Source organism: Streptomyces boninensis (assembly GCF_048572725.1).
GTDB lineage: Bacteria > Actinomycetota > Actinomycetes > Streptomycetales > Streptomycetaceae > Streptomyces > Streptomyces boninensis.
Genome location: NZ_CP183837.1, coordinates 4,947,044 through 5,000,566, shown reverse-complemented (window position 1 = coordinate 5,000,566; position 53,523 = coordinate 4,947,044). Strand labels below are relative to the sequence as shown.

The following is a 53,523-nucleotide window of genomic DNA, read 5'->3' as shown; positions in this document are numbered from 1 at the left end:
TGGCTACCGGGTTTTGTCAGGTACGGAACTGAGTTACTTCAAGCAACTCTGTGGGATCCAGTCGAAGGCCCGCGCCGTTGCCTTGTTCACCAGGCGTACCGTCCTGAACGTCGCCATGCTGCTCCGCGACAGCGAAGTCGCACGTCAGGTGCGTAGCTACCTGCTCGATGTCGAGGAGGAGAGCCGACGGCAGCCTGTGGATAACTCGGTCGAGGAGCTGCTGGAGTCGCTCGATGAGCGCATGGAACGGACCGCCCAGGCAGTGTTCCAGCGGCAGTTGCCCATGATCAACGCGCTCATCGAGGCAGCCGGTGAGCAGCGCAGGGCGTCGCTCGCGCAGGTGGAGTGGTCGCGGAGCATGGAGGGAAGGATCGCGGGTCTCGACCGCGACATGCGGCGGCACGAGCTGGCCCTGCAGGACCGCACTCTCGCCGGGGTCATGGCGGACATTGACGCCATGAACTGGCGGGACTTCGAGGAGTACGTCGCCGAGCTGTGCAGGCGCGACGGTTGCACGAATGTGCGCGTCATCGGCGGCAAGGACCGGGGCGTGGACATCGTCGGGGTCACCCCGGACGGGAATCGCCTCATCGTGCAGTGCGAGCGGCATCAGCCGTTCCGGTCCGTCTGGAGCGGGGATATGCAGAAGTTCCTCGGCGCGGCGAAGGTGCAGTACCGGGCGGATGTGGCGCTGTTCGTGGCGTCATGTCCGTTCTCGCGGGAGGCGATGGCCATTGCGCGGGAGTACGGGGTGACGCCGGTGGACCGGGCGTTGCTGCAGGTGTGGGCGGCGGGGTCGCGGCTGCAGCAGTTCACGTAGGTCGGTGAGTGAGGTGGCCCGAAGTCGCAAGACGAAGTTGCGGCTTCGGGCCACTGTCATCGTAGCGGCTGGCTTGTGGTGGTTGGTTTCACGTGAAACTCAGGGGTCAGTACGCCCCGTCGAGGAGTTCCTGGCGCAGCTTCAGCTTTGAGCGGGCGCCGACGACTGAGCGGACCGGTTCGCCGTTGCGGAAGAGCATCAGCGTGGGCATCGACAGGACGCCGTATGCGGCCTGGGTCTGCGGGTTGGTGTCGACGTCCAGCTGGACGATCTTGAGGCGGCCTGTCTCCTCCTCCGCGAGCTGAGCCAGCACCGGCTTGATCATCTTGCACGGTGGGCACCAGGTCGCGGTGAAGTCCACCAGTACGGGCAGGTCGCTGCGCAGTACGTCCGCCTCGAAGGCCGCGTCGGTGGTGTAGGCCGGTTCGGGCTTTGAGGTGGCGGTGGTGGTGGCGGTGGTGGCAGTGGCGGTGGTCTGCTGGGTCATGCCCGTTCCTCCTGGTGGGGTGGGGTGACGAGTTCGCAGAGCGGTTCTGCTGGGGTGGTGGCGGATGCCGCTACCTCTGCGTGTGCCGCCTCTGCCTGCGCGAGCTGTCCCGCGATCTGTTCGCGTACGCCGCTGAGCTGCCCGATCATCGTGTCGAGCTCGGCCAGCTTGCTGCGGTAGACCTCGATCGAGGCCGGGCAGGAGTCGCCGTGTGGATGCCCGGCGCGCAGGCACTCCACGAAGGGACGGGTCTCCTCCAGCTCGAAGCCGAAGTCCTGGAGGAGCCTGATCTGCTGGAGCAGCTTCAGATGGTCCTCGTCGTAGATGCGGTAGCCGTTGGCGGTGCGACCGCTGGGCAGCAGGCCGCGGGACTCGTAGTAGCGGAGCGCGCGGGTGGTGGTGCCGGCCCGGCGTGCCAGTTCGCCGATCTGCATGTCTGTGACGCTACGCCTTGACGTTGGCGTTAAGGCCAGGGGTTTTATGCCTCGGGCTTCTCGGCGGGTGCGAGGCGGTATTCGGCGGCGAGCAGCGCCACGATCACCGCGACAAGCGTGATCAGCTGCGCTGCCGCGTTCACCTGCGTCCCCAGCGGTACGGTCGCGAGCGCGACGGCCGCCGCCGCGGCCCGCCCGGCGCGCGGGCGGATGCCCAGCACCGTACGGAACGCGGCGTCCCCGGCGAGGTACAGCGCGACGCCGCCCGCCAGCGCCAGCGCCGGGCCGGTGTGCAGGTGCTCGCCGAGGTGTCCGAGGGACTTCTTCACGCCTGCGGAGAGGATGACGATGCCGAGCAGCATCGGGACGAAGCAGTAGAAGTAGGCGGTGATCGCCAGCTTGAAGCGCTGTTGCGGTGGCGCGGCGGCGAGTGCCTTCTCGGCGGCCTCTTCGTCCTGTACGAAATAGGCCCACCACAGGCCGGCGGCGAGGGCGAGGCCGAGGAGTACGGCGGCGAAGCTGCCTGCGTCCAGGGAGTGTTCGTCCTCCAGGCCGACGCCGACGGCGATGACGGATTCGCCGAAGGCGACGATGAGGAGCAGCCCGTGGCGCTCGACGAAGTGTGCCGGGTTCAATCCGCCGATGCGCTCGCTGAGGCCGCTCTCGGCGTCCGGACGGCGGCCGGGTGACAGCTTGCCGACGATGGTGGCGGTGGCCAGTTGCACGACGATCGCCGTGATCCACAGTGCGTCGGCCGCCGTTCCGTCGGCTGCGCCGGCGGTGATGACGCAGCCGGCGCCGAGCACGTTCGGCAGCACGAACCACAGGATGTGCCGCCCGTGGGTCTGCGCGTACAGCACGCCGTGCACGATGACGACGAGTAGATAGCCGAGGCCGAAGGCGATGCCGCCGTCATCGAAGGCGTCCGGGATGGCGAGCGCGCAGATCAGGAAGGACGCCATGCCGGCGATGAGGAGCAGGCGGCGGGCGGGGCGGTCCGGGGGGACCTGGTTGGTGAGGTAGACGTAGCCGCCGTACATCCAGTAGAGGACCATGAACATCAGCAGGGTCCGGCCCGCGTAGGTCCACTCCAGGTGGTGTGCGAGCAGCACGGTCAGCTGGGTGAGGGTGAAGACGAAGACCAGGTCGAAGAAGAGCTCGAGGGTTGAGGCGCGGAGCTCGTTGTTGTGTGGGTGTGGGTGCGGTTGCTCGACCGGGTTGGCTGCGGCCGTCATGACGATGTCCCCCATTGCTGACTGCGTTGCGCTGCGAGCCTACGTCAGCCTTTGGTGAAGGCTTCGTAGGCCTGGAGCACCTCCTCTGTGGGGCCGTCCATGCGGAGTTCGCCGCGTTCCAGCCAGAGGACGCGGTCGCAGATGTCGCGGATGTTTTTGTTGCTGTGGCTGACGAGGAAGACGGTGCCGGCGCGTTCGCGGAGTTCGCGGATGCGGGCTTCGGAGCGCTTCTGGAAGTGGCGGTCGCCGGTGGCGAGGGCTTCGTCGATCATCAGGACGTCGTGGTCCTTGATCGAGGCGATGGCGAAGCGGAGGCGGGCGGCCATGCCGGAGGAGTAGGTGCGCATGGGGAGGGAGGAGAAGTCGCCCTTTATGCCGGAGAAGTCGATGACGTCTTGCGCGCGGGCCTGTACATCCTGCTTGGACAGGCCCATGGCGAGGCCGCCGAGCAGGACGTTGCGCTCGCCGGTGAGGTCGTTCATGAGGGCGGCGTTGACGCCGAGGAGGGCGGGTTGGCTGTCGGTGTAGATGCGGCCGGACTCGGTGGGCAGCACGCCGGCGATGGCGCGGAGCAGGGTGGATTTGCCGGAGCCGTTGGTGCCGATGAGGCCGATGGCCTCGCCGCGGCGTGCGGTGAAGGAGACGCCGCGCACGGCATGCACCTCGCGTACGCCGGGCGCTTTGGCGCGCGAGAGGATGCGGCCGAGCGCGGCGGTGGCGGCGCCGCGGGCGCGGGAGGCGCCGTGGATGCGGTAGACGATGTGGACGTTGTCGGCGATGACGGTGGGGCGGGGAGGCTGTGGATAACTTGGGGTGTCGGTGTGGGTGGGCGATAGCCTTGAAGGGGCTTGGCCCCCGGGTGGGCGGGGACTGTTTACTTGGGCTGTCTGCATCGTCTTAGCCACGTCCATAGCTCTCCTCCGCCTGCCAGAAGTACACAAACCCCGCCGCCCCCACGGCCACCGCCCACCCCGCCGCCACCGCCCACGCATGCGGCGGCACCTGCCCCCCGCCAAAGCTGTCGATCAGCGCATGCCGCACCAGGTCGATATAGACCGCCGCCGGGTTGAGATCCAGCGCATGCCGCACCGCCGCCGGTGCCCCCGCCGTCTTGTCGGCGATCGAATACATCACCCCGGACGCGTACAGCCACGTCCGCAGCGCGAACGGCAGCAGCTGCGCCAGGTCCGGGACCCGGCTCCCCAGGCGGGCGAAGGCCAGCGCCAGCCCGGTGTTGAACAGCAGTTGCAGCCCCAGCGCCGGCACCGCCAGCAGCCACCTCGGCCCCGGCACCCCGCCCATCGCGAGCAGGATCCCGGCCAGCACGAGCAGCGACCACAGCAGCTGCCGCAGCTGCTGCAGCACCAGCGCCACCGGCAGCGCGGCGCGCGGGAATTGCAGCGCCCGTACGAGGCCGATCGACCCGGACACCGCCCGTACGCCGCCGAGCACCGAGGTCTGCGTGAAGGTGAAGACGAAGATCCCGGTGACCAGGAAGGGGATGTAGTCGGGGACGCCGTGCTTGGTGCCCATCAGGACGCCGAAGACCAGGTAGTAGACGGCGGCGTTGAGCAGCGGGGTGGCGACCTGCCACAGCTGGCCGAGTTTGGCCTGGGTGTATTGCGCCTGGTGGCGGGCGCGGGCGAACTCGTGGATGAAGTGCCGCCGTTGCCACAGCTGCCGCGCGTACGCCGCGATGCCCGGGCGGCGGCCGATGGGCGTCAGGCCGTGGGCGAGGGCGAGGTCGTGCGGGGTCATGGATCTGAGGACTCCTTCGTATGGATCTCCTTCGTTACGACGGAACGGATCCGTTCCGTCGTGCTCCTCAGAAAGCTAGCTCCCGCCGACGTCGGAACGCAAGCGTTCCAACGTAAAGGGCAGGCAAGGTTAGGATCGGCCCATGCCACCGCCGCCCCCCGCAGAAGCCCGCCGCCCCGCCGCCGGCGCCGCCGTGCTCCGCCCGGACGTCACGGACGCGATCCGGGACGCGGTGCTGCAGGAGCTCGCCGAGGTCGGCTACGGGCGGCTGTCCATCGAGCGCGTCGCCCGCCGCGCCGGGGTCGGGAAGGCCGCCGTCTACCGTCGCTGGCCGTCGAAGCTGCCCATCGTCCTCGACGTCGTCTCCGGGCTGGCGGCGCAGAGCCTGCCGACGCCCGACACGGGTTCGCTGTACGGAGATGTACGCGCACTGCTGGACGTCACCGCGAAGGTGCTCCAGCACCCGATGGCCGCCCAGATCCTCCCCGACCTCCTTGCCGAGGCCGCCCGCAGCCCCGAGATCGGCCAGACGCTGCAGGGGGCACTGCGCGAGGCCCAGCACGGGATCGTCACGGCGATGGTGGGCCGCGCGACCGACCGCGGCGAACTGGCGGTCCGGCCGGACCCCGACGTGGCGATGGACCTGCTCGCGGGCCCGCTCTACTGGCGCCTGATGCTCGATCGCACCCGCCTGCCGGCCGCGTATCTGGACCGGCTGGCGAACGCCGTCGTCGCCGCCCTCGCCGCGCCCCCCGCCGCCGCCCTGTAACCCCCGGGCCACCTACCCCCGCGTCCGTAACCCCCGGGCCTCCTACCCCCGCGTCCGAAACGCCCGCCGATAAGCCCCCGGCGTAGTCCGCAGCGCCTGATGAAACCGCCGCCGCAGATTCACCGCCGAATGCAGCCCGCACCGCACCGCCACCGCCTCCACCGGCAGATCCGTCTGCTCCAGCAGCGCCCGCGCCGCCGCCACCCGCCGCGCCAGCAGCCACCGCCCCGGGCTGGTCCGCAGCTCCTCCTCGAACCGCCGCGCCAGCGTCCGCTGCGACAGCCCCGCTCGCGCGGCCAGTTCCGCCACGCCGATCGGCTCCGCGAGCCGGGACTCGGCCCACTCCAGTACGGGTCCCAGGGACCCGGCGTCGCCGGCGTCCGGCGGCCGGTCGGCGTACTGCAGTTGGCCGCCCTCGCGCTGCGGCGGCACCACCATGTTCCGGGCGACCATGGCCGCGTAGGCGGCGCCGTGGTCGCGGCGCACCAGGCTCAGGCAGAGGTCGATGCCGGCGGCGCTGCCCGCGCTGGTGGCGATGGAGCCGTCGTCCACGTACAGGACGTCGATGTCCACCTCGGCCGCGGGCGCCAGCCGGGCGAGCTCGGCGGCATGCCGCCAGTGCGTCGCGGCCCGGCGGCCGTCGAGCAGGCCGGCCTCGGCGAGCAGGAAGGCGCCGGAGCAGATGGCGGCGAGCCGCGCGCCGCGGCGGTGGGCGGCGCGCAGGGCGGCCAGCACGGTGGGGGAGGCGGGGTCCGCGGGGCGGTGCTTGCCGGGGAGGATCACCGTGTCGGCGTCGTCCAGGGCGTCGAGGCCGTGCGTGACGTGCATGTCGTAGCCGGCCAGGGTCGGTACGGGGCCGGGGTGCTCGGCGCAGACACGGAAGTCGTAGCGGGGGCGGTCGGAGCGGGTGACGCCGAAGACCTCGGCGGCGAGGGCGAGTTCGAAGGTGGCCTGGGGCGGCTGGACCAGGGCGACGATGCGGTGGATGCGGGCTTCGGTGGCCATGGCAGAAAAGTATCCACAGATGTCAGAGCTGTCACTGGGGGCGGCCGCGGCCGACCGGCAGGCTGGTGCGCATGACCGAGACGCAGCAGCACATCAAGCACCCGACCGACGACGTTCAGTACGTCAGCACCGGCGACCTCCCCTGGTCGCAGGTCGGCCCCGGCGTACGGGCCCGCGTCCTGCCGGAGACCCCGCACAACTCCGCCTGGATCGTGGAATGGGCGCCCGGCGCGCAGTGGCCGGGCGTCGATCTGCACGAGGGCGAGGAGCGCTATTACGTCCTCAGCGGCACCCTCGTCGACGAGGGCCGCCTGCACCGCGAGGGCGACTACGTCATCCTCGACAAGGGCACCAGCCACTCCCCGCACTCGGACACGGGCGCGACGCTGCTGGTCACGAGCACCGTGGTGTGACCTACCCTCGCACCCATGCCCGTGCAGAATCAGGAGCCTCAGCTCTCCAAGCCCATTGAACTGGTCATCTTCGACTGCGACGGCGTCCTCGTCGACACCGAGCGGCTCGCCGTCCGTATCGACCTGGAGGTCGCCCACGAGCTCGGGTGGGAGCTCACCGAGAGCGAGATCGTCGACCTCTTCATGGGCAAGTCCACCGCTTCCGTACGGGAGATCCTCGACGCCCGGCTCGGCCCGGAGCGGGCGGAGCTGTGGCAGCGGCGCTACCGGGAGCGGTTCGCGGCCGGGCTCGACGGGCTGCAGGCCGTCGAGGGCGTCGTCGCGGCCCTCGACGCCATCGCCGACGCCGGGCTCCCCACCTGCGTCGCCTCCAGCGGCGGGCACGAAAAGATGCGCGGCACCCTCGGCCGCACCGGCCTCTACGACCGCTTCGCCGGCCGCATCTACTCCGCCTCCGAGGTCGCCCACGGCAAACCCGCCCCCGACCTCTTCCTGCACGCCGCCGACCGGATGGGATACGACCCGGCCGTCTGCGCGGTCGTGGAGGACAGCCAGTACGGGGTGCAGGCGGCGCGGGCGGCCGGGATGCGGGCGTTCGGCTTCGCGGGCGGTCTTTCCCCTGCCGGCTGGCTGGAGGGGCCCGGTACGGTGCTGTTCCATCACATGGACGAGCTGCCGGGGGTGCTGAAGGATGCGGCTGGCCAGTAACGCCGGTTACGAGGAAGAGGCGGACGAGCTCGCCGTCCGCTATCAGGGCCGCACCTTCGCCGAGGCCCACGCCGACACCGACCTGCACCTCTTCCCCGTAACCCCCGCCCGCATCCTGGAAGTCGGCGCCGGCACCGGGCGCGACGCCGCCGGCCTCGCCGAGCGCGGCCACACCGTCACCGCCGTCGAACCGACCGACGGCCTGCGCGCCCACGCCCAGCGCCTCCACCCCGGCCTCGGCATCACCTGGATCGAGGACGCCCTCCCCGAACTCGCCGCGGTCCAGGGCCCGTACGACTGCATCCACCTCAGCGCCGTATGGATGCACCTGGACGCCGGCGAGCGGCGGCGCGGCATGCGGCGCCTCGCCGATCTCCTCGCGCCCGGCGGCACGATCCTCATGACGCTGCGGCACGGCCCGGTGCCGGAGGGGCGGCGGATGTACGAGGTCAGCGGGGCGGAGACGGTGGAGCTCGGGGCGGCCTGCGGGCTCGCGCTCCTGGAGCAGGGCGCGCACGAGGACTGGCGGCGGCGGCCCGGGGTGCACTGGACGCGGGTGGCGCTGCGGCGCGACGGGTAGCCGGGCTGCCTCAGTGCCCCATCAGCTCCCGCCGCGCCTCCCGTACCTCCCGGTCGATCGCCCAGCCGTCCGCCACCTCGCCGAGGTGGCCCAGCTTGTCCGGGTTGGTGACCGAGCGGATGGCCTGGATCCGGCCCTCGCCCACCTCCAGGACGACGGTGTTGATGACCTTGCCGTCCCGGTCGCGCAGGATGGCACCCGCCTGGCCGTTGATCTCGCGCAGCTCGTACGTGACATCGATGCTGAACACCGCGGGGAAGAACGCCGCCAGCAGCTTCGAAACCGGCTCCGCCCCCGCCAGCCCGCGCGCCAGCTGCGGCCCCTTGCCGCCGCCGTCGCCGACCATCTGCACGTCCGCGGCGAGCAGCTTCCGCAGCCCCTCGACCTCGCCTTCCCGCAGCGCCTCGAAGAACCGCGCCGCGAGCTCCTGCTGCTCCTCCCGGCTGGCCTCGAACCGCGGCCGCCCGGCATCCATGTGCCGCCGCGCCCGCACCGCCAGCTGCCTGACCGCCGACTCCGACCGCTCCACGGCCTCCGCGACCTGCGGATACCCGAAGGCGAACACCTCCCGCAGCACGAACACCGCCCGCTCCAGCGGACTCAACCGCTCCAGCAGCACCAGCGCCGCCACCGACACCGAATCCGCCAGCTCCGCCGACCGCTGCGGGTCCTGATACGGGTCCTCGAGCAGCGGCTCCGGGAACCAGGTCCCGGTGTACGCCTCCCGCCGCACCCGCGCCGAGCGCAGCACGTCGATGGAGATCCGCGTGACGGTCGTGGACAGGAAGGCCTTGAGCGACTTCGGCTCGGTCGTCGTCTCCGCGTACCGCAGCCAGGTGTCCTGCACCGCGTCCTCGGCCTCGGCGACGCTGCCCAGCATGCGGTACGCGATCGAGAACAGCAGCGGCCGCAGCTTCTCGAACTCCTGGTCCTTGCTCATGCCGGTGCTCATGCGGGCTCCTCCCCGTGCTGCTCCGAGCATGTCACAGGCGGTCGAGCTGCCTCGTCCCGAGGTATGCAGGCAGGTTTTCACCAAGGAGCTGACCATGAATCTCGCGCTGTGGATCGCCGCCGGAACGCTGGCCACCGTCGCCCTGGCCGGCGGCCTCAGCAAGACCCTCGTACCCAGGCAGAAGCTGGCCGCGGCGCACGGCGGCGGCTGGACCGGGGACGCGAGCGACGGCTTCGTGAAGTCCCTGGGCGTGCTGGAGCTGCTGGCCGCGGCCGGGCTGATCCTGCCCGCGGTGCTGAGCATCGCGCCGACGCTGGTGCCGGTGACCGCCGCCGCGTGGGTGGCGCTGATGATCGGCGCGATGATCACCCACGGGCGGCGCGGCGAGGTGGGCTTCGTCGCGCTGAACTTCTTCTACCTCGGGCTGGCGGCGGTCATCGCCTGGGGCCGCTTCGGTCCGGAGTCTTTCTGAGCGGCGTCAGAGCCCCCGCCATCCCTCCGTCCCGCCCGGCACCGGCGCCTGAGGGTCGTACGGCTCGCGCGTGAACACGAAGGTGCCCAGGTCGAAATGGCTGATGCGGCCGTCTTCCGTACGGACCGGGCGGAGGGTCTCGCCGGTGTAGTAGCCGTCGAGGCCGGTCCAGGTGCCGTCCGGCTCCGGGCGGAAGCGGGAGGCGCGGCCGCGGCCGCCGAGCGGGGCGAGGTCGAGGGCGCGGCCGGCGTGCAGGCGCAGCGCGAAGGGGTTGGCGCCCCAGTACCAGGGCCCGGTGAGGGCGAGCAGCTCCGCGTCCTCGGCCTCCGCGGCGGGCATCGGCCGCCACGGCTCGGGGATCTTCGGCTCGTGCTCGGCGACGATGCGGATCAGGTCGGCGGTGAGGCCGCCGATCGCGGGCCCGGAGGTCACATTGGTCAGCGCCACCGCGCCCACCCCCTCCTCCACATCGATCAGCACCCCGGCCAGGAACCCCGGCATCGACCCGAAGTGCCCGGCGAGCAGCCGGTCCCGGCCGGCGTCGCGGACCAGCTGGATGCCGAGCCCGTACGAACCGTCCCAGTCCCCCTCCTCCGGCGCCGCGGCCGGCTCGCGCATCTCGGCGAGCGTTGCCGCCGGCAGCACCCGGTCGTCGCCCGCGGCGAGGAAGGCGGCCCAGCGGGCGAGGTCGGCGGTGGTGGACCAGTACTGGCCGGCCGGGCCCATCACGCCGGTCTCGGTGAGGGGTTCGGGCTGCATGACGTCCGCCCAGGGGTGCACCGCCCAGCCGCCGGCGTGCGGCGCCTCGGGGCTGGGCGTGGTGCGGTTCATGCCGAGCGGCTGCAGCACCTCGGTGCGCAGGACCTCTTCGTACGGGGCTCCGCGCAGGCGGGCGACCAGGGCGCCGAGGTAGGCGTAGCCCGTATTGGAGTAGTGGTGGCGGCGGCCCGGCGGGTGGACGGCGGGGCGGTCCTCGTACAGCGCCTCGACGTCGGGGCGGAGCCCGCCGTCGGTCCGCTCCCACCACGGGCCGCGGGGCTCGGCGGCCAGGCCCGAGGTGTGCGAGAGCAGCTGGGCGAGGGTGGCCGTGCCGTGCTGGGTGCCGGGGAGGTGCTTGTCGAGCGGGTCGGCGAGGTCGACGAGGCCCTCGTCGCGTAGCCGCAGCACCAGCACGGCGGTGAGGGTCTTGGTGATCGAGCCGATGCGGTACTGGGTGTCGGCATCCGGGCCGTGCCCGTCGACGGAGGTCCGGCCCCCGTCCCACACCAGGGCGCCGTCCCGTACGACGGCGGCGGCCAGGGAGGGGGTGCGGCCCTCGGTCTGGGCGGTGGCGATGCGGTGGAGGAGGGCGCGGCGGGTGGCGGGGAGGAGGGGGGCGCGCTCCGGTGACGGGGGCTGGACGTGGCTGGTCATGCGGCCGTATTACCAGGGGGCGGGCCGGCGCCGCCAGCGGGATTCGGGGGCGGCGGAGGGGTGTCGCAGGGACAGGGGCAGGGACAGGGACACCACCCTCGGCCCCTCGAGTTATCCACAGCCCACCTCAGAGCCGAAGCCTCAACCAGCCAGCTCCCGCTCCAGCGGCGTCCGGAACCGCGGCGTCACCCGCGCCTCCCCGACCCACCCCGCGAGCCGCGCCGCCTCCGCCTCGATCGCGGCGACGGCATCCCGCCCCACGTCCGTGAAGAGCCGCCACACCACCTCGCCGTCAGCGCGCTGCGCCCAGCCGCCGACGATCTCGCCGTTCCACCACACGGTCGGGCCGACGTTCCCCGCCCGGTCGAAGAGGGCGGCGCGGTGCTCGGGCGCGAGGAAGAAGCCGCGGTCCTGCCAGCCCATCGGCGTCGGGTCGAGGCCGGGCAGCAGCGCCGCCCACGGCTCGGCGGGGGCAGTGGCCTCCGCATCACCGGCGAGGACATAACCCGTCGCCCCCGACTCCAGCTCGACCTCCTCGACGCCGACGGCCTTGAAGGCCGCCCGCACCGCGGTGAGCGTCCACCCCGACCACCACTTGAAGTCCGCCTCGGTGCCGGGCCCGTACGCCCGCAGCCATCGCCGCGCCACCTCCGCCTGCGCCTCGCCGACCGGCAGCGGCGGATACTCCGCCCCCGCCGTCCACCGGAACTGACTCGACGTCCACGACCCCCGCGGCCGCCCCCGCCGGATGTGCCCGTCGACGGCGAGCATCCGCAGCACGCGGGTGGCGACGCCCTGTTCGGCTTCTTGCCGCGACCCGGGAAAGACGGTGATCTTCGTACGGAGAATGGGCGCCGCCGCGGAAATCTCCACGCCGGTCGCCTCGCCCTTCTCCTCCAGTACGGCATACGCGGCCTTCTCGGCCTCGGCGAGCCAGGCTTCGTCGAGGCCGTTCCACTCGCTCAGGTGCTTCAGCAGCGTCTTGCGCTCCTTGGCGGCGATGGCGCGGGCCGCGGCGGCGTCGACGTACGGGGCGAGCTCGGCGCTCACGGCAAAGATCGTCCGCCGCATGGCAAGCAGCTTGACGAGCTGCACGTCGTCGTAGAGCGCCCGCTCGACGGCGCCGACGGACGGCTCGCGCATCCGAGCACAAGCGGAGATGAAGACGGTGGCGGCATCGGTCGCATGCAGCGCCACGACGGCATCGGCAGCGGCAACAGCCGTACCCACCCGCGCCGTTGCAGCAAGCGCCTGCCGCACCCCGACCCGCGCCCGCCGCTCCCCGTCCCCAATCCGCACCTTCACCGCACCACCCACCGTCAAGCTCCTCTCCCGACCTCAAAGCTGCTTCTTGAACCCCACATGCGTCGCCTCGTACCCGAGCCGCTCGTAGAAGCGATGGGCGTCCTCGCGGCGCGCGTCCGAGGTGAGCTGGACCAGTGCGCAGCCCAGGCGGCGCGACTCCTGCTCCGCCCACTCCATCAGCTCCGTGCCGAGCCCGGAGCCCCGCTCCGTGTGGTGGATGCGGACGGCTTCGACGATCGAGCGGATCGTGCCCTGCCGGGACAGGCCCGGGATGATCGTCAGCTGCAGGGTGCCGACCGTACGGCCGTCGCGGACGGCGACGACGAGGTGCTGGTTCGGGTCGTCGGCGAGCCGGTCGAAGGCGGTGTTGTACGGCGTGAGGTCGTCGGGGGACTCGCGCTGCGCGGCGATGGGGTCGTACGCGAGCATGGCGACGATGTCGGGGATGTCGGCGCGCGTGGCGGGGCGTATCTCGAGGTCGGACATGCCGCCGAGGCTACGCCCGCGCCTTCACCCCCGCCGGAGCGACCTACGCCCCCACCGGCACCTCGATCTTCTCCACCGCCGCGACCAGCGGCGCGAACTCCGGCTTCTTCGCCGCCGCCTCGTCCAGCGCCTCCCGCAGCGCCGCCTGATACCCCGGCCGCGCCTGCGCCAGCAGCTCGCGCCCCGCCGGCGTCACCTCGGTGTAGATCCCGCGCCGGTCCGTCGCGCACAGGTAGCGCGACAGCAGCCCCCGCTCCTCCAGCCGCGTGACCAGCCGCGTCGTGGCGCTCTGGCTGAGGACGACCATGTCGGCGAGCTGGTTCATACGGAGGTGGAAGTCGTCCTGCTGGTTGAGGACGTCCAGCACCGAGTATTCGCGGGCGGAGAGGCGGTGCTCGCTTTGCAGCACCTTCTCGATCCGCGCCTCGATGCGCGCATGCAGCGCGCCCAGCGCCGACCAGCCCTGCGCCAGGCCTTTCAGCTGTTCCTCGGACGCGCTCATGGGACCGACCTCCTTGTGACGGTTCACGCGCTGGGCGGCTCTGTCCAGCCCGTACGGCCAGGATACCTCACACGTGCAATATCCCGCGCTTGCAAATATCCCGCGTCTGCAATTATTGTGAACGCATGCCTATTGCACTCCTGGCGCTCGCCATCGGCGCCTTCGGTATCGGTACGACCGAGTTCGTCGTCATGGGCCTGCTCCCGGACGTGGCCGCCGACTTCAACGTGTCCATCCCCACCGCCGGCTACCTGACCACCGGCTACGCGCTCGGCGTGGTCATCGGGGCGCCCATCCTCACCATCCTCGGCGCGCGGGTCGCCCGGAAGAAGATGCTCATGATCCTCATGGGCCTCTTCATCGCGGGCAATCTGCTCTCCGCCCTCGCCCCCGCCTTCGGCCTCATGCTCGCCGGCCGCATCGTGGCCTCCCTCGCCCACGGCGCCTTCTTCGGCATCGGCTCGGTCGTCGCCGCGAACCTGGTCGCGCCGCAGAAGAAGGCCGCCGCGATCTCCCTGATGTTCACCGGCCTGACCGTCGCCAACGTCGTCGGCGTCCCCGGCGGCACCCTCCTCGGCCACAACATCGGCTGGCGCGCCACCTTCGCCGTCGTCGCCGCGATCGGCGTCGTCGCCCTCTTCGGCCTCGCCAAGCTGATCCCCGAGCTGCCGCGGCCGGAAGGCGTCAGCGTACGGAACGAGGTCACCGCGCTCCGCAACCCGCAGGCGCTGCTCGCCATGGCGATGACCGTCCTCGGCTTCGGCGGCGTCTTCGCGGCCATCACCTACATCGCGCCGATGATGACGGACGTCGCCGGCTACGCCGACGGCTCGGTCACCTGGCTCCTGGCCCTCTTCGGCCTCGGCATGGTGGCGGGCAACCTCATCGGCGGCCGGTTCGCCGACCGCGCCCTGATGCCGCTCCTGTACGTGACGCTGACCGCCCTCGGCGCGACCCTGGCCCTCTTCACCTTCGCCGCCCACAACAAGCTGCTCGCCGCCATCGCCATCTTCCTGATCGGCGGCTTCGGCTTCGCGACCGTACCGCCGCTGCAGAAGCGCGTCCTCGACCAGACCGCGGGCGCCCCCACGCTCGCCTCCGCGATGAACATCGGCGCCTTCAACCTCGGCAACGCCATCGCCGCCTGGCTCGGCGGCCTGGTCATCGCGGGCGGCCTCGGCTACACGGCCCCGAACTGGGTCGGTGCGCTACTCGCGGCCGCCGCGCTGCTGCTGGCCTTCTGGTCGGCGGCGCTGGAGCGGCGCACCGCGGCGCGCGAGAGCCGGGTGGTGACGGGGGCACAGCCCCGTACGGACGCCGGCTCGCTCGTAAGCAAGTAATCAGCACAACTCCCTGGAGCAGAACCCCTCATGAGCACCCCCACCGCCATCCGCCCTCTCTCCACCACCGACGCCGACACCCTCGTCACCGCCGCCCACCAGGCCGCGGCCGCCGCCGGCGTCCCCGTCGCGGTCACCGTCCTCGACGCCGGCGGCCACCTGCTCGCCTTCCGCCGCGACGACCGCGCCGTCCTGATCGCCGGCGAGACCAGCACCCGTAAGGCATACACGGCCCTCCAGCTGAACGCCGCAACCGCCGACCTGGTCGACCTGGTCAAGCCCGACGGCCCTTTCCACACCCTCCCCACCGCCCTCGACCGCCCCCTCCTCTTCATCGCAGGCGGCATCCCGATCCACCGCGACGGCCACCTCATCGGCGCCCTCGGCCTCGGCGGCGGCACCCCGGAGCAGGACCACGGCTTCGCGAAGACGGCGCTGTCCGCGCTCTGACACACCGCCCCCCGGCCGGCGTCCCCGATGGGCGGCGCCGGCCGGGCCCGCTTGTTGTACCTACGTTATGTAGGTACATTGGAGTCATGGAAACCATCGGGCTGCGCGAGCTGAACCAGAACCCGTCGAAGGCCGTGGCGCGGGTGCGGGCCGGCGTGCCGATACTGGTCACCGATCGCGGCAAGCCCGTGCTGCGCATGGTCCCGGAAACCGAGCTGCCCAGCACGCTCCAGCAGATGATTGCCACCGGCGAGGTCACACCCCCGGTGGAGCAGGGGATGCCGGAGATCACGCTGGCGGCCGAGGATCTGCACCCCGGCACGGAAAGCCTCTCGGACCTGCTCATCTCCGACCGGGACCGGGAGCGGAACCGTTGATCTACCTCGATTCCTGTGCGCTGCTGAAGTTCATCAAGCAGGAGAAGGAGACCGAAGCGCTGCGCGCCTGGCGCGCGGCCCTCCCGGCCGGCACCGAACTGGTCACCAGTGAGCTGGCGCAGCTGGAGATCTCTCGCACCCTCTTCCGGGCCGGAGTGGACCGCCGCAGCGTCCCGTTTCACATGGGCCAAGCCCTGCGCGGCGTGCATCTCGTCGACCTCACCAGCACGGTGCTGCACCGCGCGATGTCGTATCACACGGGCAGGCTCGGGTCGCTGGACGCCATCCACCTGGCAAGCGCGGACCCGTTCCGCGTCGACCTCACCGAATTCGTCACGTACGACCAAGAGCTGGCCACTGCCGCAGACAACCTCGGCTTCCCGACCTCGGTGCCGTCATGATCGCCCTGCCTCCGGCTGCGCCGCCGGGCAGGAGGGGGGGCGGAGGCTGAACGGACATGCCGCCCGGTCCCGTCGCTGTCTTCGCAGCGACGGGGCGGGCGGCAGGCCGGCCGGGTGCAGTGGGAGTGGACCCCGGCGGTCTGGGGGAGTTACTGGTTGCCGGTTACTGGTTGACCTTGAACTGAGACCCCGGTTCGATCGTGATGTCCTCCTCACCCGAGCCGCTGATCTCGACATCCGTCAGCGTCGCGTCGCCCCGCGCGCTCGCCATCGCGAGGATCCCCGATCCGTTGTTGGACTTGGTGATCTTCACGTTCGACACCTTCACGCCCGGCATATTGCCGCCGCCGCCCTTGAACTGCAGGCCGTCGTACGTCGAGTCGTTGATCACCGTGTCGCTGATGGTGACGCCGGGGATGTCCGAGCTCGCGGCGAAGAGTGTGATCGCCCCGAACTCCTGGTCCGCGTTCCAGAAGGCGCCGCCCGCGCGGTTCAGCTCGTTGCCCTTGATCGTGGTCGTACCGCCGAACGGCGTCGGGTCGTGATCCGTGGCGAGCATGATGCCCGGGTAATTCATCGTGTCGGAGATCGAGTTGTTCTCGATCGTGTTGTCGGAGCCGCCGTAGACCGCCACGCCGTTCGCGCGCCAGGGCAGCTGGATGGTGTTGTTGCTGAAGGTGTTGTCGTGGCCGGTGTCCGTCGCCGGGTCCTTGACGTACTTGCTGGACCAGACGGCGAGGGCGTCGTCACCCGTATTCCGGAAGGACGAGTCGGTGACCGTCGAGTTGTGCGTGCCGTTGGTGAAGTTCACGCCGTCCGCGTACGTGTTGCGGATGCGCATGCCGCTGAACTGCACCTCGTTGCCCGGGTTCCACAGGTCGGGGATGTTGGAGTAGTCCCGGCCGACCCAGGCGCCGACATTGGCGTGCTCGATCCAGACGTTGCTGATCTTGGTGCCCTTGCCGAGCCGGCCATTGATCCCGACGCCGCCCTCCTTACCGCCGTCGCCGCCCCGGATGGTGCCGGAGCCGAAGATCGCGATATCGGAGATTTGCGTGTTGTCGTCGATGTCGAAGCCGAAGTTGCCCTCGTGCGGGTGGTTGATGCCGCCCGCCTCGTCCGGCGGGGTCGTCGTGTAGAACTGCGAGTGCCACATCCCGGCGCCCTTGAGCGTGACGTCCCGGATCCCCACCTGGTTGTAGTCGCCCCGGTTCTCGGGGTCATCGGTGAGGATCTTCTGCTCCTGCCGCCACTGGCCGGCCGGCACCCAGACGCACTCGATGTCGCCCTTCTGGTCGGCGGTCACGGCGTCCTGGATGGCCTTCGTGTCGTCCTCGCCGTCATCGGGCTTCGCCCCGTACTCGGTGATGGACGTGCACTCGGCCGGCTTCTCGGCGGGCGGCGCCACCTGCTCCAGGTCGACGAGGTCGACGATGTAGTACGCGGCGTCGTCGCCCTCGTCGCGCTGCAGCTTGAACTTCGTGCCCTCCGGATACGACTTCTCCAGCAGCGCGTGCGACTCGTCGAAGAGTCTCCGTGCATCGCCGCCGGGGTTGTTGGTCAGCCCCTCCGGATCGTCGGTGCTGCCGTACAGCCAGCTGTGCTTGCTGGACAGCTTCAGCTTCTGCACGAACTCGCCGTCCGCGTACAGGCTGAGCGTCTTCTCCTGCCCGCCGCCGCCCGCGGCGTCCGGGATGGAGTTGCGTACGACGATGGAGTTGGTCGCGGCCTTCGAGGTGAACTCCACGTTGTCGCCGGTGGCGTCGAGCTGGACGGATTTGCGGCCCGACGACTCGGTGGCGAAGTTGGTCTTCCCGTGCGGCCTGGTGGGCTCGGCCTCCAGGAGCTTGCCCTTGTACGTGCCGTCCTCCGCCTCGTACTCGGTGTAGGGCAGCTTGGCGCCGAGCGGCTGGGCGGCTTTGGACTTGCTGCCGTCGCTGCTGCTGCCGCCGTCATCGGTGACGGCGCCGGCGGCGACCGGCACGAGCGCGGCGGCCGCCAGCCCGAGACCGAGCGCCATGGCTATGGGGCGGCGCCTGGTACGTCGGCGGGTGCGGCCCGCGTGTTGACTGTGCTGTTCCTTGCGGCTCATGTCGTCCTCTGCTGTGTGGGGGCGAGGAAGTGCACTTGCTAGTAAGAATTCTGCGAAACTTCGTCGATTTCTTGCAGTCAAGGCACCACAGGGTTGCGTCCACCTGGCCACTTGTCAACGCTTCTGACACAGAGACCAGTTCAGGGAGCCGCTAGTCTCACGGGGTGGCGAGCCGGGTGGGGATACGCAAGTGGTGGCTGACGGCAGCATGGGTCGTCGCCACGGGCGTCGTGGTCGGCACCGTCGCGACCTGGGTCGGCGACGACCGCCTGTGGACGTGGGAATGGGCGTCCCACTGCCTGAGGTGGACCGCCCAATGGGCCCTCACCTGGGCCCTGCTGGCCTGGCTGGACCGCCGCAGAACAGCCCGCGAGGCCGCTCGCGCGGCGGAGCGGCGGCGGGAGATCGAGGAGGGGTGGAGCCGTACGCCCCTACCGCCGGATTGAGGCGCTCAGGCCTCAGACGCCCTTGGGTTTGAGCTCCACGGTCCGTTCAGCAACCTCGGCGACGGTGTACTCCACGACGCCGATCTCAAGGGTGTCGCCGACCGCGACCTGGTCGAAGGAGCCCACGGACACGCCGCCACATGACACGGCGATGCGCGCGGTCCGGCTGTCGGAGTCGATGTTGCGCAGCACCACGCTCTGATCGATGGGCATGGGGCGGTCGACGCTCTGTCGACCAGCGTCCAATCGTCGCGATACTTCGCCGCGCGGCTTCGCGCGCCTCCGGGTTCGTGGAGAAGCAGCGTTCCTTGCCGACCGGCTTGGCCGCGGCGTCGGCCCGGTCGGCAGCCGCTTCCGGCCGCAGCACGACGCGGTAGGAACAGATCTGGGTGACCTGGAAGTCGTGCCCGCCGTATGTCACTCGGTCCTGCAGGGCCACTGTCTGCTGGGGTCCGGTCTTCGTCTCGTCGACACCCCTTTCCAGCACGGCGGTAAGGGTCTTCCCGTCCGCCTTCGCCTTGGCGTACGTAACCCCGCCCCCACCGGGCAGCAGAAACCCGCCCCCGCGCAGCACATGCAGCCCGTCGTCGGAATCCTTGCCGACGCACTGCGGCCCCTGGTCCTTCGGCGGCGCCGCGACTTCCTCGCCATCCCCGCAGCCGGCCGCCGCGAGAAGAGCGCCGGCGACGACCGCCCCCGCGATGTACTTACGCATCCGCCCGCTCCCCGTCGTCGTCAGCCCGCTCCAGCACGATCCGGGCATCATGGTCAACGGCCGCCACTCGCCACCCACGGCCGGTCGCGAGGTGGTGGTGGCCAGTACTGCGAGACGCTGCCCGTCGTGCCAGATCCTGCTCGGTATCCGGACCCGGATCGACCACCGTCCACCGTCCACCGTCCGCGAACGGGTACTTCACGCGGCTCGGGCGCATATCAGGTGTCTCGTCCACTTCGCTCATTTCGGCACCTCAAAGGCGTGCGGGTCCGCTTCGAAGTACTTGTCCAGCTGGTCCTGCGTCACCGTGATCGGCGGATAGTCCTTGTGCCCCCACGGGTTCCCCAGGATGACCTTTCCGTCGGCGGTGAAGCCGCGCACGTAGAAGACGTGCGACACGGAGGAGGACGGACCCAACTCATTCTTGCCCTTGTCATCCAGGTCCTCGCCGGAGGGTGTGGAGATCGTGATCGCTTTGCCGGAGTCGTGGGACTTCTTGTGGCATGCTCTTGGTTGTCGGCTTCGATGCCGGAATAGCCGTCCGCGTCGTCCTCGTAGCGGAGCGCGAAGGCCTTCTCGTAGTACGCGGGCCAGGTGTCACCGTCGCCCGACGCCGCGAAGTTGTCCCCGCCCTGGTACGGCAGGTCCTTGGCGACGGTCACCCACTCGTACTTGCCATCCTTGTCCCAGATGCGGACGCTGACGGTGCCGTTGGGGTTCTCCTTGATCCCCTCTTCGATGAACTTCGGATTCTTCTCTTGAACAGCGGCGCGGTCTGCGGGTTTATCTTGCCGAGCATCCCGCTGAGATGCTTCCGCCGGTCGTTCTCATTCAGCCCGTTCGTATCGAAGGGCGTGAACCACGAGTCGCCCGTATCGGACATGAGCTTCCCGTAGCGCTCCAGATCCTTCGGATCCGCCTTCGCGACGAGCACATCCAGCTCCGCCGCCGTCAGTCCGTCGAGCTTCTTCCGTATCGCTTCGAGGTCACCCCGGTTGCCGTTGTTCCCGTAGTCCTTGCCGTCAAGAGCCTCCAGGGCGCTCAGGCCCTCCTTTATCTTCTTCTCGTCCGGCGCCTTGGCGTCCGCGAAGACCAGGCTCTGGTCGACCTTGAAGCCCTGCTTCTCCAGCTCGCGTACGCCCTCCAGCTGCTTGATGCGGCGCTTCATGGAGGACTGCATGTCGTCGAGGTGGCCGGCCAGCGAGCCCGGCAGCCGGCTGCAGCCGAAGATCGGTACGACGACCAGGTCGCCGACAGGCCCTGGAGGTCGGGGTCGCGGGAAGCGGGCTGGCCGGAGGGGAGGTTGGCCTGTGCCGTGGTCAGCACCGCCGCCAGCCGGGAGTGCAGTTTCCCGGAGTTACGGCCCAGGCCGTCCAGCTGATTGGCCAGCGCGGTCAGCTTCGTCGGCTCGAAGCCGCGGAAACCCACTAGTTGCCCCCGTCTTTCCCCTTGGCCTTCGCCTCGTCATTTCACCGGGCTGTCCAGATACGGCCCGAGTTGCTTCGCCACAGAACGCGCATCCCTGGCACATTCCCGCAACTGCTCAGCCCGCTTCCTAAGATCCCCTGCCTCGTCATCCTCGCCCATGCCGCCCCCCTGTCGTCTCTTCGCAACTTAACAGGACCGACCGGCGGCCCGTAAACGCAGACGCAGCCGGGCCACCGGTCGGATCCTTCAGGAGGTGCGGTTGTACAGAGTCAGTCCGCCATAGGCAGATATACGCGGTTTCCTGCCGCCGCGAACTCCTTTGATTTCTCCGCCATACCCTGCTCGATCTCCGCCTCGTCCATCCCGTCCATCTCCTCCATCGCGCCACCGTGCTCGCGTCAGATGTCATGGGAGACCTTCATGAGTAGAGCATCAACAGAAGCCAAACGGCGTAGAGTTGGTGTCAGACCAGGCCAGAAGGGGCTAGGAGGTTCCAGCATGACATCTCGGGACGAGAAGGTGAGTGGACTTCGGGGGGCACCTGACGGCCTACCTCCGGTGGACGAGGTACGCGGGATGCTCGCGGCGAATCCCGATCTGCGATGTGTGGTCGCCTATGCGCGGATCTCCTTCGATGGCCGCGTCAAGGATGCCCATGGAGTCGAAGACCAGCACCGCGAGATGGTGGAGACGGCTCGCAAGCTCGGGTGGATGGTCGTCTGCCGCTACACGGATAACGACAAGAGCGCGAGCAAGGAAGAGGTCATCCGAGATGACTTCGAGCAGCTGCTCAAGGATCTCGCGGCCGGTCAGACTCCCGAGGGGTATCCCGTCCATGGTGTTATGGCGATCAACGATGACCGTCTATACCGGCGCCCAGGGGATTGGGAGCGATTCCTGAAGGCGTTCACCACGCAGGAGGATCGCGTCTACCACGATTCCAACGGCGTCCAGGACCTCTACGCCGAGGGGTTCGAGATCAAGGGTCTCGTGGGCGTCGCGATGTCGCTCGCGGAGACCAGGAAGAAGCAGCGCCGCTCACGTACGAGCCATCGGAACCGTGCGCTGCGCGGACAGTCCACGGCAGCATGGCGCCCTTTCGGGTGGGATGACGACAAGGTGAGTTTGCGGCTGGCAGAGGCCGAGGCGATCAGGAAGGCCGTCCGGGATGTACTCGCGGGTGCCGCGATCTCAGAGATCACCCGACAGTGGAAGTACGCGGGGTTCCTGACGAGTCGCGGCAACCCCTTCCAGTACCAGACGGTCAAGCAGGTGCTCTTGAATCCGCGACTGTGCGGCTACCGCCAGATCAAGGGCGAGCTGGTCCGCGATGGTGATGACCAACCTGTCGTCGGCGAATGGGAGCCGATCATCACCCCGAAGGAGTGGTTCGCGGTCGTCGCGACAATCCGGAAGCGTGGCGGCGGCACCGGGCAGCCGCGCGGCGGACTGGTCCACAAGTACCTGCTCACGGGCATCTTGCGCTGCGGGAACGTGCTGGACGACGGCGTGGTCTGCAACAACAAGATGATCGGGATCAAGGCGAACGACTGGCTCAAGTACGACCACGCCTACATGTGCAAGAAGACCGTAGACGGAGGCTGCAACCGCACGTACAAGCGGGGAGACAAGACCGATCAGCACGTCGAGGCGCTGGTCAGGGCCAAGCTACGGCGCGACGCCGAGTCACGATCCGGTGACCTTCCCGAGTGGGGAGGAACGACGGAGTTGGAAGGCGCGCTGAGCCGACGCAACGCACTAGAGCAGCGGTGGCAGAACGGGGAGGTTGACGACGAGACGTTCTTCCGCAACCTTCCTGCTCTGGATGGTCGGGTCAAGGAGCTCAGGGCAGAGCAGACGAAGCACCTCGCGATGAAGGCAGCGGCTGAAGCTGTGACGGCGGACATCGGATCCGCATGGGAGCAGAAGACCCTTACCCAGAAGAGGGAACTGATCAAAGGCGCCCTGCACGCTGTGATCGCTCTCCCCGGGGGCAAGACAGGGCGAAAGCCGTTCGACGTTACGCAGCTTCGACCCATCTGGCGCTAGGAACATCCTGGGGATGATCCCGCCGTACGAGCGTCACGCCCAAGCCTCTACCGCTTCTTCCTCCGCTGGATCGGTGCGCCGCGTCATGTCCCGTCGCCTCCGCAGCGTTCTAAGCCGGGGAGCTCCGCGCGAGCAGTCTCGCGACCGGGACCGCGCGCTCCTCGCCGGCCGCTCTGGCTGCTGCGGCACATGATTGTGATGCGAAACACATAGCTTGAAAACATTCCGGGAGATATCGCCCATAAATGGACTAAGTGGTCGCTGGTGCGGCCTGCGGCTGTCGGCGCAGTGTGCTATGAGCTGAAAGGAGTTGAACGTTCGCGCAGGTAGCGCGGTAGTCCATCATCGCCAGCCTTCCCGCAATTTGCGCTTCTTGGTTGCTTCTTGGCCGACCTCAACGTCATGGATAACGGGAAGGGCGACAACTAGGCCCGCATGCGCGCTCATTGAGGTCGGCACCTTAAGGTCACCTCACTTGTAAGATGTCCATCGCTTCACTCGCTCCTCTCTCGAACTCGCCGGAGCCGCTCCGGCTATCGGCGAAGAGCCCTGAGATCCAGGGCTCTGGCACGGAGAAGGGGGTGAAGACGGTGGTGAACCCCGACACGGGTAAGCCGAGCCAACGGTGGACCAGCCCTGAGAAGTGGCAGGTTGGAATCGGGCTCGTGGCGTTGCTTGTGGCGATCATCGCCTGCATGGGTCAGTTCCTCCTGTAGGAGGCACGCGTGAGAACGGCCGGACGGCTGCCAGGCTCAACAGTTGAGCCCAGCCGCGATAAGGACGGCTGGGCTCATGAACTGACGGAGGGGCCTGGTCCTGGATGCCGCCGGGGCCGGGCCCGTCTTCGTTCGCAGGTACTAGTGGGACCCACTAACGACGAGAAGAACGATACCAGTGTTAACGCACTTCGGGTTGGTCAGACGACCTTGAATGAGGTCAGCACTGGCAAGGTCAGTCAGGTAGCCCATCCCGTCGCGGCTGGGCTACCTCACCGGACCTGGCTAGGTCGTCAATCCGCAAGCGGTAGGTAGACGCGGTTGCCAGCCGCCGCGAACTCCTTTGACTTCTCCAGCATCCCAGCCTCGATCTCCTCCCGGGTGGCGTCCGCGTCGCCGCCGAACTGCTCTGTGATGCTTCGACTAATCTTCATCGAGCAGAATTTCGGGCCGCACATCGAGCAGAAGTGCGCGGTCTTCGCCGGCTCCGCCGGGAGGGTTTCGTCGTGGAATTCGCGGGCGGTGTCCGGGTCGAGGGCCAGGTTGAACTGGTCTTCCCAGCGGAACTCGAAGCGGGCGTCCGAGAGGGCGTCGTCCCAGTCCTGGGCACCGGGGTGGCCCTTGGCCAGGTCGGCGGCGTGGGCCGCGATTTTGTACGTGATGACGCCGGTCTTCACGTCGTCGCGGTCCGGGAGGCCGAGGTGCTCCTTCGGTGTTACGTAGCAGAGCATGGCCGTGCCCCACCACGCGATCATCGCGGCGCCGATGCCGGACGTGATGTGGTCGTACGCGGGCGCGATGTCGGTCGCCAGCGGGCCGAGCGTGTAGAACGGGGCTTCCTCGCAGATCTCCTGCTGCAGGTCCACGTTCTCCTTGATCTTGTGCATCGGGACGTGGCCCGGGCCCTCGATCATGGTCTGCACGCCGTGCGACTTGGCGATCCGGTTCAGCTCGCCGAGCGTGCGCAGCTCCGCGAACTGCGCCTCGTCGTTGGCGTCCGCGATGGAGCCCGGGCGGAGGCCGTCGCCGAGGGAGAAGGTGACGTCGTAGGAAGCGAGGATGTCGCAGAGCTCGGCGAAGTTCTCGTAGAGGAACGACTCCTTGTGGTGTGCCAGGCACCACGCCGCCATGATCGAGCCGCCGCGGGAGACGATGCCGGTCTTGCGGCGGGCGGTCAGCGGGACGTAGCGGAGGAGGACGCCCGCGTGGACCGTCATGTAGTCGACGCCCTGCTCGGCCTGCTCGATGATCGTGTCCTTGTAGATCTCCCAGGTGAGGTCTTCCGCCCGGCCGTCGACCTTTTCCAGGGCCTGGTAGAGGGGGACCGTGCCGATCGGGACGGGGGAGTTGCGGAGGACCCATTCCCGAGTGGTGTGGATGTTGCGGCCCGTCGAGAGGTCCATGACCGTGTCGGCGCCCCAGCGGGTCGCCCAGGTCATCTTCTCCACCTCCTCCTCGATGGAGGAGGTCACCGCCGAGTTGCCGATGTTGGCGTTGACCTTCACCAGGAAGTTCTTGCCGATGATCATCGGCTCGATCTCGGGGTGGTTGACGTTGGCCGGGAGGACGGCGCGGCCCGCGGCGATCTCGTCGCGTACGAACTCGGCCGTCACGTTCTCGCGGATCGCGACGTACTGCATCTCCGCCGTGATCTCGCCCCGGCGCGCGTACGCGAGCTGCGTCACCGGCTCGCCGGTGCGGCCGCGGCGCGGCTGCCGGGGGCGGCCTGGGAAGACCGCGTCCAGGTTGCGGAGGCCGCCGCGCGGCGATGTGTGCTTGATGCCGTCGTCTTCGGGGCGCAGCTCGCGCCCCGCATAGTCCTCGGTGTCGCCGCGAGCGATGATCCAGTTCTCGCGGAGGGGGGCGAGGCCGCGGCGGACGTCGGTGGTGACGTCCGGGTCGGTGTACGGACCCGAGGTGTCGTACAGCGTCACGGCCTTGCCGTTGGTGAGGTGCACCCGCCGGACCCCGACCTGGAGGTCGGGGCGCGATCCGGTGAGATAGCCCTTGTGCCAGCCGATCTGCTGCTCGGTCTGCGCGTTTTCAGGCGTGCGTGCATCCTGCGAGGTCATGAGACCCACTCCCTACGCCGGCATTACCCGGTAACAGGTTCGGCGGTCGACGCAGCGGTCGCGGATCCCTCTTGGATCCGGCGTCAGCGCCCTCTCAGCCCGGTGCTCCGAGCTCCCGCGATTGCAAAGGTTGACCCTCACGCTAGCCGGTGGGTGCGCCGCCCCGAAAGGGGGCCCTGGAATGATGCGCCCCGTGACCCACTCGCACAGCCACTCGCACAGCCATGATCACGAGCCCGCCCGGCCCGCCTCGCACCACCTGCGGCGGGTGATCGCGGCGGTGTTGATCCCGTTCGCGGTCGCCGTGGTGGCCGGGATGATCGCGCTGTGGCCCGGCGGGCCGCCCGGCGGGAAGCACAGCGGGGTCGGCTTCGATCAGCAGCGCGAGACGGGGCGCGTGACGAAGATCGAGGAGGTGAAGTGCTCCGAGGTCGGGGCCGGGCTGCAGAACCCGGTCGACCCGGGCGCCGGGGAGGGCGGCGGCGGTTCCGGGGGTGACACGCCCGGGGAGCCGAAGCCGAAGAAGGACGACACGTGCGAACGGGCCACCATCGAGGTGATCAGCGGCGGCAAGCTCAAGGGCCGTACCTTCGAGCAGATCGTCACGCCCGACGCCTCCCGCCGGCTCGACCTCGGCCAGGAGCTGGTGGTGTCGTACGAGCCCAAGGCGCCGGAGGAGGTCCAGTTCGGCGTCGTGGACGTGGTGCGCGATGTGCCGATGGGGGTGCTCGCCGGGCTGTTCGCGCTGGCGGTGGTGCTGGTCGGGCGGCTGCGCGGGATGTTCGCCCTGGTGGCGCTGGGGATCAGCTTTCTGATCCTGATCGAGTTCATCCTGCCGGCGATCCTGCGGGGGTCGAATCCGCTGCTGGTCGCGGTGGTCGGGGGCAGCGCGATCATGCTGATCGCGCTGTATATGTGCCATGGCGTCAATGCCAGAACATCGGTGGCGGCGCTGGGCACCCTGGTGTCGCTCGTGGTGATCGGGGTGCTGGGCTCATTCTTCATCGGCTGGTCGAAGCTGACCGGCAATACGGAGGAGACGACCGGCACCATCCACGATCTGTTCCCGGACATCCAGATGAGCGGCCTGCTGCTGGCTGGGGTGCTGATCGGGTCGCTGGGCGTGCTCGACGATGTGACGGTGACGCAGACGTCGGCGGTCTGGGAGCTGAAGCAGGCCAATCCGGCGGCGCACTGGCGGGAGTTGTACGGATCCGCGATGCGCATCGGCCGCGATCACATCGCGTCCGTGGTGAACACGCTGGTGCTGGCGTACGCGGGTGCGGCCTTGCCGCTGCTGCTGCTCTTCTCGGTCGCCAAGGTGGGCACGGGGACGGTGGCCACGAGCGAGTTCGTGGCGGAGGAGATCGTACGGACGCTGGTCGGGTCGATCGGTCTGGTGCTGTCGGTGCCGCTGACGACGGCGCTTGCCGCGCTGGTGGTGTCGGCGGACCGGGATGGAGAGGTGGCGGCGTCGGCGCCCGCGGCGCCCGGGCCGGGAATGGGCGGCGGCTATCCCGCCGACGGCTATCCCGCGCCCCCGAACGCCCCCGCACCGCCGACAGCCCCGCCGCGCAGAGGCGGACGGGGCCGGCGCCGGAAGCGCTGACGCTGGGCCGGGGGCGGAGCGGCTACCAGTCGCTCCGCGAGTCCGACGACGAGCTGAACTTCCGTACGACAAAGACCAGCCCCGCCACGACGACGGCGAACACCAGCACCGAGAAGATGATGCCGACGATCCACTTGATCAGGCCTATCAGGCTGATGAAGGCGACAAAGGCCACGATGGGGATCGCAACCCACTTCACCCACCAGGGCAGCCCCTTGGTGACCTCACTCACAGACACGGTTGACTCCTGCTTCGCTGCATCACACCCGGATTGTTCGGGTGGTGGGGCCTCTGCCCCTATAACTCGATGCTAGGACGCGCCCCTGCCCGGCGGGAGTGCCCGCAGCCCCGGTCCTCCCCGGACCCGACCCCGAGGCGAACCCTGATAAGCATCCCCTTGGTGAGCGGGCTCAGGGGCCCGCGCTCAGCCCTCCGGCGGCGAGAACACCACCAGCACCCGCAGGTCCTCGCTGATGTGGTGGAACTTGTGCGGCGTCCCCGCCGCCACATGCACGACGCTGCCCCGGGAGACCTGCGTGGTCTCGTTCCCCACGGTGAGCGAGGCCCGGCCGGACATCACCACATAGACCTCGTCCTGGCCATGTGGCTGCTGCGGATCGCCCGATCCGGCGTTGAGCGCGTACAGGCCGACGGACATGTTCCGCTCGCGGATGAACTGCAGGTACGCTCCGTCATTCGCGCGGCGCTCCGCCTCCAGCTCGTCCAGCCGGAAAGACTTCATTGCGTCCCGCCCCTCATGATCCCGAGTGTGCTGGAAACGATCTCAACTATGACTACCTTCATCGTCAAGACCCTGGCCAATGCCGCGGCACTCGCCGCGGCGGTGTGGCTACCGTTCGTCAACGACATCACGATCGACGGAAAGGACAACGGGGAGCGCGCGCTGACGCTGATCCTCGTGGCCCTCGTCTTCGGCCTGGTGAACCTTATCGTCAAGCCGATCGTGAAGCTCCTGTCGCTCCCCCTGGTCCTGCTCTCGCTGGGCCTTTTCACGCTGATCATCAACGCGTTCATGCTGCTCCTCACCTCCTGGGTGGCAGACAAGCTCGACCTCGGCTTCCACGTGGAGCACTTCTTCTCCGGGGCCGTCCTCGGCGCCCTGGTCATCTCGATCGTGTCCTGGGCGGCGAACGCGATCCTGGACCGCGACTGAGACCGCCAGGCGGGGCAGCCCGGCGCCACCGACAGGCCCGGATTCAGGGGCGGCGGGCACGATCCGCCGCCCCTGCCGCATGATGGGGCGCATGCGTTCTCCCTTCCGTGTGTGCTTCGTCTGCACCGGCAATATCTGCCGCTCCCCGATGGCCGAGTCCGTCTTCCGGGCCCGGGTCGAGGAGGCGGGCCTCGACGGGCTGATCGAGACGGACAGCGCGGGCACCGGCGGCTGGCACCAGGGCGACGAGGCCGACCCGCGCACCGTCGGCGTGCTGGCCAGGCACGGATACGGCACCGAGCACAGCGCCCGGCAGTTCCGCCCGAGCGACTTCGCCGAGCGCGACCTGGTGCTCGCCCTGGACGCCGGGCACCAGCGCCACCTGCGCCGCCTCGCCCCCTCCGGCGACGCCGCCGACAAGGTGCGGCTGCTGCTCTCGTACGACCCGAAGGCCACGCAGCTGGACGTGCCCGACCCGTACTACGGCGGGAACGACGGCTTCGACGAGTGCCTGGAGATGATCGAGCCGGCCGCCGAGGCCCTCCTCGAAGCCATCCGCGCAGAGCTGCGCGAGCGCGGCGCGCTCGCCGACGCCGCGGGCAGCGACGCCGACCTCCCGGGCAGCGGCGACACCTCCGGCTACGGCACCGCCGGCGACCACATCTCCGGCGACGACATCCCCGCCCGCCGGCCATGACCGCCCCCGCCGTCACCGACCGCGCCGCCGCCCTGCTGGGCGCCCGCGTGACCGGCGCGCACCGGATCGGCGGCGGCGACATCGCCGAGGCCTATCGCCTCGCGCTGGCCGACGGCCGCGCCGTCTTCGCCAAGACCCTCGCCGCCGCGCCCGACGAGTTCTTCGAGGCGGAGGCCGCGGGGCTCGGCTATCTCGCGGCCACCGGTGCCGTGGCCGTGCCAGAGGTGCACGCCGTGGCGCCCGGGCTGATCCTGCTGGAGTGGATCGAGCCCGGCCCGGCCACCCCGGAGGCCGCCGAGCAGCTCGGCCGCGACCTCGCTGCCCTGCACAACACCCCGGCCGAAGCCTTCGGCAACCCGCGCCCGGGCCACCCCGCCTACATCGGCTCGCTGCCGCTGCCGTCCCCCGAACATCCCGTCCATCCCCCGGCCTCCCCCGCCGACTGGCCCCGCTTCCACGCCGATTACCGGCTGCTTCCCTTTCTACGCCGTGCCACTGACAACGCCGCCCTGACGCCCGCCGACGCCGCCGCCGTCGAGCGCCTCTGCGAGCGGCTGTACGACGGGGACGAGCAGGTCAGCGGCCCGCCCCAGGCCCCCGCCGCCATCCACGGCGACCTCTGGTCGGGCAACGTCCACTTCACCTCAGCCGGCGGCCGCCCGTACCTCATCGACCCCGCCGCGCAGGGCGGCCACCCAGAGACCGACCTGGCCTTCCTCGAACTCTTCGGCTGCCCGCACCTCGAGCGGATCACCGGCGCGTACGAGGAAGTCCGCCCCGTCTCCGGCCGCCGCGCCCGCGTCCCGCTGCACCAGCTGCACCACCTGCTGGTCCACGCCGCGCTCTTCGGCAGCGCCTACGGCGCGCAGTGCGGCGCGGCCGCCCGCGCGGTGCTGACGCAGTAGAAGAGTCCCCGCCCTCCCGGGGGCCACGCCCCTTCCAGGCTATCGTCCGCCCCCACCCCACCCCCGAGTTATCCACAGCCAGCCGAGACCAGCCCACCCGCCCCGCGCTCATGCGCCCGAAAGGACCCGACCCCCGATGTCCCCCGGCACCCCCGCGCCCCAAGACGCCACCCCCCAAGACGCCGACGCCACCCGCACCGTCCGCGCCGGCCTCCCCGACCCCGTCGCCTACGAACCCTCCCTCCCCGGCCCGGTGTTCGCCGCCCACTACCACCTCCCCGGCGAGGTCGCCGACGTCCCGTACGGCTACGGCCGCGACGCCAACCCCACCTGGACCCGCCTGGAGTCCGCCCTCGCCGAGCTCGAGTCGCCGGACGAGCCCGCCGAGGCGGTCGTCTTCGCCTCCGGCATGGCCGCGATCTCCGCCGTGCTCTTCTCGCAGCTGCGCTCCGGCGACGCCGTCGTGATCCCCGCCGACGGCTACAACCTCGTCGGCAGCGGCGCACGCGAGCGCCTGGAGGCGTACGGCATCGAGGTGCGCGCCGCGGGCACGGCGGGCGACGCCCAGGGCGAGCTGCTCGACGGCGCCGAGCTGCTCTGGCTGGAGACCCCCTCCAACCCCGGCTTGGACGTCTGCGACATCCGTCGCCTCGCCGCCGCCGCGCACGCCGCAGGCGCCCTCGTCGCTGTGGACAACACCCTCGCCACCCCGCTCGGCCAGCGCCCCCTCGACCTGGGCGCCGACTTCTCCGTGGCCAGCGGCACCAAGGGGCTGACCGGCCACGGCGACGTACTCCTCGGCTACGCCGTCACCCGGGACCCGGAACTGGCCGCCGCCCTGCGCGCGTGGCGCAAGGTCGTCGGCGCCATCCCGGGCCCCATGGAGGCCTGGCTCGCGCACCGCTCGCTCGCCACCCTTGCGCTGCGCTCGGCCCGGCAGGCCGCGAATGCGCTGGCCGTGGCGGAGTTCCTGCGCACCAGGCCGGAGGTCACGGACGTACGCCACCCGGGACTGCCCGGCGACCCGGCGCACGAGCTCGCCGCCCGCCAGATGCTCGGCGGCCGCTATGGCTGCGTCGTCGCCTTTACGCTCCCCGACCGCGCGCACGCCGAGCGCTTCCTAGAGGCGGCGCGGCTGGTGGACGAGGCGACCAGCTTCGGGTCCGTGCGCACCAGTGCGGAGCGGCGCGGGCGGTGGGGCGGGGATGCCGTGCCGGAGGGCTTCATCCGGTTCTCGGCGGGGATTGAGGAATCCGCCGATCTGGTTGCTGACCTGCATAAAGCGCTGAATGCAGCCAGTTCATAGCGGGATAAATGTGGCATAAGGGTGAGAGGTGTGGCCTCATGGAGTGAGGGGAGGCCGCTGGCGCCTTCGGCTACCTGCCAGACCGACGCCGCGGAACAGCTCTCACAGGGAGATAGTCATGCGGAAGATCGCAGCAGCTGTGGGGACCTCCGCGATAATCGCGCTGGCCCCGCTTACCACCGCAGCAGCCGCCGCCCCGGCGGACACTCACGAAGGCACGAGCTCCAGCGTCACCCAGCAGACCGACAAGGGTCCCAAGGGCGACAAGGGCGACCGTGGCCCGAAGGGTGACAGCGCGAGCAACTGGGGCTGGCTGGGCGCCACCGGTCTGCTGGGTCTGCTGGGTCTCGCGAAGCGCAGCCCGGCACCGAGCTACAGCAGCACCGCCACCCGTACCACCGGTACGACGCGGACCTACGGTGACACCGGGACGACCCGTAACCTCGGCGACACCCGTAACCTCGGCGACTCGGACCGCTACTGACCCGGCGGCACCCGCAGTCACACACACCGCACCGCCCCCGGAGTCTCGCGATTCCGGGGGCGGTGGTCTGCGTGCCCGCGCTCACCGCGGCCGGGCGCCGGCCCCGAGCCTCCCCCCCTGTGGCTCGGGGACCGGCGGGCCGGTCGCTACGCGCGAAGAACGCGAGACACAAGGCTAGTTGACTCTCGGTCAGTGTCCAATCACGGTTTCGCGGCCGACCTATCGACATATTTATAGATGGCATGGATCTGTCACTGCTGCGCACCTTCGTCGCCGTCCACCGGGCGGGCTCCCTCACGAGGGCCGCCACCCACCTGGGCCTCTCGCAGCCGGCGGTCACCGCTCAGATCCACGCCCTGGAGCGGCAGCTCGGCAAGCCGCTGTTCGTCCGCGGCGCGCGCGGCGTGACACCTACGACGCTGGGCGACGAGCTCCGCCCACAAGGCCGCCCCGCACCTGGACGCCCTCCAGGCCCTCACCGGCAGCGGGACGGACGCCACCGGGCCACCCGCCTCCCTGCACCTGGCCGGGCCGCCGGAGTTCGTGTCGGAGCGGGTGCTGCCCGCGCTCGCCCCGCTGGTCGCCGAGGGCTACGCGCTGCGCACCTGGCTGGGCCGCGACGATGAGGCCCTGGCGGGCCTGGCCGCGGGCCACCACGACCTCACGGTCACCGCGACCCGCCCGCACGGCCGCACCCTGACCACCGCGCCGCTGTGGGACGAGGAGCAGGTGCTGGTCGCCGCGGCACCCTGGGCGGGCGTCCCGGTCGACGAGGTCCCCGTCGTGGAGGTGCACGAGTCGCTGCCCTTCGTACGCCGCTACTGGTCAGAGGTGTACGACGCCAAGCCCACCGCCCCCGGCGCCATCGTCGTCCCCGACCTGCGCGCGGCCCTGCACTGCGCCATCGCGGGCGCAGGACTCGCGGTCCTGCCCCGCTACCTGTGTGCGCAGGCACTGTCCCAAGGAGACGTCATCGCTATAGAGCGGCACCCGGAGCCCCCGCTGCGCACCTACTTCCTCTCCGTACGGGCAGGCACGCTCGGCCGCCCCCACCTGGCCCGCGCCCAGGAGCAGCTCATGACCGCCGCCGCGGGGTGGTGAAGAGGCGCGGACAGGGCGCGAAGGCGCCACTTTCGGCGCCACAACCGGCGAGTAGGACGTTTCGGCGCCCGCCTGGCGAGCCACACTCAAGCCATGACCGAACGGCCCGTGGTCAAACGCACCGCCCGCGCCATCCTCCTCGACGGCGACGCCGCGTCCGATCTGGAAATGATCCTCATCAAGCGCACCAAGCCCGGCCACGAGCCGTACTGGATCACGCCGGGCGGCGGCGTCGAGCCGGAGGACGCGACGGTCGTCGACGCGCTGCACCGCGAGGTGGACGAGGAGCTCGGCGCCAAGGTCTCGGACGTCGTCCCCGCCTTCGTCGATACGGTCCGCCACTCCACGCACCACGCCGCGCACGGCGTGAAGGTGCAGCACTTCTTCGTCTGCCGGCTGCAGACCATGGACCTGAGCAGGCGGCACGGGCCCGAGGTGGACGAGCCGTGTGGGCAGTACGACGTGGTGCGGATCCCGTTCAGCCGGGAGGGGATCGCCTCGGTGGAGGTGGTGCCGCCGAGCCTGCGCGCGTATCTGAGCGCCAATATCGAGGGCGTACGGGCGCTGCTGGCGGATGACCTGGGCTAGGTGCCGTCGAGGGCTGCCACGCCCCGTCAGGTGCCGTAATAGAGCAGCTCCTCCAGCGAGTCGTGCCGTATCCGCGCCGCCGGGATGCCCGAGGCGGTCAGCGCTTCCACGCCGCCGCGGATCATGCCGAGTGGCCCGGCGAGATATGCGGAGAAGCCCGGCCACGGGCCGTGCTGGCCGACCGCGGCGGGCAGGTCGCCGACCACCGGGTGCAGGGTGAGCCACGGGTGCGCCTGGTCCCAGCGGCGCAGGGTGTCCATGTCGTAGAGGTCGTCGGGGCGGCGGGCGCCGTAGAAGAGCTCGACGCGGCGGTGCCAGCCGACCGATGGGGTGTGCCGCGCGACGTCCTCGACCAGGGCGCGGATGGGCGCGATGCCGGTGCCGCCGCCGAGGCAGAGGAGGGCGTTGTCAGTGTCGTGGTCTACGGTCAAATTGCCGGTGGCGGGGCCGAGTCGGATGACGTCGCCGGGGCGCGCCCGGTGCACGAGCGCGTTCGAGACCCAGCCGGCGGGGACGGCGCGGATGTGGAAGGACAGCAGGTTGTCGGCGCGGGGAGCGCAGGCGAAGGAGTAGTGCCGCCAGACGCGGGGCCACCAGGGGGTCTCCACGGCGGCGTACTGACCGGGGGTGAAGGGATAGTGCTGGTCCGGGCGTACGGTGATGATCGCGATGTCGGCGGTGCGCTGGTCGTGCGAGACGACCTCGGCGAGCCACCAGGGGGGCGTGTGCCGCTCGTCCTCGGCGGCGGCGTCGATCATCGTCTGCGAGACCGCGGTATAGGCGCGTACCCAGGCGGCCTCGGTGTCCTCGTCCCAGGTGCAGGTGGCGTGCTGGGCGAGCGCGGCGAGCAGGCAGTCGCCGACGGCGGGGTAATACTCGGCGCGGGTGCCGTATTTGCGGTGTCCGCGGCCTAATTGAGCCAGGTAGGCGGCCAGCTTCTGCGGGTTGTCCACTTGCTCGGCGGCGGTGAGCAGCGCCTTGAAGAGCCGGTCCCGCTGCACATCCATCTGCCCCGGGAAGAGCACCCGCAGGTCGGGGTAGTAGATGAAGAGCAGCGCGTAGAAGTAGGAGGTCACCCGGTCGGCGATGGGGGCGATCTCGTCGAGCGTGCGACGGATGCGGAGGGCATCGGGGGAGGGCTCGGGGGGCGGTGGGGGGTCGGCCGCGGGTATGGCTCCCGCCGTGCCCGTGGGTATGCGGTGGTCGGCCGGGCCCGCGTCCGGCGGCGGGTCCGCCGGGCCCTGCTTGTCCAGCCGGACGCCGCGCGGCGGTGACCCGTCTCGTGCGCCTGCGTCGGGGTCCGCCGCGGGTGTGCCGCCCTCGGGGCGCATCGTGCTGGGAGCGTCTGTCATCCTGCCTCGGTGCCACTTGCTGTTCGCGCCGGCATGGCATGGTGCCGCGCGCGTGCGCCCGAGAGTGTCACCCACAGGAGTGGTACGGAGCGAAACCGCCGAACCACCCTCCGCAGCCGCGGAGTTGCCGCTAAAGTGCCCCGCCGCTCCGGAGCAGCCCCAGGCCCCAGCCCCAGGCCCCAGGCCCCAGGGCGGCCCAGCGCCCCACGGCGCCCTAGCGCACCAGCCCGTAGGCCTCGCGCAGATCGCGCCCGTCGTACGCACAGGAGGCGAGCCCGCTGACGTGGTGATCGGCGTTGACCGCGACCGACCGCGGCACCGCCGCGAAGAGGGCCGCGTCCGACATCGAGTCGCCGTACGCGATGCAGTCCGCCCGCCCGAGCCCGTACGCCGCACACAGCTCGTCCGCGATCCGCACCTTGTCCTCGGGCGCCAGGATGCCCGCGGCATCGATCGTCTGGTGCTCGCCGAAGGGGAACGGCGGGAACCGCGACCCGTGCGCCGCGTGCACGCCCCAGTCCAGCAGCCGCTCCACGAAGAACCCGGGCGACATCGAGATCACCGCGCTCCGCTCCCCGCGCGCGGTGATGTCCGCCCACACCTCGGAGATCCCGTCGACCCAGGGCGCGGCGGCGAAGGCCGCGGCGATGACGTCCTCCGTGAGCCCCTGCCACATCCGGTGGGCGCGCACGGCGTATCCGTACGTATCGAGCTCCCCGGCGGTGAAGGCCGCGTCCAGCGCCCGGAACTCCGCGGTCAGCCCCAGCCGCCCGGCGAGCTGGACATTGGCGGAGGAGCCGTGCAGCAGCGTGCCGTCCATGTCGAAGAGATGCAGCCGCGTCATTCCGGCGAGGCTACCCGCTGGACTCGCACCCCCGCACGCCCTCAGTCCGGCTCATGATCAGGCCCGCCGTAATCGGGACTGGTGAAGTCCGGGCTCGAATACCGCGGGCCGTCCCCCGTCGGCGAGGCCCCGTCGTCCGGGCTCGTGAAGCCGGGCCGCGAGTAGCCGAGCCGGGGCGTACGGCCGGAGCCCGCAGGATCGCGCGTGGACAGCGTGTACGTCCCCGGGGCCGCCCCGGAGCCCGACGAGGCCAGCGCCTCCCGCAGGAAGGGCAGGATGCCCCGTTCCAGCAGCGCCTGCTGCCAGGCTTCTCTCGCCTCCGCCACCTCCCGCACCATCCCGGTCCTGCTGGCCGCCCTGATCGAGGTGGAGCCGTTCTTCAGCGCCGTGAGCAGCAGCGCGGTCATCGCCACCAGGATCGTGGCGGCGGCGAGCGCCGCGAACACCCAGCCCGCCGCCCGCAGCGGCGCCGCCGCGGCCGGCTCCGGATGCAGCATGTGCAGCGCGTACCCGACCAGCAGGAAGATCACGGCGGCCGTCCCGGCCAGCACCGGCGCGAGCACCGCGACGACCGCGGCGAGCCCGGCACCACCGCTCTCCACCGCCATGTTCCCCATGACGGTGGACAGCCCGACGCCGCCCGACCCGCCACCGGACCCGCCGGATCCACCGGACCCGCCCTCGCCATCCGGCCGCGACGTGGGCCGCCGCAGCTCCTCCCGCACCCGCACGTAGTGCGTGTACTCCTCCGAGGCGCACGCGCAGATCGCCGAGACCGCGCTCAGCGCCATCGTGCGCAACTGCTCCATGTTGAGCGGCTCGGCGGCCCCGGACAGGGCGGAATCGCCGGAGCGATACCCGGCCGTGTGCAGGGCCGTATCGAGGACCCGCTCGAAATCCGGCCGGTCCTCGGTCAGCAACTGCGGCGCGCTGCTCATGTCGGCATCCCCCGATGCTTGGGCGTGACGGACGCGGACTGCCTTGAGCCAAACCCCGGTGATCCAGGGATACCGGGGCTCCCCCTCTCTGCCCCCTCCGCGCAGACCCTAAAGGGATGGTAGAGCGCACTGCGCACACCCGATAAGGGTGTTTCCGGAATTAAACCCTCAGGTGCCCAGGGGGAGTTGTACAACGAGGAGCTTTCCCGACATGGTCACGCCCCCGTCCATTGCGATCGCGAGCTCGTCAGCGTACACATGCGGCCCCCGCACCGCAGCCGCTCGCTCCTCCCGCTCGGCGGCCTCGTCGTGCACCTCGCCCAGCAGATACGGGATGGGGCTGTGCCCGTGCACCACCCGCTGCCCGCCGAAGACCTGCAGCAACTCGCGGACCGCCTTGGGCCCCTCGGCCTCGTCCCGGAAGGCGAAGCGCTTGGTGAATTTACGGAACAGATCCCAGGTCTCGTCCGCGTCCGACCGGCTGACGATCTCGCGCACCGTGTCGTTGACGGCGTCGATCGAATTGCCGTAGTCGAGATACGCCGTCGTGTCGGAGTGCACCAGCAGATGGCCGTCCTCCTCCTCGATGGCGTCGAGCCGGGACATCCACTGCAGATGCACGTCCTGCAGCCGCTCCATGTCCTGCCGCTGCCCGCCGTTGAGCAGCCAGGCGGCCTGGAACGAGGCGGTGCCCGCGCCGGAGTTCACCGGGGTGTCGCCGAAGCGGTGGGCGCCGATGAGCAGCAGCTCGTGATTGCCCATGAGCGCCTTGCAGTACCCGCCGGCGGCGGCGGCCTCGGCCGACAGCTGCATGACGAGTTCGATCACGCCGATGCCGTCGGGCCCGCGGTCGGTGAAGTCCCCGAGGAACCACACGCGCGAGTTCCCCGCGGACCAGTGCCCCTCGGCGTCGATCAGCCGCTGGGCCCGCATGGCCTCGTGCAGCTCGTCGAGATAGCCGTGCACATCGCCGATGACGTACAGCGGTCCGTACTCCGAGGAGTCGTCCCGCCGCTTGATCACCGGGAGGTCCCGCTGCGTGGGGGTATACCCGTCATCCTGCTCGGGCTGAGCGCCCACGGGCGCGTATGCGGGCACGGGCGGCACCGACGCCGCCCTGGCCATGGGCTCCTGACCGGCCCCCTGAGTCATCGACCCCTCCACCGAATGGTCCTTATGCACCGGACGGACCACCTGGTCGGCAGCGGCCCGCGGTGTTGTGCGCCCATCATAGGAACGCCGGTGGCGGGATGTGGCATAGCAGGGGCCGCCAATCGGATCCGGTGCGGCGACCGCCGGGGACTTTGCGGCCTATTTGCGACAAAAGATCTGGGGGCTGAGCTGTTTTCAAGCCCCCAGACCCCCTACGCGGGACGGCGCGGCGCGCTGACCACGGTGCGTTTCGGACGCCGCTCGGAGGACGTCCGCACGATGAGCTCCGTCGGTATCACCTGCTCCACGGGCCGGCCGGCGTCCACGCCCTCGATCGCGTCGATCAGCAGCTGGATGACGGCGGTGCCGATCCGCCGCGGCTTCAGCGACAGCGTGGTGATCGGCGGGTCGGTGGTGGCGTAACCGGCGGACTCGCTGCAGGTGACCAGCAGCAGATCGTCGGGGACCCGCAGGCCGTAGCGCCGGGCGGCGGCCAGCAGGTCGGTGCCGTTGGGATCGAAGAGGCCGTATACGGCATCGGGCCGGTCCGGGCGGGCGAGCAGCCGGTCGGCGGCGACGGCGCCCGCACACGGGTCATGCGCCGGATACGCCTCGTAGACCGGATCCTGGCCGACGCGCTCGCACCAGCTCAGATACGCGGTCGTGGAAAGGCGGGTGTACGTGTCCGTGGTGGTGCCGGTGAGCAGGCCGATGCGGCGGGCGCCGGCCTCGGCGAGGTGGTCGAGCAGGCCCATCACGGCGGCCTCGTGATCGTTGTCGACCCAGGCGGTGACGGGGAGGGAGCCGGGCGGCTTGCCGTCGCTGACGACGGGGATGCCCTGCCGGACGACTTCCGAGACCACCGGATCGTGATCGCCGGGGTCGATGACGACGGTGCCGTCGAGGGCGACATTGGACCAGACGTCGTGCCGGGAGGTGGCCGGCAGGATGACCAGCGCATAGCCGCGGGCGAGCGCCGCCGAGGTGGCGGCGCGGGCCATTTCGGCGAAGTACGCGAATTCGGTGAAGGTGAACGGTTCTTCGCCGTAGGTCGTCACGGTTAAGCCGATGAGGCCGGACTTCCCGGTGCGCAGGGCGCGGGCCGCCGCGGAGGGGCGATATCCGAGGCGGTCGGCCACCTCGCGGACATGCCGCCGCGTGGTGTCGGGCAGCCTGCCCTTGCCGTTGAGCGCGTCGGACACGGTGGTGATCGAGACGCCGGCCGCCTGGGCCACGTCCCGGATGCCCGCCCGCCCCAGCCGGCGGCTGGGAGGCCGGCTCACTTGCGGTTGAATCGAGCCGGTCATACGCCTTCTTTCTCCTGCGGCTGTCTGCGGCTTGTCTTCAGGCTGTCTGACTTGGCCAGGGCTGTGATTGCGAGCTGATAGTAGGGCTCGGGTGGCCCGATTGCGGGAGAATCGGACATGGCATTCACAGGTACGATTCTGCATGCCGGAACCGGCGAAATGACCATGGAAAGCATTGACATTGGCGGATACTCCCGGGCGTTACGACCGCGTAACGTCGGCCCGCCTGGCCATCTCGCCCGCGTTTCTGCCCCGTTCCACTCACCTTCACGGGTGATGCGCGCCACGGCGCTCGCCACCGGAGCTCGATAGGGCATCGCACGCCCCCTGCTCCGCCGCGCGCCTGCTTGCGGCGGCCTTCTAAGGTGAGCGGTGTCCGTACGTGGCGGCAGGGTCGAGGAGGACCGAAGGTGACCAAGGAAACAACCCCCAGGCTGCGATCCGCGCTGGACGGCATCCCGACCTACAAGCCCGGCAAGCGGGCAGTGGCGGGCGACGGCCCGACAGCCTTCAAGCTCTCCTCGAACGAGAACCCGTACCCGCCCCTCCCAGGCGTCCTGGACCAGGCCACCGCGACGGCCGGCACCTTCAACCGCTACCCGGACATGGCCTGCGGCGAACTCATCGCCGAGCTCGCCGACCGCTTCGGCGTCCCGCCGGAGCACATCGCCACCGGCACCGGCTCTGTCGGCGTCGCCCAGCAGCTGCTGCAGTCCACCGCGGGCCCCGGCGACGAGGTGATCTACGCCTGGCGGTCCTTCGAGGCGTACCCGATCATCACGCAGATCTCCGGCGCGACCTCGGTGCAGGTGCCGCTCACGGCCGGCGAGCACCACGACCTCGACGCGATGGCCGCGGCCATCACCGACCGGACTCGGCTGATTTTCGTCTGTAACCCGAACAACCCGACGGGGACGGTGGCCCGCCGCGACGAGCTGGTCCGCTTCCTCGACCGGGTGCCGGCCGACGTGCTGGTGGTGCTGGACGAGGCGTACCGCGAATTCATCCGGGATACGGAGGTGCCGGACGGCATCGAGCTGTACCGGGATCGGCCGAACGTCTGCGTGCTGCGTACCTTCAGCAAGGCGTACGGCCTCGCCGGCCTGCGCATCGGCTTCGCCGTGGCGCATGAGCCGGTGGCGGCGGCGCTGCGGAAGACGGCGGTGCCGTTCGGGGTGAGCCAGATCGCGCAGGACGCGGCGGTGGCATCGCTGCGGAGTGAGGACGCGCTGCTGGAGCGGGTGTCGGCGCTGGTGGCCGAGCGCGCTCGCGTCTTCGACGCGCTGACCGCGCAGGGGTGGACCGTGCCTCAGTCGCAGGCGAACTTCGTGTGGCTGCGGCTGGGCGACCGTACGGTCGACTTCGCGGCGGCGTGCGAGGCGGCAGGCGTGGTCGTGCGCCCGTTCCCGGGCGAGGGCGTGCGGGTCACCATCGGTGAGACCGAGGCGAACGACATCTTCCTGCGGGTGGCGGAGCAGTTCCGCAAGGAGCTGTAAGCCCCCTACGAACCAGCCCTCCTACACCAGCTCCACCCGGATCGGATCCCCCGAGCGCACCGTCGACAGGTCCCGGGGGTCTCCGTCGATCTCGCCCAGCACATTGCACGGGCTCGCCAGCTTCGGCTCGTCGCCCGAGGAGATCGGGGTCGGTCCGTACGGGAGGGCGAGGGCGTTGCCGTCGGTCCAGAAGGCGACCGTGCCCGCGGGGACGACCTGCCGGGCGTCGGGCTCCAGGGCGGGGTCGAGCGGGGTGGCGAAGTAGACCTCGTCGCCCCAGGTGTTGGCGCTGGATTCGATCGGGAGGGCCGCGATGACCTCGCGGCTGGTCGGGGTGTCGGCCAGGGTCGCGGTGAGCCGGCCGGCGGGCCAGGTGATCCGTATCTGCGTCATGCGCGGCATTCAACAAGATGTTGAAGTTCCCGACAAGGGGGGTCGATGTCCACCGGCTCGGGCACCCGTGCGAGACTCGTCTTGTGAATGTGAACGCATTCACAAGAACACGGCATTGCCCTCGTATGCCCTGCCGCGCCTTGGCCTGACCGGCACTAGGCGCGATGGATCATCGAGGGGAGTATGCCCCGTATGTCCACAGCGGCGGCCGTACGAGCGAAGGAGACGCACCAGTGGATCTCGCGTTGGCGCCGGAAACCCTGGCGCGCTGGCAGTTCGGCATCACCACCGTCTATCACTTCCTCTTCGTCCCCCTCACGATCTCGCTGGCCTCGCTCACCGCGGGCCTGCAGACCGCGTGGGTGCGGACCAAGGACGAGAAGTATCTGAGGGCGACCAAGTTCTGGGGAAAGCTCTTCCTCATCAACATCGCCATGGGCGTGGTGACGGGCATCCTGCAGGAGTTCCAGTTCGGCATGAACTGGTCCGACTACTCGCGCTTCGTCGGCGACATCTTCGGCGCCCCCCTCGCCTTCGAGGCGCTGATCGCCTTCTTCTTCGAGTCCACCTTCATCGGCCTGTGGATCTTCGGCTGGGACAAGCTCCCGCAGAAGCTGCACCTGGCGACGATCTGGATGGTGGCGATCGGCACGATCCTCTCCGCGTACTTCATCCTGGCGGCCAACTCCTGGATGCAGCACCCGGTCGGCTACCGGATCAATGAGGAGGCCGGCCGCGCCGAGCTCACCGACTTCTGGCGCGTCCTCACCCAGAACACGGCCATCGCCCAGTTCGCCCACACCATCACCGCCGCCTTCCTCGTCGGCGGCGCCTTCATGGTCGGCATCGCCGCGTACCACCTGATGCGCAAGCGGCACATCCGCGTCATGCGCATGTCGCTGCGCGTGGGCCTGGTGACGGTGGCGATCTCCGGCCTCCTGGTCGCGGTGACCGGCGACCGCCTGGGCAAGATCATGTACGAGCAGCAGCCGATGAAGATGGCCGCGGCCGAAGCCTTGTGGGAAACGGAAGCCCCGGCCCCGTTCTCGATCTTCGCCGTCGGCGACGTCGAGAAGGGCCACAACCGCGTAGCCATCGAAGTCCCCGGCCTGCTGTCCTTCCTCGCCCACGACAACTTCCACGACGCCGTCCCCGGCATCAACGACACAAATGAGCAGCTGAAGCAGAAGTTCGACGACAAGTTCGGCCTCGGCGACTACCGCCCGAACATCCCGGTCGCCTACTGGGGCTTCCGCTGGATGATCGGCTTCGGGATGGCCTCGTTCGGCATCGGCCTGATCGGCCTGTGGCTGACCCGCCGCCGCTTCTGGCTCAGCGAGCGGCTGCGTACGGGCGAGGACGAGGTGCCACGCCTGGCGCTCACCCGCGACGGCGAGCTCACCCCGTGGCTGACCAAGTGGTACTGGCGCATCGCCTTCCTCACCCTCGGCTTCCCGCTGATCGCCAGCTCCTGGGGCTGGATCTTCACCGAGATGGGCCGCCAGCCCTGGGTCGTGTACGGGGTGCTGCCGACGTCCTCGGCCGTGTCACCCAGCGTCAGCCAGGGCGAGGTCCTCACCTCGATGATCATCTACACCCTCCTGTACGCCGCACTGGCCGTCATCGAGGTCAAGCTCCTCGCCAAGTACGTCAAGGCGGGCCCACCCGAGCTCACCGACGACGACCTCAACCCGCCGACCAAGATCGGCGGCAACGACCGCGACTCCGACCGGCCGATGGCCTTCTCGTACTGAGGAAGCGGGGCACCTTCAATCATGGAACTCCACAACGTCTGGTTCGTCCTGATCGCGGTCCTGTGGATCGGCTACTTCTTCCTGGAGGGCTTCGACTTCGGCGTCGGCATCCTCACGAAGCTGCTGGCGCGCGACCGTCCCGAGCGGCGGGTGCTGATCAACACGATCGGCCCGGTGTGGGACGGGAACGAGGTCTGGCTGCTGACGGCGGGTGGCGCGACTTTCGCGGCCTTCCCCGACTGGTACGCCACGCTGTTCTCCGGCTTCTACCTGCCGCTGCTGATCATCCTCGTGTGCCTGATCCTGCGCGGCGTGGCGTTTGAATACCGGTCCAAGCGGCCGGAGGACGCCTGGCAGACCCGCTGGGAGCACGTCATCTTCTGGACCTCGCTGCTGCCCGCCTTCCTGTGGGGCGTGGCCTTCGCGAACATCGTGCGCGGCGTGAAGATCGGGGCCGACAAGGAGTACGCGGGCGACTTCTTCGACCTGCTGAACCCGTACGCGCTGCTGGGCGGGCTCGTCACGCTGACCCTGTTCACCTTCCACGGCGCCGTCTTCAGCGCGCTGAAGACGGTCGGCGACATCCGGGAGCGGGCGCGGCGGCTGGCCACGGTGCTGGGGCTGGCGACGGCTGTGCTGGCGCTGGTCTTTCTCATCTGGACGCAGGTGGACACCGGTGACGGGAAGTCGCTCGTCGCGATGATCGTGGCAGTGGTGGCGCTGGTGGCCGCGCTCGGGGCGAATATGGCCGGGCGGGAGGGCTGGTCGTTCATGTTCTCCGGGGTGACCATCGCCGCGGCGGTCGCGATGCTGTTCTTCGCGCTCTTCCCGGACGTGATGCCGTCGACGCTGAATCCGGAGTGGTCGCTGACCGTCGAGAACGCGTCGTCGACGCCGTACACGCTGAAGATCATGACCTGGTGCGCGGGCATCGCGACGCCGATCGTGCTGCTCTACCAGAGCTGGACGTACTGGGTGTTCCGCAAGCGCATCGGCGTCCAGCACATCGCGCCGGCGGCCGTACCGGCAGCGGACAACGCGAGCGCCGCAAGCGGCGGGGAAGCGCGCTGACATGCGTCCCGTAGATCCCCGGCTGCTCCGGTACGCGCGGGCCACACGGATATTCCTCGCCCTGTCGGTGGCGCTCGGCCTGGCCGGGGCCGGTCTGGTCGTCGCGCAGGCGGTGCTCATCGCCGATGTCGTCGTCGGGGCGTTCCAGGAGGGGTACGGGGCCGGTGAACTGCGCGGTGCCGTGGCCGGTCTGGTGGCGGTCGCCTGCGGGCGGGCGCTGGTGGCGTGGCTGACGGAGCTGACGGCGCATCGGTCTGCTGCCGCGGTGAAGTCCGAGCTGCGTATGCGATTGCTGCGCAGGGCCGTTGGGCTCGGTCCTGGGTGGCTGTCGCGGCAGCGGGGCGGGGATCTCGTGGCCCTTGCGACGCGTGGTGTCGATGCGCTGGACGACTACTTTGCCAAGTACCTGCCGCAGTTGGGGCTTGCCGTCGTCGTGCCGGTGGCGGTCATCGCGCGGATCGCGCTCGGGGACTGGATCTCGGCGGCGGTGGTGCTGGGGACGCTGCCGTTGATCCCTATTTTTATGGTGCTGATCGGGTGGGCTACCGAGGCCGCCATGGGGCGGCGGGTCGATGCGCTGGCGCGGCTGTCCGGGCATTTTTTGGATGTCGTCGCCGGGTTGCCGACGCTGAAGGTCTTCGGGCGGGCGAAGGCGCAGGCCGAGTCGATCCGGAAGATCACCGGGGAGTATCGGCAGGCGACGATGCGGACGCTGCGCGTCGCGTTCCTGTCGTCGTTCGCGCTGGAGTTGATCGCGACGATTTCGGTGGCGCTGGTCGCGGTGGGCATTGGCATGCGGCTGGTGCATGGGGAGCTGGATCTTTATACGGGCCTGGTGATCCTGGTGCTGGCGCCCGAGGCGTATCTGCCGTTGCGGCAGGTGGGGGCGCATTACCACGCCGCGGCTGAGGGGGTGGCGGTCGCTGAGCGGGTCTTCGCGGTGCTTCAGACGCCGGTGCCGGAGGGTGGCGATGGCCGGGTCGGGCGCTTGGACCTGGCGGTCGAGGATCTGGTGGTGCGGTATGAGGGGCGGGATGCGGAGGCTCTGGGTGGGGTGAGTCTGGCGGTGCGGGAGGGCGAGACCGTCGCCCTTGTCGGGCCGTCGGGGGTGGGGAAGTCGACGCTTGTCGCGGCGCTGTTGGGGTTCGTACGGCCTGCGGAGGGCCGGGTGCTTGTCGGGGGGCGTGAGCTCGGGGAGCTCGATCTTGAGTGGTGGCGGTCGCGGGTTGCCTGGGTGCCGCAGGGGGCGGTGCTGTTTGCGGGGACCGTTGCCGAGAATGTGCGGTTGGCGCGGCCGGATGCTTCGGATGAGGTCGTGCGGAGCGCCCTGCGGGACGCGGGTGCGGGGGAGCTTGATCCGGAGCGGGTGCTCGGGGATGGGGGTGCGGGGCTTTCGGCTGGGCAGCGGCAGCGGGTGGCGCTGGCGCGGGCGTTTGCGGCTGATCGGCCGGTGGTGATTCTGGATGAGCCGACTGCGGCTTTGGATGGGGAGACTGAGGCGGAGGTTGTTGCCGCGGTGGGGCGGCTTGCTGTCGGGCGGACGGTGTTGGTTGTTTCGCACCGGGCTGCGGTGTTGTCCGTAGCGGATCGGGTGGTTGCGATGGACCCTGCGCTTCGCGCGGGTGTCCTCAAGCGCCGGACGGGCTTGGATTCGTGCGTGGGCCGGGGACGGGGTTCCACGACACCACCGAAAAAACGCGGTGGTCGACCGCCGCTGGGGCCGCTGGGTTTTTTCGGCGGCGTCGTTCTACCCCGTCCCCTCCTTGCGCTGCCGGGTGCGGCTCAGCGGCCGCGGCTGGCGCTTGCCGGGCTGTTGGGGGCGCTTGCGATGGCCAGTGCGGTGGGGCTTATGGCCACGTCCGGGTGGCTCATTTCGCGGGCCTCCGAGCAGCCGCCGGTCCTGTATTTGATGGTCGCTGTCACGTGCACCCGCGCCTTCGGCATTGGGCGGGCCGTTTTTCGTTACGCGGAGCGGCTGGTGTCGCATGATGCTGTGCTGCGGCATCTCGCGGATGTGCGGGTTGCTGTCTATCGGCGGCTGGAGCGGCTGGCGCCGGCCGGGCTGCGGGGGCATCGGGGGGATCTGCTCAGTCGGATCGTCACCGACGTGGATGCGCTGCAGGACCGGTATCTGCGGTGGCTGCTGCCGGCCGTAACGGCGGGGGTGGTCAGCCTGCTCGCCGTCGGGTTCACGGCCTGGCTGCTGCCGGAGGCGGCCATCGCACTCGCCCTGGGACTCCTCGTCGCGGGCGTCGGCGCGCCCCTGGTGTCGGCCGCCGTCGCCCGCAGGGCCGAGCGGGCGGTGGCGCCCGTACGCGGGGAGCTGGCGACCCGTACGGTCGACCTGCTCGGTGCGACCGCCGAACTGACCGTCGCCGGCGCACTCCCCCGCCACCTGGCCGAGGTCGAGCGGATCGATGGCCGCCTGACGCGCATCGCCCGCCGCAGCGCGGCAGCGACCGGCCTCGGGTCGGCGATCACGGCCCTCGCCTGCGGACTCACCGTGGCGGCCGCCGCTGTCGCCGGCGCACAGGCGACAGCCGACGGCCGCCTCTCCGGCGTCTGGCTGGCAACGGTGGTCCTCACCCCCCTGGCCGCCTTCGAGGCCGTGAACGGCATGCCGCTCGCCTACCAGCAGCGCATGCGCGTACGCCGGTCGCAGGACCGCCTGCAGGAGGTCATGGAGGCCCCGATCCCCGCCCACGAGGGCGAGGGCGAGCCGCCGACGGACCCGTACCCGATCACCCTCGACGGCGTGACCGTCCGCTATCCGCAGCCCGGCGACGCAAGGAGGGGACGGGGTGGAACGACGCCGCCGAAAAAACCCAGCGTCCCCGACGGCGGTCGAGCACCGCGTTTTTTCGGTGGTGTCGTGGAACCCCGTCCCCGGCCCACAGACAAAGCAGCCCTCCAGGACGTAAGCCTGACGCTCACACCGGGCCACCGCGTAGCGATCGTCGGCCCCTCCGGCTCCGGCAAAACCACCCTCGCCAACACCCTCCTCCGCTTCCTCGACCCGACCGAAGGCCACTACAGCCTCAGCCAATACGACGCCGACGCCGTAAGGCGCATCGTCGGCCTATGCGCCCAAGACGCCCACATCTTCGACAGCAACCTCCGCGAAAACCTCCGCCTCGCGGGCCCCGACGCCACCGACGCCGACCTCTACGACGCCCTCCAGGAAGCCCGCCTGGCCGACTGGGTGCGAGGCCTCCCCGACGGCCTCGACACCCCCGTAGGGGCGAACGGCGCCCAACTCTCCGGCGGCCAGCGCCAGCGCCTCGCGCTCGCCCGCGCGCTGCTCGCCGACTTCCCCGTCCTCGTCCTCGACGAGCCCGCCGAACACCTCGACCTCCCCACCGCCGACGCCCTCACCACCGACCTCCTCGCCGCCACCGAAGGCCGCACGACCGTGCTGATCACCCACCGCCTCACCGGCCTCGACGCGGTCGACGAGATCCTGGTCCTCGACCAGGGACGCATCGTCCAGCGCGGCACATACGCCGAGCTGGCCACCACCGACGGCCCCTTCCGTACGGCCCTGGAGCTCGAAACCGGACACCCCGAACTGGTCACCCCATGAGCGACAAATTACGCTCTTGACCATGAATCGCCCGGACTCGATGGACGCCGCCGCGCAGGCCACGCGAGGCCTGCAGGGGATGCCCGCCGAGTTCACCGCCCGCGTATCGCAGCTGCTGCAGGCGATGCGGTCGATCGGGACCGGGCTCGATCTGCACAGCACGCTGGACCGGATCGCGGAGACCGCCGCCGAGCTGGTGCAGGCGCGCTATGCGTCGATCGTCGTGATCGACTCGGCGAGCGGGGACCTGGACGAGTTCGCGTCGTTCGGCGTCGACCAGGTGGACCGGGAGCGGCTCGACGAGATCCCGGAGGAGCCGGGGACATCGCTCAGCGTCGAGATCGAGGTGGACGGCGAGAACTTCGGCGAGATCGTGCTGTCGGAGAAGGCGGACGGCACCACCTTCACCGGCAATGACCTGCAGCTCGTACGGGTCATCGCCACCGAGGCGGGCATCGCCATCGGCAATGCGCGCCTCTACGAAGCCAGCCGCCAGCAAGCCCACTGGATCAACGGCGCCAACGCCGTCACCACCGCGCTGCTCTCGTCCGCCGACGCCAAGGACGCCCTGCAGGTCGTAGCCGAGCAGGCGCGCACGCTCGCGGACGCCGCCGCAGGCCTCGTGCTGCTGCCGATGGAGCCGGAGGGCGAGGACGAGGGCGGCCTCGAGATCGTCGCCGCGGCCGGGAACGGGACCGACGAAATGGTCGGCACCGTGGTGCCGTGGTACTCACCCGTAGCCGCGAAGCTGGCCGCCGGCGTGGCGGTGTTCGTGGACGACTCGGCCAACGACCCCCGCATGATCACTAAGGTGGCGCAGCGCTTCGGCCCCTCCATGCTGCTGCCGATGGTGAGCGGCGCGCGCGTCCTCGGCACCCTCGCGATCCCGCGCTCGCCGGGATCGCAGCTGTACACGGCGGCGGAGAAGAACCTCGCCCGCCGCTTCGCCTCGCAGGCGGCCCTCGCCCTGGTGATCGACGAGGCACAGCGCGACCGGGAGCGGCTCGCGGTGTACGAGGACCGCGACCGGATCGCGCGGGACCTGCACGATCTCGTCATCCAGCGGCTGTTCGCGACGGGGATGATGCTGCAGGGGGCGCGGCGGATGTCGGTGGTCGAGGGCGTACAGGAGCGGCTCGACAAGGCCGTGGACGAGCTGGACATGACGATCCAGGAGATCCGTACCGCCATCTACTCGCTGCAGCAGGAACCCTCGCAGGCCCCGACCGGCCTGCGGGCGCTGGTGCTGCGGGAGGTGGCGACGGCGGCGGCGCCGCTGGGGTTCCAGCCGTCGACGTCCTTCGTCGGCGCGGTGGACGCGATCGTCGACGAGGACACCGGGCGGCATCTGCTCGCGGCCCTGCGCGAGGCGCTGTCGAACGCCTTCAGGCACGCGCGCGCCAGCCAGATCGGGGTCTCGGTCGACGCAGCGGCGAAGCTGCCGGACGGCCGCCCCGCGGTGCGGCTGACGGTGGCGGACGACGGTGTCGGCATCCCGCCGGAGGGCGGCCGGCGCAGCGGCCTGCGGAACATCGAGGCGCGGGCGGAGTCGCTCGGCGGCGCGGCGTGGACGGCGCCGGGGCTCGGGGACTGCGGGGGCGGGACGTCGGTGGTGTGGCAGGTGCCGGTGTCGCTGCCGGAGGGGGCGTAGCGGCAGCTCAGCTTTGGCGCGGCCGCAGCAGGAGCACCACCGCCGCGCCCACCAGCGCGAGTCCCGCCGACACCACGAACGCCACATCGGCCCCGTGCGCCGGCCCACCGGACGACGATGTCGCCACCGCGATCGTCAGCGCCACCCCCGCCGCGGAGCCGATGTAGCGGCCCGTGTTGTTGGCGCCGGACCCCATCGCCACACGGTCGGCGGGCACCGACTCGACGGCGATACGGGGCAGCGCCGCGTTCAGCAGCCCGCTGCCCGTACCGGCGATGACCAGGCCCGGCAGCAGCCGCGGCCAGGAGCCGGGCCCGCCGCCGGACAGCGCCCCGAGAAACGTGAGCACGCCCACCGCATGCCCCGCGAAGCCCAGCGCCAGCTGATGGCGCGCGGCCAGCCGCCCGGCCAGCCGGCGCGCCTGGAGGGCGACCGCGAAGGCGATCCCGGCCCACAGGAAGAACAGCCAGGCGGTGGCGAAGGCGGACATGTGGAGGGTCTGCTGCAGCAGGGCGGAGAGGTAGCTGAAGAGCCCGATCACCGCGACGCCGGTGAACAGCGCGCCGGTGAAGGAGGCGAGGAAGACCGGGTGGCGGAGCAGGGGCAGGTCGATCACCGGGGCGCGGCGGCCGCGAGTGGCGCGGCGGGGGCGAGTGGCGCGGCGGCCGCGAGTGGCGCGTCGTTCCACGTACGCGAAGAGCCCGAGTCCCACTGCCGCCGCGGCGAAGAGCAGCAGCACCGGCAGGCGCAGCCACCCGTCGCGGCCGAGGGTGAGCGCGCCGGTGAGCGCGGTGAGGGCGAGGCCGAGGGTGAGGGCGCCGAGGAGGTCGGGGCGGCCGCCGCGGGGGGCGCGGGATTCCGGGAGTACGCGGAAGGCGAGCAGGCCGCCGAGGAGGGTGATGGCGGCGAAGACCCAGTAGCCCGCGCGCCAGTTCAGCTCGGCGAGGCCGCCGGCGAGGACCGGGCCGACGGCGATGCCGCCGCTGACCGAGGCGCCCCAGATGCCGGTGGCGCGCACCCGGGCGGGCCCGGCCGGGAAGGCGGTGGCGATGAGGCCGAGGCTGGCGGCGACGATCGCGGCGCTGGCGATGCCCTGGGCGATACGGGCCAGGGTGAAGGTGAGCGTGGAGGTCGCCAGGGCGCCGAGCGCGATGGTGGCGGCGAGGGCGAAGGTGCCGGTCAGGAAGGCGCGGCGGCGGCCGTAGTCATCGGCGAGGCTGCCGGCGACCAGGAGGGCGGCGGCGAGGCCGAGGGGGGTGCCGTTGAGGAGCCAGGCCTGGGCGGAGAGGGGGGTGTGGAAGTCGGCGGTCATGCCGGGGAGGGTCAGCATCGGGGCGGTGTAGCTCATGAGGGCTACGGCGGTGACGAGGCTGGCGGCGAGGAGGACGGCGGCGGCGGGGCGGGTGTGCTCCGGTGGCCGGTCCGCTTTTGTGAGGTTCATTGACTGAACTTCTGTCATGACGGGGAGCGTAGCAGCTTAGGTTCGTTCATTGAACCTGCGGGCTAGAATGGCGCCATGGCACTGGGCAAGGACTACGCGTCACAGGAGTGCGGCATCGCCCGCGCGCTGGAGATCGTCGGCGAGCGCTGGACGCTGCTGGTGCTGCGCGACGCCTTCTACGGCGTGCGCCGCTACAACGACTTCCTGACGCATCTGGGCATCCCGCGCGCCGTGCTGGCCGGGCGGCTGCAGGCGCTGACGGACGCCGGGGTGATGGAGAAGCGGACGGGCGAGCACGGGCGGCAGGAGTATGTGCTGACGGAGGCCGCGCACGGGCTGTGGCCCGCACTGCACGCGCTGCGGGCGTGGGGGCGGGAGCAGACCGGGAACGATCCGGTGTATGTCTTCAGCCACGCCGCCTGCGGCACGGAGCTCGGCGGGTACGGGGAGTGCCCGAAGTGCGCGGTGCCGGTGCCGCCGGGGGACGTGGCGATGCGGCGCGGGCCGGGGCGGCCGAAGGATCCGGAGCATCCGGTGAGCCGGGCGCTGGAGCGGCCGCATCGGCTGCTGGAGCCGCTGCAGCTCTGACGTCCGTCAGAGTCGGTGCAGCTCTGACGGAGGTCAGAGCCCGTGCAGCAGCTGCTCGATCACGACCGCGACGCCGTCCTGCTCGTTCGCCGCCGTGCGGTTGGTGGTGGCGGCGAGGACCTCGGGGTGGGCGTTGGCCATCGCGTACGAGGCGCCGGCCCAGGTGAGCATCTCGATGTCGTTCGGCATGTCGCCGAACGCGATCACTTCCTCGGGGCGGATCTCGCGGGCCGCGCAGCAGCGCGCCAGGGTGCTGGCCTTGCTGACGCCGAGGGCGCTGATCTCCAGCAGCGCGCTGTGGCTGGAGCGGGTGAACTCGGCGCGGTGGCCGGCGGCTTCGCGGGCGTCGGCCAGGAAGGCGTCCGGGTCGTAGTCCGGGTGGTGGGCGAGGAGTTTGAGGAGCGGCTCGCCGGCGTTGTCGTGGTCGTCGGCGAGGAGCTTGTCGATCGGGGCGGTGGTGGCGCCCGGGTCGAGGTGGAACGCCGGGTAGCCGGGGTCGTAATGGATGCCGCCGGTGCGCTCCACGGCGAAGGAGGTGCCGGGGGCGCGATGGCGCAGCAGGTCGGCGACGGCGCGGGCGTCGTCCTCGAGGAGGGGGCGGACTTCGGTGAAGGTGCGCCCGCGGTGCAGATCGACGACGGCCGCGCCATTGGCGCAGATGGCGAGGCCGTGCCCGTGGACGTGCTCGGCGACGACATCCATCCAGCGGGCCGGCCGCCCGGTCACGAAGAACACTTCGATCCCGGCCTCCTCGGCGGCGGCGAGGGCGGCGACGGTGCGGGTGCTGACGGACTTGTCGTCCCTCAGCAGGGTGCCGTCGAGGTCGGTCGCGATCAGCCGGGGGGTGGGTGCACTCACGGGGCCATCATCGCTCATAGAGGCGCACAAGCGTGCGGTGGGGCGCGCATCTGAGCTTTGCGCGCTCCCTGCGGGGTGCCTGGCGGGGGGCCTTGCGGTGCCTTCGGCCGGCACGTGCTGCTCATCCCCGCGCTGCGGGCGCACCCCCACCCCACACCCTCGTAACGCTGCCGGGCGCCGGTTCCCGCCCACTCCTGCCGGAGACAGCGACGGGCGGGCGGGTGGGAAGCTCACCCTTTGGCGGCAGCCTCTCGTACGGCGGGGGCGATCTCCTCTCCCCACCGGCCGAGGGTCACCTCGTCGGGTACGCCGCCGCCGGGCGCGAACAGCGTGAAGCCGGAGGCTCCGTGGTCGAGCACCGCGCCGGTGAGCTCCTCGATCCACTGGGCGGTGGAGCCGCCGGTCCAGCGGCCGTCCGCGTCGCGGGTCGCGGCCGCCGGGGCGTCGGTGATGGCGCCCGGGAAGTTGAACACGGTGGCGACATCTTGCGGCGCTCGCCCCGCCGCCGTCGCGGCCTCGTCGATGACCGGACGCGACGTCCGGTAGCGCTCGCTGAGCCAGTCCGCCGCGTGCCCGGGGATCCAGCCGTCCGCGAGCCGCCCGGTGACGGCGAGGGACTTCGGGCCGACCGACCCCGTCCACACCGGCGGCGCCGCGGCCGGGGCCGGCGGCAGGTCGGTGACCCGGTAGAACTCGCCCTCGAAGGTGACCGGCGGACCGCCGCCCGACAGGTGCCGGACGAGCGTGATCGCCTCCTCGAAGGCGCGTACGGCCTGGCCGGGGGAGAGCCGCTCGGGACCGAGCTTCACGATGTCGTCCCAGGAGCCGCCGACGCCCATGCCGAGGAGGATCCGGCCGCCGGAGAGGGTCGACAGGGAAGTGACGGTGCGGGACAGCATCGGCGCGGGGCGGCTGGGCAGGTTGGTGACGTTGACCAGGCCCGAGATGCGCTCGGTGCGGCCGAGGGCGAAGCCGATCGTCGCGTATGCGTCCAGCCACTTGCCGATGTACGGGTGGTCGGAGACCGAGAAGTGGTCCAGGCCCTGACGGTCGGCCCGGTCGACGAGCTTCAGGGTGTCCTGGGTGGAGCGGATGGCGCTGCTGACGCCGACGCCGAAGACGGGGTTTGCCATGGCGGCTCACTTCTTTCTTAGTTCGTTATGCGAACTGTAGATTGGAGCTTATGGAGCAGATGGGCGCCGTGACGGCGCTGGTGCGGTCGGCGTTCCTGGTGAACGCCGTGTACGCCGACTCGGCGCGGGAGTTCGGGCTGACGCCGCAGCAGGGGCAGCTGCTGTGCGTGCTGATGGCGGGCCCGTACGGCATGGGCGAGCTGGGCGAGACGCTGGGTCTGGCGAAATCCAGCCTTACGGGGCTGGTGGACCGTACGGCCCGGCGCGGCCTGGTGCGGCGCGAGGCCGGTGCCGGTGACCGGCGTTCGGTCCGGGTGGCGCTCACCGAGGAGGGCGTCGAGACGGCGGAGGAGTTCTACGCGGAGACCTGCCGCCGGGTGGAGGCCCTGCTCGTGAGCACGGACGCCCTGGACCGCGACCGGCTGGCGCGGCTGCTCGGCCGCGTGGTCAGCGACAACAAGGTGCCGGTGGTATTTGCGGAAGCGGACGCATCGCTGGACTCCTGAGAGGTTTAGTTCGTGCAACGAACAGTAGTAGTTCGTGGTGCGAACTGCAAGGGTGCTGGTCCCGCGCGACAGGCTGGCTAAGCTGCTGCCCTTGCGCATGGTCCGCCGGGGGGCTTTCGGTGGCCGAGGGGCACGGGGGGAAGACGGAGATGAACGAAGCTGGAGCG

The 53,523-nt window shown here is 70.4% G+C and carries 57 protein-coding genes, 1 pseudogene and 1 riboswitch (2 of these 59 only partly in view); of the genes and pseudogenes, 29 read left to right on the top strand and 29 right to left on the bottom strand.

The features are described from left to right. Positions 1–820: the 3' portion of a restriction endonuclease gene (locus ACNNMR_RS22770; protein ID WP_419996517.1), read on the top strand. Its footprint begins 206 nt before the window's first position; the window shows 820 of its 1,026 coding nt (coding positions 207–1,026); its start codon lies off the left edge, out of view; it ends in the stop codon at positions 818–820. 106 nt (positions 821–926) lie between these two features. Here the strand turns inward: ACNNMR_RS22770 and trxA are convergent, their stop codons facing one another. The 5 genes from trxA to ACNNMR_RS22745 are packed head-to-tail and all read right to left on the bottom strand — an operon-like array spanning position 927 to position 4,734. Continuing rightward, on the bottom strand, positions 927–1,307 hold the full coding sequence (trxA, locus tag ACNNMR_RS22765) for a thioredoxin (RefSeq protein ID WP_419996516.1): 381 nt from the start codon (positions 1,305–1,307) through the stop codon (positions 927–929). Beyond that, a complete protein-coding gene (locus ACNNMR_RS22760; protein WP_419996515.1) occupies positions 1,304–1,741 on the bottom strand; it encodes a MerR family transcriptional regulator in 438 nt (145 codons plus the stop codon). The genes trxA and ACNNMR_RS22760 overlap by 4 nt, the downstream gene beginning before the upstream one ends. Positions 1,742–1,785: 44 nt before the next feature. Beyond that, positions 1,786–2,976 (bottom strand): low temperature requirement protein A, encoded by a 1,191-nt coding sequence (locus tag ACNNMR_RS22755; RefSeq protein ID WP_419996514.1) that lies wholly within the window; start codon positions 2,974–2,976, stop codon positions 1,786–1,788. Positions 2,977–3,020: 44 nt separating this feature from the next. After that, on the bottom strand, positions 3,021–3,869 hold the full coding sequence (locus ACNNMR_RS22750; RefSeq protein WP_420000443.1) for an ABC transporter ATP-binding protein: 849 nt from the start codon (positions 3,867–3,869) through the stop codon (positions 3,021–3,023). 4 nt (positions 3,870–3,873) lie between these two features. Then, on the bottom strand, positions 3,874–4,734 hold the full coding sequence (locus ACNNMR_RS22745; protein WP_419996513.1) for an ABC transporter permease: 861 nt from the start codon (positions 4,732–4,734) through the stop codon (positions 3,874–3,876). Between the two features lie 142 nt (positions 4,735–4,876). Between ACNNMR_RS22745 and ACNNMR_RS22740 the strand changes: the two genes are divergently transcribed. Continuing rightward, positions 4,877–5,503 carry a TetR/AcrR family transcriptional regulator gene (locus tag ACNNMR_RS22740; protein ID WP_419996512.1) on the top strand — a complete coding sequence of 209 codons (627 nt, stop codon included), beginning with the start codon at positions 4,877–4,879 and terminating at the stop codon, positions 5,501–5,503. A 42-nt stretch (positions 5,504–5,545) separates the two neighbouring features. Here ACNNMR_RS22740 and ACNNMR_RS22735 read toward each other — a convergent pair whose 3' ends face one another. Beyond that, positions 5,546–6,508 carry a GlxA family transcriptional regulator gene (locus ACNNMR_RS22735; protein ID WP_419996511.1) on the bottom strand — a complete coding sequence of 321 codons (963 nt, stop codon included), beginning with the start codon at positions 6,506–6,508 and terminating at the stop codon, positions 5,546–5,548. Between the two features lie 71 nt (positions 6,509–6,579). Between ACNNMR_RS22735 and ACNNMR_RS22730 the strand changes: the two genes are divergently transcribed. Genes ACNNMR_RS22730 through ACNNMR_RS22720 form a run of 3 tightly spaced genes read left to right on the top strand, consistent with a single transcriptional unit; the run spans position 6,580 to position 8,209 of the window. Beyond that, positions 6,580–6,921: a cupin domain-containing protein gene (locus tag ACNNMR_RS22730; protein ID WP_419996510.1), complete on the top strand. Its 342-nt coding sequence runs from the start codon at positions 6,580–6,582 to the stop codon at positions 6,919–6,921. Between the two features lie 15 nt (positions 6,922–6,936). Next, complete coding sequence (locus ACNNMR_RS22725; protein ID WP_419996509.1) at positions 6,937–7,629, top strand: HAD family hydrolase; 693 nt, start codon at positions 6,937–6,939, stop codon at positions 7,627–7,629. Then, positions 7,613–8,209, top strand: a complete 597-nt coding sequence (locus ACNNMR_RS22720; RefSeq protein WP_419996508.1) for a class I SAM-dependent methyltransferase — start codon at positions 7,613–7,615, stop codon at positions 8,207–8,209. The genes ACNNMR_RS22725 and ACNNMR_RS22720 overlap by 17 nt, the downstream gene beginning before the upstream one ends. Positions 8,210–8,219: 10 nt before the next feature. On the opposite strand, the gene ACNNMR_RS22715 is transcribed toward ACNNMR_RS22720, so the two are convergent. Continuing rightward, positions 8,220–9,149 carry an RNA polymerase sigma-70 factor gene (locus ACNNMR_RS22715; RefSeq protein WP_420000442.1) on the bottom strand — a complete coding sequence of 310 codons (930 nt, stop codon included), beginning with the start codon at positions 9,147–9,149 and terminating at the stop codon, positions 8,220–8,222. A 106-nt stretch (positions 9,150–9,255) separates the two neighbouring features. Between ACNNMR_RS22715 and ACNNMR_RS22710 the strand changes: the two genes are divergently transcribed. Further along, positions 9,256–9,633 (top strand): DoxX family protein, encoded by a 378-nt coding sequence (locus ACNNMR_RS22710; protein ID WP_419996507.1) that lies wholly within the window; start codon positions 9,256–9,258, stop codon positions 9,631–9,633. A gap of 6 nt (positions 9,634–9,639) precedes the next feature. Here the strand turns inward: ACNNMR_RS22710 and ACNNMR_RS22705 are convergent, their stop codons facing one another. The 4 genes from ACNNMR_RS22705 to ACNNMR_RS22690 form a co-directional block, all read right to left on the bottom strand. Then, positions 9,640–11,046, bottom strand: coding sequence for a serine hydrolase domain-containing protein (locus ACNNMR_RS22705; RefSeq protein WP_419996506.1), 1,407 nt, complete (start codon positions 11,044–11,046; stop codon positions 9,640–9,642). 141 nt (positions 11,047–11,187) lie between these two features. Further along, positions 11,188–12,363, bottom strand: coding sequence for a winged helix DNA-binding domain-containing protein (locus tag ACNNMR_RS22700; RefSeq protein WP_419996505.1), 1,176 nt, complete (start codon positions 12,361–12,363; stop codon positions 11,188–11,190). A 21-nt stretch (positions 12,364–12,384) separates the two neighbouring features. Further along, complete coding sequence (locus tag ACNNMR_RS22695; protein ID WP_419996504.1) at positions 12,385–12,837, bottom strand: GNAT family N-acetyltransferase; 453 nt, start codon at positions 12,835–12,837, stop codon at positions 12,385–12,387. A gap of 43 nt (positions 12,838–12,880) precedes the next feature. Continuing rightward, complete coding sequence (locus ACNNMR_RS22690) at positions 12,881–13,339, bottom strand: MarR family winged helix-turn-helix transcriptional regulator (protein ID WP_419996503.1); 459 nt, start codon at positions 13,337–13,339, stop codon at positions 12,881–12,883. A 125-nt stretch (positions 13,340–13,464) separates the two neighbouring features. On the opposite strand from ACNNMR_RS22690, the gene ACNNMR_RS22685 reads away from it, so the two are divergent. The 4 genes from ACNNMR_RS22685 to ACNNMR_RS22670 all read left to right on the top strand — a co-directional run bounded on the left by ACNNMR_RS22685 (position 13,465) and on the right by ACNNMR_RS22670 (position 15,907). Continuing rightward, on the top strand, positions 13,465–14,679 hold the full coding sequence (locus ACNNMR_RS22685) for an MFS transporter (protein ID WP_419996502.1): 1,215 nt from the start codon (positions 13,465–13,467) through the stop codon (positions 14,677–14,679). Between the two features lie 30 nt (positions 14,680–14,709). After that, positions 14,710–15,129 carry a GlcG/HbpS family heme-binding protein gene (locus ACNNMR_RS22680; RefSeq protein WP_419996501.1) on the top strand — a complete coding sequence of 140 codons (420 nt, stop codon included), beginning with the start codon at positions 14,710–14,712 and terminating at the stop codon, positions 15,127–15,129. Between the two features lie 86 nt (positions 15,130–15,215). Then, entirely contained in the window at positions 15,216–15,506 is a 291-nt protein-coding gene (locus ACNNMR_RS22675; RefSeq protein ID WP_419996500.1) for a type II toxin-antitoxin system Phd/YefM family antitoxin, read from the top strand. Then, positions 15,503–15,907: a type II toxin-antitoxin system VapC family toxin gene (locus ACNNMR_RS22670; RefSeq protein ID WP_419996499.1), complete on the top strand. Its 405-nt coding sequence runs from the start codon at positions 15,503–15,505 to the stop codon at positions 15,905–15,907. Before ACNNMR_RS22675 ends, ACNNMR_RS22670 begins: the two co-directional genes overlap by 4 nt. A gap of 163 nt (positions 15,908–16,070) precedes the next feature. On the opposite strand, the gene ACNNMR_RS22665 is transcribed toward ACNNMR_RS22670, so the two are convergent. After that, complete coding sequence (locus ACNNMR_RS22665) at positions 16,071–17,927, bottom strand: glycosyl hydrolase family 28-related protein (protein WP_420000441.1); 1,857 nt, start codon at positions 17,925–17,927, stop codon at positions 16,071–16,073. Between the two features lie 236 nt (positions 17,928–18,163). On the opposite strand from ACNNMR_RS22665, the gene ACNNMR_RS22660 reads away from it, so the two are divergent. Next, the gene (locus tag ACNNMR_RS22660) at positions 18,164–18,445 is read left to right on the top strand and encodes a hypothetical protein (RefSeq protein WP_419996498.1); all 282 of its coding nucleotides are present in this window, start codon (positions 18,164–18,166) and stop codon (positions 18,443–18,445) included. Positions 18,446–18,457: 12 nt separating this feature from the next. On the opposite strand, the gene ACNNMR_RS22655 is transcribed toward ACNNMR_RS22660, so the two are convergent. The 5 genes from ACNNMR_RS22655 to ACNNMR_RS22635 form a co-directional block, all read right to left on the bottom strand. Continuing rightward, positions 18,458–18,658, bottom strand: coding sequence for a hypothetical protein (locus ACNNMR_RS22655; protein ID WP_419996497.1), 201 nt, complete (start codon positions 18,656–18,658; stop codon positions 18,458–18,460). Between the two features lie 494 nt (positions 18,659–19,152). Then, positions 19,153–19,404, bottom strand: coding sequence for a hypothetical protein (locus ACNNMR_RS22650; protein WP_419996496.1), 252 nt, complete (start codon positions 19,402–19,404; stop codon positions 19,153–19,155). Continuing rightward, positions 19,401–19,559, bottom strand: a complete 159-nt coding sequence (locus ACNNMR_RS22645) for a hypothetical protein (protein ID WP_419996495.1) — start codon at positions 19,557–19,559, stop codon at positions 19,401–19,403. The genes ACNNMR_RS22650 and ACNNMR_RS22645 overlap by 4 nt, the downstream gene beginning before the upstream one ends. A gap of 259 nt (positions 19,560–19,818) precedes the next feature. Then, on the bottom strand, positions 19,819–20,328 hold the full coding sequence (locus tag ACNNMR_RS22640; protein WP_419996494.1) for a hypothetical protein: 510 nt from the start codon (positions 20,326–20,328) through the stop codon (positions 19,819–19,821). After that, positions 20,325–20,588: a hypothetical protein gene (locus ACNNMR_RS22635; protein WP_419996493.1), complete on the bottom strand. Its 264-nt coding sequence runs from the start codon at positions 20,586–20,588 to the stop codon at positions 20,325–20,327. Before ACNNMR_RS22635 ends, ACNNMR_RS22640 begins: the two co-directional genes overlap by 4 nt. A gap of 558 nt (positions 20,589–21,146) precedes the next feature. On the opposite strand from ACNNMR_RS22635, the gene ACNNMR_RS22630 reads away from it, so the two are divergent. Further along, positions 21,147–22,637, top strand: coding sequence for a recombinase family protein (locus ACNNMR_RS22630; protein ID WP_419996492.1), 1,491 nt, complete (start codon positions 21,147–21,149; stop codon positions 22,635–22,637). A gap of 482 nt (positions 22,638–23,119) precedes the next feature. After that, positions 23,120–23,353, top strand: a complete 234-nt coding sequence (locus tag ACNNMR_RS22625) for a hypothetical protein (protein ID WP_419996491.1) — start codon at positions 23,120–23,122, stop codon at positions 23,351–23,353. 293 nt (positions 23,354–23,646) lie between these two features. Here the strand turns inward: ACNNMR_RS22625 and thiC are convergent, their stop codons facing one another. Continuing rightward, positions 23,647–25,425, bottom strand: coding sequence for a phosphomethylpyrimidine synthase ThiC (gene thiC / locus ACNNMR_RS22620; RefSeq protein ID WP_419996490.1), 1,779 nt, complete (start codon positions 25,423–25,425; stop codon positions 23,647–23,649). After that, positions 25,418–25,554: riboswitch (TPP riboswitch) on the bottom strand. (Overlaps the previous gene by 8 nt.) Before the next feature lie 55 nt (positions 25,555–25,609). On the opposite strand from thiC, the gene ACNNMR_RS22615 reads away from it, so the two are divergent. After that, positions 25,610–27,034 (top strand): YibE/F family protein, encoded by a 1,425-nt coding sequence (locus ACNNMR_RS22615; protein WP_420000440.1) that lies wholly within the window; start codon positions 25,610–25,612, stop codon positions 27,032–27,034. Between the two features lie 22 nt (positions 27,035–27,056). On the opposite strand, the gene ACNNMR_RS22610 is transcribed toward ACNNMR_RS22615, so the two are convergent. Next, positions 27,057–27,266 carry a DUF5326 family protein gene (locus tag ACNNMR_RS22610; RefSeq protein WP_420000439.1) on the bottom strand — a complete coding sequence of 70 codons (210 nt, stop codon included), beginning with the start codon at positions 27,264–27,266 and terminating at the stop codon, positions 27,057–27,059. A 192-nt stretch (positions 27,267–27,458) separates the two neighbouring features. Continuing rightward, entirely contained in the window at positions 27,459–27,776 is a 318-nt protein-coding gene (locus ACNNMR_RS22605; protein WP_419996489.1) for a cupin domain-containing protein, read from the bottom strand. Between the two features lie 48 nt (positions 27,777–27,824). Between ACNNMR_RS22605 and ACNNMR_RS22600 the strand changes: the two genes are divergently transcribed. The 7 genes and pseudogenes from ACNNMR_RS22600 (at position 27,825) to ACNNMR_RS22570 (ending at position 33,289) form a co-directional block, all read left to right on the top strand. After that, positions 27,825–28,208 carry a phage holin family protein gene (locus ACNNMR_RS22600; RefSeq protein WP_419996488.1) on the top strand — a complete coding sequence of 128 codons (384 nt, stop codon included), beginning with the start codon at positions 27,825–27,827 and terminating at the stop codon, positions 28,206–28,208. Positions 28,209–28,299: 91 nt separating this feature from the next. After that, the gene (locus tag ACNNMR_RS22595) at positions 28,300–28,905 is read left to right on the top strand and encodes a low molecular weight protein-tyrosine-phosphatase (protein ID WP_419996487.1); all 606 of its coding nucleotides are present in this window, start codon (positions 28,300–28,302) and stop codon (positions 28,903–28,905) included. Beyond that, positions 28,902–29,810, top strand: coding sequence for a fructosamine kinase family protein (locus ACNNMR_RS22590; protein WP_419996486.1), 909 nt, complete (start codon positions 28,902–28,904; stop codon positions 29,808–29,810). Before ACNNMR_RS22595 ends, ACNNMR_RS22590 begins: the two co-directional genes overlap by 4 nt. Before the next feature lie 136 nt (positions 29,811–29,946). After that, on the top strand, positions 29,947–31,116 hold the full coding sequence (locus tag ACNNMR_RS22585) for a cystathionine gamma-lyase (protein WP_419996485.1): 1,170 nt from the start codon (positions 29,947–29,949) through the stop codon (positions 31,114–31,116). 118 nt (positions 31,117–31,234) lie between these two features. Next, positions 31,235–31,600, top strand: a complete 366-nt coding sequence (locus tag ACNNMR_RS22580) for a hypothetical protein (protein WP_419996484.1) — start codon at positions 31,235–31,237, stop codon at positions 31,598–31,600. A 242-nt stretch (positions 31,601–31,842) separates the two neighbouring features. Then, a pseudogene (locus tag ACNNMR_RS22575) lies at positions 31,843–32,701 on the top strand (LysR family transcriptional regulator). A 93-nt stretch (positions 32,702–32,794) separates the two neighbouring features. Continuing rightward, complete coding sequence (locus ACNNMR_RS22570) at positions 32,795–33,289, top strand: NUDIX domain-containing protein (RefSeq protein ID WP_419996483.1); 495 nt, start codon at positions 32,795–32,797, stop codon at positions 33,287–33,289. A gap of 26 nt (positions 33,290–33,315) precedes the next feature. On the opposite strand, the gene ACNNMR_RS22565 is transcribed toward ACNNMR_RS22570, so the two are convergent. The 5 genes from ACNNMR_RS22565 to ACNNMR_RS22545 form a co-directional block, all read right to left on the bottom strand. Next, on the bottom strand, positions 33,316–34,641 hold the full coding sequence (locus ACNNMR_RS22565; protein WP_419996482.1) for a globin domain-containing protein: 1,326 nt from the start codon (positions 34,639–34,641) through the stop codon (positions 33,316–33,318). A 214-nt stretch (positions 34,642–34,855) separates the two neighbouring features. Next, positions 34,856–35,485 (bottom strand): HAD family hydrolase, encoded by a 630-nt coding sequence (locus ACNNMR_RS22560; RefSeq protein WP_419996481.1) that lies wholly within the window; start codon positions 35,483–35,485, stop codon positions 34,856–34,858. Between the two features lie 41 nt (positions 35,486–35,526). Then, a complete protein-coding gene (locus ACNNMR_RS22555; RefSeq protein ID WP_419996480.1) occupies positions 35,527–36,423 on the bottom strand; it encodes a hypothetical protein in 897 nt (298 codons plus the stop codon). A 168-nt stretch (positions 36,424–36,591) separates the two neighbouring features. Further along, on the bottom strand, positions 36,592–37,575 hold the full coding sequence (locus ACNNMR_RS22550; RefSeq protein WP_419996479.1) for a metallophosphoesterase: 984 nt from the start codon (positions 37,573–37,575) through the stop codon (positions 36,592–36,594). Between the two features lie 212 nt (positions 37,576–37,787). Continuing rightward, the gene (locus ACNNMR_RS22545; RefSeq protein ID WP_419996478.1) at positions 37,788–38,882 is read right to left on the bottom strand and encodes a LacI family DNA-binding transcriptional regulator; all 1,095 of its coding nucleotides are present in this window, start codon (positions 38,880–38,882) and stop codon (positions 37,788–37,790) included. A gap of 410 nt (positions 38,883–39,292) precedes the next feature. Between ACNNMR_RS22545 and hisC the strand changes: the two genes are divergently transcribed. Further along, positions 39,293–40,378: a histidinol-phosphate transaminase gene (gene hisC, locus ACNNMR_RS22540; protein ID WP_419996477.1), complete on the top strand. Its 1,086-nt coding sequence runs from the start codon at positions 39,293–39,295 to the stop codon at positions 40,376–40,378. Positions 40,379–40,399: 21 nt separating this feature from the next. Here the strand turns inward: hisC and ACNNMR_RS22535 are convergent, their stop codons facing one another. Beyond that, complete coding sequence (locus ACNNMR_RS22535) at positions 40,400–40,771, bottom strand: cyclophilin-like fold protein (protein WP_419996476.1); 372 nt, start codon at positions 40,769–40,771, stop codon at positions 40,400–40,402. Positions 40,772–41,004: 233 nt separating this feature from the next. Here ACNNMR_RS22535 and ACNNMR_RS22530 point away from each other — a divergent pair, with 233 nt between their 5' ends. From ACNNMR_RS22530 to ACNNMR_RS22515, 4 genes are read left to right on the top strand one after another with little or no spacing between them, the layout of a single operon-like run. Further along, complete coding sequence (locus ACNNMR_RS22530) at positions 41,005–42,525, top strand: cytochrome ubiquinol oxidase subunit I (RefSeq protein WP_419996475.1); 1,521 nt, start codon at positions 41,005–41,007, stop codon at positions 42,523–42,525. 21 nt (positions 42,526–42,546) lie between these two features. After that, positions 42,547–43,596, top strand: coding sequence for a cytochrome d ubiquinol oxidase subunit II (gene cydB, locus ACNNMR_RS22525; protein WP_419996474.1), 1,050 nt, complete (start codon positions 42,547–42,549; stop codon positions 43,594–43,596). Position 43,597: 1 nt separating this feature from the next. Beyond that, positions 43,598–47,179 carry a thiol reductant ABC exporter subunit CydD gene (cydD, locus tag ACNNMR_RS22520; RefSeq protein WP_419996473.1) on the top strand — a complete coding sequence of 1,194 codons (3,582 nt, stop codon included), beginning with the start codon at positions 43,598–43,600 and terminating at the stop codon, positions 47,177–47,179. 22 nt (positions 47,180–47,201) lie between these two features. Next, positions 47,202–48,830, top strand: a complete 1,629-nt coding sequence (locus tag ACNNMR_RS22515; RefSeq protein WP_419996472.1) for a GAF domain-containing sensor histidine kinase — start codon at positions 47,202–47,204, stop codon at positions 48,828–48,830. Positions 48,831–48,837: 7 nt separating this feature from the next. Here the strand turns inward: ACNNMR_RS22515 and ACNNMR_RS22510 are convergent, their stop codons facing one another. Continuing rightward, positions 48,838–50,289 (bottom strand): MFS transporter, encoded by a 1,452-nt coding sequence (locus tag ACNNMR_RS22510; protein ID WP_419996471.1) that lies wholly within the window; start codon positions 50,287–50,289, stop codon positions 48,838–48,840. A gap of 57 nt (positions 50,290–50,346) precedes the next feature. Between ACNNMR_RS22510 and ACNNMR_RS22505 the strand changes: the two genes are divergently transcribed. After that, entirely contained in the window at positions 50,347–50,859 is a 513-nt protein-coding gene (locus tag ACNNMR_RS22505) for a winged helix-turn-helix transcriptional regulator (RefSeq protein WP_419996470.1), read from the top strand. Between the two features lie 33 nt (positions 50,860–50,892). Here the strand turns inward: ACNNMR_RS22505 and ACNNMR_RS22500 are convergent, their stop codons facing one another. Both ACNNMR_RS22500 and ACNNMR_RS22495 read right to left on the bottom strand, forming a co-directional pair. Beyond that, the gene (locus ACNNMR_RS22500; RefSeq protein ID WP_419996469.1) at positions 50,893–51,735 is read right to left on the bottom strand and encodes a Cof-type HAD-IIB family hydrolase; all 843 of its coding nucleotides are present in this window, start codon (positions 51,733–51,735) and stop codon (positions 50,893–50,895) included. Positions 51,736–51,947: 212 nt separating this feature from the next. Further along, a complete protein-coding gene (locus tag ACNNMR_RS22495; protein WP_419996468.1) occupies positions 51,948–52,850 on the bottom strand; it encodes an LLM class flavin-dependent oxidoreductase in 903 nt (300 codons plus the stop codon). A 59-nt stretch (positions 52,851–52,909) separates the two neighbouring features. Between ACNNMR_RS22495 and ACNNMR_RS22490 the strand changes: the two genes are divergently transcribed. Together ACNNMR_RS22490 and ACNNMR_RS22485 are read left to right on the top strand one after the other, a co-directional pair. Then, on the top strand, positions 52,910–53,356 hold the full coding sequence (locus ACNNMR_RS22490; protein WP_420000438.1) for a MarR family winged helix-turn-helix transcriptional regulator: 447 nt from the start codon (positions 52,910–52,912) through the stop codon (positions 53,354–53,356). A 149-nt stretch (positions 53,357–53,505) separates the two neighbouring features. Continuing rightward, a protein-coding gene (locus ACNNMR_RS22485; protein WP_419996467.1) for a serine/threonine-protein kinase crosses the window boundary here: on the top strand, positions 53,506–53,523 show its start. 1,662 nt of this gene lie beyond the right edge of the window; 18 of the gene's 1,680 nt are visible here — the first part of the coding sequence; the start codon lies at positions 53,506–53,508; the stop codon falls past the right edge of the window.

Excerpts from the sequence above, each read along its gene's own strand:
- ACNNMR_RS22510 (WP_419996471.1), bottom strand. The coding sequence starts at position 50,289 with ATGACAGAAGTTCAGTCAATGAACCTCACAAAAGCGGACCGGCCACCG.
- cydB (WP_419996474.1), top strand. The coding sequence starts at position 42,547 with ATGGAACTCCACAACGTCTGGTTCGTCCTGATCGCGGTCCTGTGGATC.
- ACNNMR_RS22740 (WP_419996512.1), top strand. The coding sequence starts at position 4,877 with ATGCCACCGCCGCCCCCCGCAGAAGCCCGCCGCCCCGCCGCCGGCGCC.
- ACNNMR_RS22595 (WP_419996487.1), top strand. The coding sequence starts at position 28,300 with ATGCGTTCTCCCTTCCGTGTGTGCTTCGTCTGCACCGGCAATATCTGC.
- ACNNMR_RS22705 (WP_419996506.1), bottom strand. The coding sequence starts at position 11,046 with ATGACCAGCCACGTCCAGCCCCCGTCACCGGAGCGCGCCCCCCTCCTC.
- ACNNMR_RS22565 (WP_419996482.1), bottom strand. The coding sequence starts at position 34,641 with ATGACAGACGCTCCCAGCACGATGCGCCCCGAGGGCGGCACACCCGCG.
- ACNNMR_RS22685 (WP_419996502.1), top strand. The coding sequence starts at position 13,465 with ATGCCTATTGCACTCCTGGCGCTCGCCATCGGCGCCTTCGGTATCGGT.
- ACNNMR_RS22675 (WP_419996500.1), top strand. The coding sequence starts at position 15,216 with ATGGAAACCATCGGGCTGCGCGAGCTGAACCAGAACCCGTCGAAGGCC.
- ACNNMR_RS22710 (WP_419996507.1), top strand. The coding sequence starts at position 9,256 with ATGAATCTCGCGCTGTGGATCGCCGCCGGAACGCTGGCCACCGTCGCC.
- ACNNMR_RS22515 (WP_419996472.1), top strand. The coding sequence starts at position 47,202 with ATGAATCGCCCGGACTCGATGGACGCCGCCGCGCAGGCCACGCGAGGC.
- ACNNMR_RS22560 (WP_419996481.1), bottom strand. The coding sequence starts at position 35,485 with ATGACGCGGCTGCATCTCTTCGACATGGACGGCACGCTGCTGCACGGC.
- ACNNMR_RS22655 (WP_419996497.1), bottom strand. The coding sequence starts at position 18,658 with ATGCCCATCGATCAGAGCGTGGTGCTGCGCAACATCGACTCCGACAGC.
- cydD (WP_419996473.1), top strand. The coding sequence starts at position 43,598 with ATGCGTCCCGTAGATCCCCGGCTGCTCCGGTACGCGCGGGCCACACGG.
- ACNNMR_RS22695 (WP_419996504.1), bottom strand. The coding sequence starts at position 12,837 with ATGTCCGACCTCGAGATACGCCCCGCCACGCGCGCCGACATCCCCGAC.
- ACNNMR_RS22720 (WP_419996508.1), top strand. The coding sequence starts at position 7,613 with ATGCGGCTGGCCAGTAACGCCGGTTACGAGGAAGAGGCGGACGAGCTC.
- ACNNMR_RS22490 (WP_420000438.1), top strand. The coding sequence starts at position 52,910 with ATGGGCGCCGTGACGGCGCTGGTGCGGTCGGCGTTCCTGGTGAACGCC.
- ACNNMR_RS22725 (WP_419996509.1), top strand. The coding sequence starts at position 6,937 with ATGCCCGTGCAGAATCAGGAGCCTCAGCTCTCCAAGCCCATTGAACTG.
- ACNNMR_RS22650 (WP_419996496.1), bottom strand. The coding sequence starts at position 19,404 with ATGAGCGAAGTGGACGAGACACCTGATATGCGCCCGAGCCGCGTGAAG.
- ACNNMR_RS22690 (WP_419996503.1), bottom strand. The coding sequence starts at position 13,339 with ATGAGCGCGTCCGAGGAACAGCTGAAAGGCCTGGCGCAGGGCTGGTCG.
- ACNNMR_RS22605 (WP_419996489.1), bottom strand. The coding sequence starts at position 27,776 with ATGAAGTCTTTCCGGCTGGACGAGCTGGAGGCGGAGCGCCGCGCGAAT.
- ACNNMR_RS22500 (WP_419996469.1), bottom strand. The coding sequence starts at position 51,735 with ATGAGCGATGATGGCCCCGTGAGTGCACCCACCCCCCGGCTGATCGCG.
- ACNNMR_RS22750 (WP_420000443.1), bottom strand. The coding sequence starts at position 3,869 with ATGCAGACAGCCCAAGTAAACAGTCCCCGCCCACCCGGGGGCCAAGCC.
- ACNNMR_RS22545 (WP_419996478.1), bottom strand. The coding sequence starts at position 38,882 with ATGACCGGCTCGATTCAACCGCAAGTGAGCCGGCCTCCCAGCCGCCGG.
- ACNNMR_RS22535 (WP_419996476.1), bottom strand. The coding sequence starts at position 40,771 with ATGACGCAGATACGGATCACCTGGCCCGCCGGCCGGCTCACCGCGACC.
- ACNNMR_RS22505 (WP_419996470.1), top strand. The coding sequence starts at position 50,347 with ATGGCACTGGGCAAGGACTACGCGTCACAGGAGTGCGGCATCGCCCGC.
- ACNNMR_RS22640 (WP_419996494.1), bottom strand. The coding sequence starts at position 20,328 with ATGAAGCGCCGCATCAAGCAGCTGGAGGGCGTACGCGAGCTGGAGAAG.
- ACNNMR_RS22555 (WP_419996480.1), bottom strand. The coding sequence starts at position 36,423 with ATGAGCAGCGCGCCGCAGTTGCTGACCGAGGACCGGCCGGATTTCGAG.
- thiC (WP_419996490.1), bottom strand. The coding sequence starts at position 25,425 with ATGACCTCGCAGGATGCACGCACGCCTGAAAACGCGCAGACCGAGCAG.
- trxA (WP_419996516.1), bottom strand. The coding sequence starts at position 1,307 with ATGACCCAGCAGACCACCGCCACTGCCACCACCGCCACCACCACCGCC.
- ACNNMR_RS22680 (WP_419996501.1), top strand. The coding sequence starts at position 14,710 with ATGAGCACCCCCACCGCCATCCGCCCTCTCTCCACCACCGACGCCGAC.
- ACNNMR_RS22495 (WP_419996468.1), bottom strand. The coding sequence starts at position 52,850 with ATGGCAAACCCCGTCTTCGGCGTCGGCGTCAGCAGCGCCATCCGCTCC.
- ACNNMR_RS22665 (WP_420000441.1), bottom strand. The coding sequence starts at position 17,927 with ATGGCGCTCGGTCTCGGGCTGGCGGCCGCCGCGCTCGTGCCGGTCGCC.
- ACNNMR_RS22625 (WP_419996491.1), top strand. The coding sequence starts at position 23,120 with ATGTCCATCGCTTCACTCGCTCCTCTCTCGAACTCGCCGGAGCCGCTC.
- ACNNMR_RS22600 (WP_419996488.1), top strand. The coding sequence starts at position 27,825 with ATGACTACCTTCATCGTCAAGACCCTGGCCAATGCCGCGGCACTCGCC.
- ACNNMR_RS22550 (WP_419996479.1), bottom strand. The coding sequence starts at position 37,575 with ATGACTCAGGGGGCCGGTCAGGAGCCCATGGCCAGGGCGGCGTCGGTG.
- ACNNMR_RS22615 (WP_420000440.1), top strand. The coding sequence starts at position 25,610 with ATGCGCCCCGTGACCCACTCGCACAGCCACTCGCACAGCCATGATCAC.
- ACNNMR_RS22590 (WP_419996486.1), top strand. The coding sequence starts at position 28,902 with ATGACCGCCCCCGCCGTCACCGACCGCGCCGCCGCCCTGCTGGGCGCC.
- ACNNMR_RS22580 (WP_419996484.1), top strand. The coding sequence starts at position 31,235 with ATGCGGAAGATCGCAGCAGCTGTGGGGACCTCCGCGATAATCGCGCTG.
- ACNNMR_RS22735 (WP_419996511.1), bottom strand. The coding sequence starts at position 6,508 with ATGGCCACCGAAGCCCGCATCCACCGCATCGTCGCCCTGGTCCAGCCG.
- ACNNMR_RS22570 (WP_419996483.1), top strand. The coding sequence starts at position 32,795 with ATGACCGAACGGCCCGTGGTCAAACGCACCGCCCGCGCCATCCTCCTC.
- ACNNMR_RS22730 (WP_419996510.1), top strand. The coding sequence starts at position 6,580 with ATGACCGAGACGCAGCAGCACATCAAGCACCCGACCGACGACGTTCAG.
- ACNNMR_RS22585 (WP_419996485.1), top strand. The coding sequence starts at position 29,947 with ATGTCCCCCGGCACCCCCGCGCCCCAAGACGCCACCCCCCAAGACGCC.
- ACNNMR_RS22745 (WP_419996513.1), bottom strand. The coding sequence starts at position 4,734 with ATGACCCCGCACGACCTCGCCCTCGCCCACGGCCTGACGCCCATCGGC.
- ACNNMR_RS22760 (WP_419996515.1), bottom strand. The coding sequence starts at position 1,741 with ATGCAGATCGGCGAACTGGCACGCCGGGCCGGCACCACCACCCGCGCG.
- ACNNMR_RS22715 (WP_420000442.1), bottom strand. The coding sequence starts at position 9,149 with ATGAGCAAGGACCAGGAGTTCGAGAAGCTGCGGCCGCTGCTGTTCTCG.
- ACNNMR_RS22755 (WP_419996514.1), bottom strand. The coding sequence starts at position 2,976 with ATGACGGCCGCAGCCAACCCGGTCGAGCAACCGCACCCACACCCACAC.